The sequence below is a fragment of the Actinoplanes sp. NPDC051513 genome, assembly GCF_044454685.1.
GTDB lineage: Bacteria > Actinomycetota > Actinomycetes > Mycobacteriales > Micromonosporaceae > Actinoplanes.
Genome location: NZ_JBITDW010000025.1, coordinates 1 through 55,465 on the forward strand (window position 1 = coordinate 1; position 55,465 = coordinate 55,465).

49 protein-coding genes are annotated in these 55,465 nt (G+C 70.7%); 40 read left to right on the plus strand and 9 right to left on the minus strand.

Translation table 11 applies throughout. The features are described 5' to 3' along the window. The first annotated feature begins 163 nt into the window (after positions 1-163). The 6 genes from ACIA5D_RS42180 (at position 164) to ACIA5D_RS42205 (ending at position 4,384) form a co-directional block, all read left to right on the plus strand. The gene (locus ACIA5D_RS42180; protein ID WP_396036378.1) at positions 164-439 is read left to right on the plus strand and encodes a winged helix-turn-helix domain-containing protein; all 276 of its coding nucleotides are present in this window, start codon (positions 164-166) and stop codon (positions 437-439) included. 171 nt (positions 440-610) lie between these two features. Then, positions 611-901, plus strand: a complete 291-nt coding sequence (locus ACIA5D_RS42185) for a restriction endonuclease (protein ID WP_396036236.1) — start codon at positions 611-613, stop codon at positions 899-901. 273 nt (positions 902-1,174) lie between these two features. Beyond that, positions 1,175-1,432, plus strand: a complete 258-nt coding sequence (locus tag ACIA5D_RS42190) for a type II toxin-antitoxin system Phd/YefM family antitoxin (protein ID WP_396036238.1) — start codon at positions 1,175-1,177, stop codon at positions 1,430-1,432. Continuing rightward, a complete protein-coding gene (locus ACIA5D_RS42195) occupies positions 1,417-1,818 on the plus strand; it encodes a type II toxin-antitoxin system VapC family toxin (RefSeq protein WP_396036240.1) in 402 nt (133 codons plus the stop codon). Before ACIA5D_RS42190 ends, ACIA5D_RS42195 begins: the two co-directional genes overlap by 16 nt. A gap of 413 nt (positions 1,819-2,231) precedes the next feature. Beyond that, positions 2,232-3,737, plus strand: a complete 1,506-nt coding sequence (locus tag ACIA5D_RS42200; RefSeq protein ID WP_396036241.1) for a PIN-like domain-containing protein — start codon at positions 2,232-2,234, stop codon at positions 3,735-3,737. Between the two features lie 164 nt (positions 3,738-3,901). Then, the gene (locus ACIA5D_RS42205; protein ID WP_396036242.1) at positions 3,902-4,384 is read left to right on the plus strand and encodes a DUF4145 domain-containing protein; all 483 of its coding nucleotides are present in this window, start codon (positions 3,902-3,904) and stop codon (positions 4,382-4,384) included. A 351-nt stretch (positions 4,385-4,735) separates the two neighbouring features. Here ACIA5D_RS42205 and ACIA5D_RS42210 read toward each other — a convergent pair whose 3' ends face one another. Further along, positions 4,736-5,308 (minus strand): hypothetical protein, encoded by a 573-nt coding sequence (locus ACIA5D_RS42210; protein ID WP_396036244.1) that lies wholly within the window; start codon positions 5,306-5,308, stop codon positions 4,736-4,738. 189 nt (positions 5,309-5,497) lie between these two features. Between ACIA5D_RS42210 and ACIA5D_RS42215 the strand changes: the two genes are divergently transcribed. The 12 genes from ACIA5D_RS42215 to ACIA5D_RS42270 all read left to right on the plus strand — a co-directional run bounded on the left by ACIA5D_RS42215 (position 5,498) and on the right by ACIA5D_RS42270 (position 21,009). Continuing rightward, a complete protein-coding gene (locus tag ACIA5D_RS42215) occupies positions 5,498-6,757 on the plus strand; it encodes an efflux RND transporter periplasmic adaptor subunit (RefSeq protein WP_396036246.1) in 1,260 nt (419 codons plus the stop codon). A 69-nt stretch (positions 6,758-6,826) separates the two neighbouring features. Further along, a complete protein-coding gene (locus ACIA5D_RS42220; RefSeq protein WP_396036247.1) occupies positions 6,827-7,582 on the plus strand; it encodes a response regulator transcription factor in 756 nt (251 codons plus the stop codon). Next, on the plus strand, positions 7,579-9,099 hold the full coding sequence (locus ACIA5D_RS42225) for an ATP-binding protein (RefSeq protein WP_396036249.1): 1,521 nt from the start codon (positions 7,579-7,581) through the stop codon (positions 9,097-9,099). The genes ACIA5D_RS42220 and ACIA5D_RS42225 overlap by 4 nt, the downstream gene beginning before the upstream one ends. A 64-nt stretch (positions 9,100-9,163) precedes the next feature. Then, positions 9,164-10,414, plus strand: coding sequence for an efflux RND transporter periplasmic adaptor subunit (locus tag ACIA5D_RS42230; RefSeq protein WP_396036251.1), 1,251 nt, complete (start codon positions 9,164-9,166; stop codon positions 10,412-10,414). Next, entirely contained in the window at positions 10,411-11,148 is a 738-nt protein-coding gene (locus tag ACIA5D_RS42235) for an ABC transporter ATP-binding protein (protein ID WP_396036253.1), read from the plus strand. Before ACIA5D_RS42230 ends, ACIA5D_RS42235 begins: the two co-directional genes overlap by 4 nt. After that, positions 11,145-12,356, plus strand: a complete 1,212-nt coding sequence (locus ACIA5D_RS42240; RefSeq protein WP_396036255.1) for an ABC transporter permease — start codon at positions 11,145-11,147, stop codon at positions 12,354-12,356. Before ACIA5D_RS42235 ends, ACIA5D_RS42240 begins: the two co-directional genes overlap by 4 nt. 18 nt (positions 12,357-12,374) lie before the next feature. Further along, entirely contained in the window at positions 12,375-12,968 is a 594-nt protein-coding gene (locus ACIA5D_RS42245; protein ID WP_396036257.1) for a hypothetical protein, read from the plus strand. Between the two features lie 55 nt (positions 12,969-13,023). Further along, positions 13,024-14,055: a LacI family DNA-binding transcriptional regulator gene (locus ACIA5D_RS42250; protein ID WP_396036259.1), complete on the plus strand. Its 1,032-nt coding sequence runs from the start codon at positions 13,024-13,026 to the stop codon at positions 14,053-14,055. Positions 14,056-14,119: 64 nt separating this feature from the next. Beyond that, positions 14,120-16,084 carry a right-handed parallel beta-helix repeat-containing protein gene (locus ACIA5D_RS42255; protein ID WP_396036261.1) on the plus strand — a complete coding sequence of 655 codons (1,965 nt, stop codon included), beginning with the start codon at positions 14,120-14,122 and terminating at the stop codon, positions 16,082-16,084. 43 nt (positions 16,085-16,127) lie between these two features. Continuing rightward, entirely contained in the window at positions 16,128-17,594 is a 1,467-nt protein-coding gene (locus tag ACIA5D_RS42260) for an alkaline phosphatase D family protein (protein ID WP_396036262.1), read from the plus strand. 250 nt (positions 17,595-17,844) lie between these two features. Beyond that, positions 17,845-20,610 carry an AAA family ATPase gene (locus ACIA5D_RS42265; protein ID WP_396036264.1) on the plus strand — a complete coding sequence of 922 codons (2,766 nt, stop codon included), beginning with the start codon at positions 17,845-17,847 and terminating at the stop codon, positions 20,608-20,610. A gap of 141 nt (positions 20,611-20,751) precedes the next feature. Then, complete coding sequence (locus ACIA5D_RS42270; RefSeq protein WP_396036265.1) at positions 20,752-21,009, plus strand: hypothetical protein; 258 nt, start codon at positions 20,752-20,754, stop codon at positions 21,007-21,009. Here the strand turns inward: ACIA5D_RS42270 and ACIA5D_RS42275 are convergent. Together ACIA5D_RS42275 and ACIA5D_RS42280 are read right to left on the minus strand one after the other, a co-directional pair. After that, the gene (locus ACIA5D_RS42275; RefSeq protein ID WP_396036267.1) at positions 20,997-22,022 is read right to left on the minus strand and encodes a TerC/Alx family metal homeostasis membrane protein; all 1,026 of its coding nucleotides are present in this window, start codon (positions 22,020-22,022) and stop codon (positions 20,997-20,999) included. The two genes, ACIA5D_RS42270 and ACIA5D_RS42275, sit on opposite strands and share 13 nt — an antisense overlap. Before the next feature lie 103 nt (positions 22,023-22,125). Continuing rightward, entirely contained in the window at positions 22,126-22,887 is a 762-nt protein-coding gene (locus tag ACIA5D_RS42280) for a dioxygenase (protein WP_396036379.1), read from the minus strand. Between the two features lie 447 nt (positions 22,888-23,334). Here ACIA5D_RS42280 and ACIA5D_RS42285 point away from each other — a divergent pair, with 447 nt between their 5' ends. The 3 genes from ACIA5D_RS42285 to ACIA5D_RS42295 are packed head-to-tail and all read left to right on the plus strand — an operon-like array spanning position 23,335 to position 26,144. After that, positions 23,335-23,985, plus strand: coding sequence for a GPP34 family phosphoprotein (locus ACIA5D_RS42285; RefSeq protein ID WP_396036269.1), 651 nt, complete (start codon positions 23,335-23,337; stop codon positions 23,983-23,985). 45 nt (positions 23,986-24,030) lie between these two features. Further along, complete coding sequence (locus tag ACIA5D_RS42290) at positions 24,031-25,545, plus strand: APC family permease (protein ID WP_396036270.1); 1,515 nt, start codon at positions 24,031-24,033, stop codon at positions 25,543-25,545. Next, positions 25,542-26,144 (plus strand): GNAT family N-acetyltransferase, encoded by a 603-nt coding sequence (locus tag ACIA5D_RS42295; RefSeq protein WP_396036272.1) that lies wholly within the window; start codon positions 25,542-25,544, stop codon positions 26,142-26,144. The genes ACIA5D_RS42290 and ACIA5D_RS42295 overlap by 4 nt, the downstream gene beginning before the upstream one ends. 51 nt (positions 26,145-26,195) lie before the next feature. Here ACIA5D_RS42295 and ACIA5D_RS42300 read toward each other — a convergent pair whose 3' ends face one another. Both ACIA5D_RS42300 and ACIA5D_RS42305 read right to left on the minus strand, forming a co-directional pair. Next, positions 26,196-27,950, minus strand: a complete 1,755-nt coding sequence (locus tag ACIA5D_RS42300) for a serine/threonine-protein kinase (RefSeq protein WP_396036275.1) — start codon at positions 27,948-27,950, stop codon at positions 26,196-26,198. 209 nt (positions 27,951-28,159) lie between these two features. Further along, positions 28,160-29,419: an alpha/beta fold hydrolase gene (locus tag ACIA5D_RS42305; RefSeq protein ID WP_396036276.1), complete on the minus strand. Its 1,260-nt coding sequence runs from the start codon at positions 29,417-29,419 to the stop codon at positions 28,160-28,162. A 127-nt stretch (positions 29,420-29,546) separates the two neighbouring features. Between ACIA5D_RS42305 and ACIA5D_RS42310 the strand changes: the two genes are divergently transcribed. The 3 genes from ACIA5D_RS42310 (at position 29,547) to ACIA5D_RS42320 (ending at position 31,738) form a co-directional block, all read left to right on the plus strand. Then, complete coding sequence (locus tag ACIA5D_RS42310; protein WP_396036278.1) at positions 29,547-29,966, plus strand: YciI family protein; 420 nt, start codon at positions 29,547-29,549, stop codon at positions 29,964-29,966. Beyond that, positions 29,966-31,231, plus strand: coding sequence for an RNA polymerase sigma factor (locus ACIA5D_RS42315; RefSeq protein ID WP_396036280.1), 1,266 nt, complete (start codon positions 29,966-29,968; stop codon positions 31,229-31,231). Before ACIA5D_RS42310 ends, ACIA5D_RS42315 begins: the two co-directional genes overlap by 1 nt. Before the next feature lie 150 nt (positions 31,232-31,381). Continuing rightward, the gene (locus ACIA5D_RS42320; protein ID WP_396036282.1) at positions 31,382-31,738 is read left to right on the plus strand and encodes a hypothetical protein; all 357 of its coding nucleotides are present in this window, start codon (positions 31,382-31,384) and stop codon (positions 31,736-31,738) included. Positions 31,739-32,007: 269 nt separating this feature from the next. Here ACIA5D_RS42320 and ACIA5D_RS42325 read toward each other — a convergent pair whose 3' ends face one another. Further along, positions 32,008-33,159, minus strand: a complete 1,152-nt coding sequence (locus ACIA5D_RS42325) for an MFS transporter (protein WP_396036284.1) — start codon at positions 33,157-33,159, stop codon at positions 32,008-32,010. A 53-nt stretch (positions 33,160-33,212) separates the two neighbouring features. On the opposite strand from ACIA5D_RS42325, the gene ACIA5D_RS42330 reads away from it, so the two are divergent. After that, complete coding sequence (locus ACIA5D_RS42330) at positions 33,213-33,680, plus strand: VOC family protein (RefSeq protein ID WP_396036286.1); 468 nt, start codon at positions 33,213-33,215, stop codon at positions 33,678-33,680. Here ACIA5D_RS42330 and ACIA5D_RS42335 read toward each other — a convergent pair. Together ACIA5D_RS42335 and ligA are read right to left on the minus strand one after the other, a co-directional pair. Beyond that, entirely contained in the window at positions 33,677-35,368 is a 1,692-nt protein-coding gene (locus ACIA5D_RS42335) for a DEAD/DEAH box helicase (protein WP_396036287.1), read from the minus strand. The two genes, ACIA5D_RS42330 and ACIA5D_RS42335, sit on opposite strands and share 4 nt — an antisense overlap. 104 nt (positions 35,369-35,472) lie before the next feature. After that, entirely contained in the window at positions 35,473-37,452 is a 1,980-nt protein-coding gene (gene ligA, locus ACIA5D_RS42340; protein ID WP_396036288.1) for an NAD-dependent DNA ligase LigA, read from the minus strand. Positions 37,453-37,505: 53 nt separating this feature from the next. Between ligA and ACIA5D_RS42345 the strand changes: the two genes are divergently transcribed. After that, complete coding sequence (locus ACIA5D_RS42345; RefSeq protein ID WP_396036289.1) at positions 37,506-37,832, plus strand: TraR/DksA family transcriptional regulator; 327 nt, start codon at positions 37,506-37,508, stop codon at positions 37,830-37,832. Positions 37,833-37,850: 18 nt separating this feature from the next. On the opposite strand, the gene ACIA5D_RS42350 is transcribed toward ACIA5D_RS42345, so the two are convergent. Then, positions 37,851-38,603: a GntR family transcriptional regulator gene (locus tag ACIA5D_RS42350; protein ID WP_396036290.1), complete on the minus strand. Its 753-nt coding sequence runs from the start codon at positions 38,601-38,603 to the stop codon at positions 37,851-37,853. Positions 38,604-38,797: 194 nt separating this feature from the next. On the opposite strand from ACIA5D_RS42350, the gene iolC reads away from it, so the two are divergent. The 14 genes from iolC to ftsH all read left to right on the plus strand — a co-directional run bounded on the left by iolC (position 38,798) and on the right by ftsH (position 55,318). After that, positions 38,798-39,748 carry a 5-dehydro-2-deoxygluconokinase gene (iolC, locus tag ACIA5D_RS42355; RefSeq protein ID WP_396036291.1) on the plus strand — a complete coding sequence of 317 codons (951 nt, stop codon included), beginning with the start codon at positions 38,798-38,800 and terminating at the stop codon, positions 39,746-39,748. Then, positions 39,741-40,610, plus strand: a complete 870-nt coding sequence (locus tag ACIA5D_RS42360; RefSeq protein ID WP_396036292.1) for an aldolase — start codon at positions 39,741-39,743, stop codon at positions 40,608-40,610. Before iolC ends, ACIA5D_RS42360 begins: the two co-directional genes overlap by 8 nt. Beyond that, positions 40,610-41,497, plus strand: coding sequence for a 5-deoxy-glucuronate isomerase (gene iolB / locus ACIA5D_RS42365; RefSeq protein ID WP_396036293.1), 888 nt, complete (start codon positions 40,610-40,612; stop codon positions 41,495-41,497). The genes ACIA5D_RS42360 and iolB overlap by 1 nt, the downstream gene beginning before the upstream one ends. After that, on the plus strand, positions 41,494-43,386 hold the full coding sequence (gene iolD / locus ACIA5D_RS42370) for a 3D-(3,5/4)-trihydroxycyclohexane-1,2-dione acylhydrolase (decyclizing) (protein WP_396036294.1): 1,893 nt from the start codon (positions 41,494-41,496) through the stop codon (positions 43,384-43,386). The genes iolB and iolD overlap by 4 nt, the downstream gene beginning before the upstream one ends. A gap of 12 nt (positions 43,387-43,398) precedes the next feature. Further along, complete coding sequence (locus ACIA5D_RS42375; protein WP_396036295.1) at positions 43,399-44,895, plus strand: CoA-acylating methylmalonate-semialdehyde dehydrogenase; 1,497 nt, start codon at positions 43,399-43,401, stop codon at positions 44,893-44,895. Positions 44,896-44,904: 9 nt separating this feature from the next. Then, positions 44,905-45,852, plus strand: coding sequence for a TIM barrel protein (locus ACIA5D_RS42380; protein WP_396036296.1), 948 nt, complete (start codon positions 44,905-44,907; stop codon positions 45,850-45,852). After that, positions 45,839-46,831 (plus strand): sugar ABC transporter substrate-binding protein, encoded by a 993-nt coding sequence (locus tag ACIA5D_RS42385; protein ID WP_396036297.1) that lies wholly within the window; start codon positions 45,839-45,841, stop codon positions 46,829-46,831. Before ACIA5D_RS42380 ends, ACIA5D_RS42385 begins: the two co-directional genes overlap by 14 nt. 13 nt (positions 46,832-46,844) lie before the next feature. Then, a complete protein-coding gene (locus tag ACIA5D_RS42390) occupies positions 46,845-47,909 on the plus strand; it encodes an ABC transporter permease (protein WP_396036298.1) in 1,065 nt (354 codons plus the stop codon). 2 nt (positions 47,910-47,911) lie between these two features. Then, on the plus strand, positions 47,912-48,730 hold the full coding sequence (locus ACIA5D_RS42395; protein WP_396036299.1) for an ATP-binding cassette domain-containing protein: 819 nt from the start codon (positions 47,912-47,914) through the stop codon (positions 48,728-48,730). Further along, the gene (locus ACIA5D_RS42400; protein ID WP_396036300.1) at positions 48,730-49,743 is read left to right on the plus strand and encodes a Gfo/Idh/MocA family oxidoreductase; all 1,014 of its coding nucleotides are present in this window, start codon (positions 48,730-48,732) and stop codon (positions 49,741-49,743) included. The genes ACIA5D_RS42395 and ACIA5D_RS42400 overlap by 1 nt, the downstream gene beginning before the upstream one ends. Beyond that, on the plus strand, positions 49,740-50,600 hold the full coding sequence (locus tag ACIA5D_RS42405) for a sugar phosphate isomerase/epimerase family protein (RefSeq protein WP_396036301.1): 861 nt from the start codon (positions 49,740-49,742) through the stop codon (positions 50,598-50,600). The genes ACIA5D_RS42400 and ACIA5D_RS42405 overlap by 4 nt, the downstream gene beginning before the upstream one ends. A 19-nt stretch (positions 50,601-50,619) precedes the next feature. Next, positions 50,620-51,858 (plus strand): FAD-binding protein, encoded by a 1,239-nt coding sequence (locus ACIA5D_RS42410; protein WP_396036302.1) that lies wholly within the window; start codon positions 50,620-50,622, stop codon positions 51,856-51,858. A gap of 105 nt (positions 51,859-51,963) precedes the next feature. Then, the gene (locus tag ACIA5D_RS42415; protein WP_396036303.1) at positions 51,964-53,133 is read left to right on the plus strand and encodes a hypothetical protein; all 1,170 of its coding nucleotides are present in this window, start codon (positions 51,964-51,966) and stop codon (positions 53,131-53,133) included. A gap of 124 nt (positions 53,134-53,257) precedes the next feature. Beyond that, positions 53,258-55,318 (plus strand): ATP-dependent zinc metalloprotease FtsH, encoded by a 2,061-nt coding sequence (gene ftsH / locus ACIA5D_RS42420; protein WP_396036304.1) that lies wholly within the window; start codon positions 53,258-53,260, stop codon positions 55,316-55,318. Positions 55,319-55,465: the final 147 nt, after the last annotated feature.

Genomic DNA, 55,465 nt, shown 5'->3' on the forward strand with positions numbered 1-55,465 from the left:
TCCCCGAACGCCTACGAGAACAGCATCCGAACGGCACCAGCTACGCTGGCCCAAGCCGCATAAACCCCGTGTCCAAGATCCGGGGGTAAGCCCCGTTGCCCGGCGGTCAGCCGTCGGGGGCCAAGAGTGAGCGTCCGTGACAGTTCCTGACTATCAAGGTCTGATGCTGCCTGTCCTCCGATCGGTTGCCGATGGCAACGAGCATCGCATTGCCGACCTGCGTACAGTGGTCGCCGGACAGCTGGGGCTGACCGAAGAAGATTTGGCTCTGAAGATTCGAAGCGGCGCCCCGGTCTTCAATAACCGAGTCCATTGGGCAGTTACGTACCTGGCTCAAACGGGCGTACTGCGGCGGCCGCGGCGCGGCATGGTTGAGCTGACAAGGGAACGCCTAAGGAGCAGTTGGGCAACGCCGTTGAGGAGGCTCATGCGGCGGTAGCTGCTGAGCTACTGAACCGTATTCGAGATCGGGAGCCTGCTTTTCTGGAGCATCTGGTGCTCAAGCTGCTGACTGCGATGGGCTACGGGGGCAGGGCGGGCGCGGCTGAACACCTCGGGCAATCTGGCGACCAGGGACTGGATGGTGTCATCCGGCCAGGACGCTCTAGGCTTGGAACGCGTCTACGTCCAGGCCAAACGGTATGGGAGCGAGCACTCCGTCGATCGGCCAGATATTCAAGCATTTGTCGGAGCATTGCACGGGGCGCAGGCGGACCGCGGCGTCTTCATCACGACGAGCCGCTTCACGGCCGAGGCCAGGGAATACGTCGACCGGGTGCCGGCTCGAATAGTGCTTATCGACGGCGCCCGCCTCACCGAGCTGATGGTCCTTCACAATGTCGGAGTGCAGGAGGAACAGGCCTTCATCCTCAAACGAGTAGACGAAGACTTCTTCGAGTAGTCCGACAAGCCGGGACGCCGGTGACGGCCCGCCCAGCGCACCCACCGTAACGTGGGGTCCAGGGGTCGCCCTCAGGTAAGTGGAGTGGACCGAACGTTGCACCATGCGAACCGGTATGCCACAGCGATCGGCGATCCATTGCCGGGACGTCTGACCAGCTCACGGCCTTGAAGCGGTTGACGTAGCGGCACGTCCGAGCCCGTCAGCCGGCCGATGAGATTCGCCGCTAGGCAGCTCATGGCACCGAATCTGATTATCAGATACGCTGTCGGTATGCGGACGATGACCGCCACCGAGGCGTCCCGGAACTTCTCCGACCTGCTCGACGCTATCGAGCGCGGCGAGACAGTCACCATCACTCGCGGCAACCACCCAGTGGCCGAGATCGGACCGGCTCGCCGGCGAGCCGGCTCGGACCTTCGTGCGGCCCTCGCGGGCATCCCGGCACCCGACGACCGATTCGCCGAAGACATCGCCGCAGCGGTAGCCCTGCTGGAATCCGAGCGTGGTGACCCGTGGGCCGACGCCTGATCCTCGACACCAACGTCCTGATCGCCTATGAGCGCGGCACGATTGACCAGTCAGCCCTCGACCACGACGAACTCGCCGTCGCTGCAATCACCATCGCCGAGTACCGCGTCGGGATCGAACTGGCCGACACTGCCGAGCGCGCCGCCGCCCGAGCCCGCGCCCTGGCTGCGATCGAGAGCGTGGTCGATGTCCTCGCCTACACCGACACGACGGCGGTCCAGCACGCCCGCCTGATCGCTCACGTGCGCAGAACCGGCACCCCACGCGGCGCCCGCGATCTCATCATCGCGGCCCACGCCGCCGAGACCGGACGAACCGTCCTCACTCGCGACCTCAAAGCCGGCTTCGCCGGACTTCCCGGGGTACTCGCCATCGACACCCCGTAAATAAACGGCCCTGACTTCCGCTGCAAGAACGACCGTGGTTCGCGCAATGCCCCACTCGCTGTTCATGCTCACGCAGGTCAACGGACTGGTGGGCCGAACGTTGCGCAATGCGAACCACCCGACCATCATCACCGGCGACCCACTGCCGCGACGTTTGACCAGCTCACGGGAAACTAAAGTGCGGCGTGAGCGCTGCCACGTCCGCTGATCGCGGCCGAGATTCGCGAAACGAGAGCCGTACAGAGCTCTCGGCAATCCACGAGGTCACTGTCGTAGGAGAGATCATCCGCAGCCATAAAACTAGCACCACGCCTTAATAGACCCTCCGAGTTTTCTGTGGGCGCATGTACGCACGGCCGATGGGCCGGGAACGTCCGCGGCACCACAATGGAGCGTCGGCAGAGGAGGCGCCAGTGGCTGGGTTGTTCGACGGCTTCGAGGGCTACCGCGTGGTCGGTGAGGCCGAGTCGCGTGAGGCGTTGACGAGTGCGCTCGTTGCGGTCGACGCGAATGTGCTGCTCAACCTCTATCGCTATAACGCCCGGACGACGACCGATCTGTTTGCGATCTTCGAGAAGCTGGGCGATCGCCTAGTGGTGCCCTACCAGGCCATGCGAGAGTTCCACCGCAATCGACTCAAGGCTATCGGCAACCCTGAACAGGCAACCAGCGAGGCGCGCGGTGTACTTGAGAAGAATCGCGCCGGCACAGTACGAGCTCTCGACGCATGGTCCAAGCAGCTGGCGATCGATGACGGCGAGCTTCAGCGGTTGCATGACGACGTCGACGCGGTGTTCCGGCGCCTACAGGAAGCGATCGACCAGGCGACGCCCGATCGCGTGCATCCGTCGACGTCGGCGGATGAGGACCCGGTGCTGAGCAGGCTCGCTGAGCTACTGGCTGACAAGGTTTTGCATCGCCCTGCCGAAAACACATGGAATGCGTTGATCGTCGAGGGTAACCAGCGCGTCGACAACCTGATCCCTCCCGGCTACCTCGACGCCGACAAGGGCGATCAGCATGCCGAGGGCGCCTCCGGCGACTTTCTCGTCTACACCCAGGCATGCCACGAGGCGAAGTCACGTCAGATGGACCTCATCATCGTCACGAACGACGAAAAGGAGGATTGGTGGTGGCGTCGCGGGCCGGACATGATCGGCCCGCGGCAGGAGATGACGAAGGAGTTCTTCGACAGCACGGGTCGGCGCCTGTTCCTGATGCGCGCCAGCGACTTGCTCAACCGGTCGCAGGTTCTCGACGTCGAGGTGAATCCGCTGTCCGCCAGAGACGCGGACGTCAACCGCTCGGACATCGCCGAACCCGGAAAGTGGACGGCCGAGGCCGTCGAGATGCTGCTCCAACGGTTGCGAGGCGAAGGACGACGGGACCTCGCCGATATCATCAACGCTGCGGCTGCCGCGGGTGGTTCCATCAGCCGCGAGGAGATCTACGTCCTGTGCGACTACCGTGACGATCGAAAGCTCCGAGGCATCACCAGGCCCGCAGCCCGCATCACAGCTGACCTTCAGTCTGAAGGATACCTCCCGCCTTCGGTCGCGCCGATGATGAAGTCGGTGTACGTAGACGCTGGTCAGCTGACGGCGATTCGAATTCCGGCCGAGGTCGTGGACGTTCTGACTCCGGAGACGCGGCCGTCTGGGACGGTGGGGGAGGCCGAGCCGGCCAGCAAGTACCAGCCGCTCACCGAATACCTCATGGCGTTGGACGCCGACTCTGTCTCCATGAGGTTCAGCGAGATCGAGGACATCCTCGGTGAGCCGCTCGCGCCGTCGGCTCGAAAGCACCTCCCGTACTGGTACTCCTCGCAGAACTCGCTCGGCAAAGCCATCACGACCGCGGGCTTCAAGGCAAGGGGCGTGCGGCCGGAGACCGAGGCCGTCGAATTTGTCCGTCGATAGCTGTGATTCAAGGGATGCCTGTGAGTGACCCCCGGACGCCGGTCGGCGTAGTCTGCACACTCTGCCGCAATGCAACATCATCAATTCCTGCGGGTTGGATCGGTGAGGATGACGACCCGACAGTCGGGTATGCGCTCATTGAATGCTCACACTGTCGCCGGCTGATGGTCATCCGGGAAGACAGCGTATGGAACGGTCAGGAGTTGGTCTCCAGCGGCGCTCCAGTCGTGCTTTGGCCAGTTCGGGACGCGCCGCTCAGCGCCGAGGTTCCCGAAGCTGCGCGCAAGTCGTTCGAGGAGGCTCGCGCGTGCCATCATGCTGGGCAGTTCACAGCCGCAGCGCTCATGGTTCGAAGGACGCTCGAAGCGGTATGTGCCGACAAAGGCGCGACGGGCGGCAGCCTCCATGCAAAGCTGAACGAACTCAAAGAAATGAAGACAATCGAAGGGAAACTTACTGACTGGTCCCATGGGCTGCGCGCGCTGGGAAACGACGCAGCCCATGACACAACCGTTTTCGTCAGTGCAACCGACGCGCAGGATGCCCTCGATCTGGCCGAAGCGTTACTGAGCTATGTTTACGTTCTCGACACCAAATACAACGCGTTCAAGGCTCGTCGCACACCGGTGGCGGCACCGCAAGGATAGCGCCGCGAGGAGCACCCGCTGCGTCCAGACCTAGGCACGCGGCAGTCGCCTTTCCAGCAACAGGGCGCAGCGACTACCAGCCGGCGAACGTGCGGTTGGCAATCATCCGGCTGAGGCCGGGCCGCCGAGAGCGCCCACTGCACCGTGGGGTCTGGGGGTCACCCCAGGTAAGCGGAGTGGGGCGGACGGGACTCGAACCGCTGACCGTTGCAGGGTGGGGCGGTTGCGGCGGAGACGGACGAGCCGGGCCGCTCGCGACGCGCCGGGGGGAGGTCCACGTCGCGAGCGGCCCGGAGTAGGGGCCGCGCCGCCGCTGCTGCTACGGGGGATGCGGTAGCGACGGCACGGAGCTCAGGCGGTCGGGGTCGCGCTCGCCTGGGGCTGCTGGAGGACGCGGCAGGTCTCGAGGGCCTTCTTCACCGTGGCGTCGTTGGTGTCGAGGTTGCCGCCGGTGGCGGTGACGCCGTGGTCCTTGAGGCAGTTCTGGAACGCGGCGTCCTGGCCGTTGCCGCTGCGGTTGCCGCCGCCGAACGACGGGCGGACCGACGCGCAGGCCTCCTGGGCCTTCTGCCAGGTGGCGTCGTCGACGCCCTCGGGCTTCTGGAAGCCGCCGCCCGGGAAGCCGCCGCCGGTTCCGCGGCTGCCGCTGGGCCGGGGCATGCCGGACGGCCGCTCGCCCTGGGGGAAGCCCTCGCCGGGGGCGCCGGAGGCGCCGTTACGCGCGCCGCGCGACGGCATCGTGATGGTCACGCCGTTCTTGGAGAGGCATTCCGTGTACGCGGCGAACGCGTTGTTGCCGCCGTTGCCGCCGCCGTTCTGGCCGCCGTCCGACGAGTCGGAGCTGTTGCCGCCGCACGCCGCGACCAACAGCACTGCTGCCGACGCGACGAACAACGCTGCCGTGCGGGACCTGGCTGTGCGCACGATGCCTTCTTTCCTCAAGGGCTCGGTCGTCGACCCACCCAAGCCGGGCAATCTGCGGAGAACGTGGGGGGATCCTCAGAGTTCGCTCGGAGCCGCTGTGTACCGGCTGTGCGCGATGATCTTCGCTCCGAGGGAACTCCGAGGTGGGACCGAGGCGGCGGCGAGATCGGTTCGGAACACTTCCCTGTCATGGGTGAAGCTCTGGCCGGTCGACGGCGCTGGATCTGGGTCGCCGCGGCTGTCGTCGTGCTCGCGCTGATCGCGTACGGGGTGGTGCATGCGCTGAGCGCGGACGCCACCGAGAAACCGAAGGCGGTCGCCACCGTGGCGGCCGACCGCGGGGCGGTGACCACCGAGGTGGCGACCGCGGGCACGGTGCAGCCGGCACAGACGCGCAGTCTGTCGTTCGCCGTGAAGGGCACGGTGGAGAGCGTGTCGGTCCGGGCCGGGAGCACGGTCAGCGCCGGGCAGGCGCTCGCCAAGGTCGATGACACGGACGCCGCCGAAGCGGTCTCGGACGCGCAGGACTCGCTGGACGACGCGGAGGACGCGCTGACCGAGGCGCGGGACAACGCCGCCAAGGCGTCTTCGACGACCAGCGCTTGCGGCACGAACGTCGCGGCGGCGTACACGTCGGCCTCGCCCACCGCGTCGCCGTCGCCCAGCGTGACGTCGTCGCCCACCGCGACCCCCACCACCACGAAGACGGCGTCGCCGACGGCGACCGCCACGAAGACAGCGACGGCCGCACCCACAAGGACCGGGTCGAGCCGCGGCGGCACGACGGGCTCGTGCGCATCTTCCGGAAGCTCCGGGCAGCAGGGCGGACAAGGCCAGAGCGGCGGCTCCGACGCCATCCTCAGCGCGCAGCAGCGGGTCACTCAGGCGAACACCACCCTGGCCGAGGCCGAGGAGGCTCTCGAGGGCGCGACGATCACGGCGCCGATCGCCGGGCGGATCATCAGCGTCAGCGGCAAGGTGGGCAGCCAGGTCAGCGCCGGCTCGGCGTTCATCACCCTCGCCGACGTGTACGACATGCAGATCAGCGCCGACTTCCCCGAGGCGGACGCCGACCGCCTCGCGGTCAAGCAGGCCGGGGTGGTCACCCTCGCCGACCGCCCCGGCACCGAGTTCAAGGCGACCGTCGTGCAGGTCGACCCGACCGGCACCAGCGACGGCACGATGGTCCGTTACGGGGTGCTGCTGTCGTTCGTCGACGCCCCGGAGGACCTGCTCGTCGGGCAGAGCGCCAACGTGAAGGTGACGACCGGCTCGAAGTCGGGCGTGCTGCGGGTGCCGAGCACGGCGGTGCACGACGTGCACGGCGACACCGCCACGGTGCTCAAGGACGGCGCCCAGGCGAAGGTGGGGGTCGGCCTGCGCGGCGACCAGTACACCGAAATCACGTCCGGCCTCGCGGAAGGTGATCAGGTGGCGCGATCCTGGTGACGCCGGCGATACAGCGGGCTCTCTCGGAATTCATAGGGAATTCCTAGGTAGCGTTGATATTCCTTTCGAGTGCTATCTGATTCCCGTTCCTCCGTAGCGCTCGGCGAGCCGCCGGCGCGTGCCGCCCGGGTCCTGGTCGTCGACGACGAGCCGAACATCTCCGCCCTGCTCAGCGCCACGCTCCGGTTGGTCGAGTTCGAGGTGCGGGTGGTCGACTCGGGCCACCGGGCCCTGGTCGCGGTCGAGGAGTTCGAGCCCGACCTGGTCGTGCTCGACGTGATGCTTCCCGACCTGGACGGCTTCGACGTCGCCAAACGGCTGCGCGCCACCGGCAGCCGGGTGCCGGTGCTGTTCCTGACCGCCCGCGACGCCCTGGAAGATCGGATCTCGGGCCTGTCGGCCGGCGCCGACGACTACGTCACCAAGCCGTTCAGCCTCGAGGAGGTCGTGCTGCGGATCCGGGCGATCCTGCGCCGCAGCCAGCCCGAGCTCGATGCGGCGCCCGCCGACACGGGCGTGCTGCGCTACGCCGACCTCGAGCTCGACGAGGACGCGCACGAGGTGCGCCGGGCCGGCCGGCTGATCGACCTGTCGCCGACCGAGTTCAACCTGCTGCGCTACCTGCTGATCAACGCGGGCCGGGTGGTGAGCAAGGCGCAGATCCTCGACCGGGTCTGGAAGTACGACTTCGGCGGGGACGGGCGCATCGTCGAGTCGTACGTCTACTACCTGCGCCGCAAGATCGACAAGACCGACCCGCCGCTGATCCACACCGTCCGCGGCGTCGGCTACGCGATGCGGCTGCCCCGCGGCGGCGACGAGTGAAATCCCGGCTCCGCTGGCGACCGCGGCGGTGGGGCCACTGGACACTGCGCGCCCGGCTCGTGCTCGTCGTCGGCGCGCTCTCCGCGGTCGCCCTGATCGTCGCCAACATCGCCGGCCTCGTGCTGATCCGGGGCTACCTGCTCGGCCGCATCGACGACCAGCTGCGCGGGATGAGCCGCCCGTTCGCCGACGACCGGCCCGCCGGGGTCACCTACATCCCGCGCGGCCGATTCGGGCACCTCGGCCCCGAGCAGGTCATGTACGTCTACGACGCCACCGGCACGCTCGACCCCAGCCGCAGCTCGCCGACCGACGCGACACGGCCGCCCGCCGAGAAGTTCGCCGAGGTCGAGGCGCGCGTCGCGGCCGGTCAGCCGTACACGATCGCCGCGGCCGACGGCAGCACCGACTGGCGCGTGATCGCCGTGCCCGTCTCGGTCGGCGGCGGCGCCGCCGTCATCGGCGTCTCGCTGTCCGAGGTGCAGCAGACCACCGACCAGCTCCTGCTGATCGACGCCGGCGTCTCGGTGCTGGTCCTGGCGCTGCTGATCGGGGGCGCCTGGTTCGTGGTGCGGCTCGGGCTGCGCCCGCTCACCGGCATGGAGCGACTGGCCACCGACATCTCGGCCGGCAACCTGTCCGGCCGGGTGCCGGACACCGACCCGCACACCGAGCCGGGCAAGCTCGGACTCGCGCTCAACTCGATGCTCACCCGCATCGAGACCGAGGTCGACGCCCGTACGGCCAGCGAGCGCCGGCTGCGGCAGTTCGTCGCCGACGCCTCGCACGAGCTGCGCACCCCGCTCACCTCGATTCGCGGCTTCGCCGAGCTGTACCGCCGCGGCGGCGCCCGGCCCGGCCCCGAGCTCGACGAGACGATGAGCCGCATCGAGGGCGAGGCCGGCCGGATGGGCGTCCTCGTCGAGGAGCTGCTCATGCTGGCCCGCCTCGACCAGCAGCGGCCGCCCGCGCTGCGCCCGGTCGACCTGCTCGAGATCGCCGCCGACACCATCCGCGACGCGCACGCCCGCGTGCCCGGACGGCCGGTGAAGCTGGCCGGGCTCGAGGACGACGACGACACGTTCGAGCCGGCCACCGTGCTCGGCGACGAGCACGGCCTGCGCCAGGTCGCGACCAACCTGGTCTCCAACGCGCTGCAGCACACACCCGGCCGGGCCCAGGTCACGGTCCGGGTCGGGCGGCTGCCGGCCCGCCCGCCGGGGGCGACCACCGTGCTGTCCGGGCCGGCCACGGTCCGCCCCGGCCTGCCCCTGGCGGTCTTCGAGGTCACCGACGACGGGCCCGGCGTGCCGCCCGCGCACGCGCAGCGGGTCTTCGAGCGGCTCTACCGGGCCGACTCCAGCCGTACGCGCGGCAACGGCGGCGGGTCGGGGCTCGGGCTGTCCATCGTCGCCGCCATCGTTCATGGTCACGGAGGGTGGGTCGAGCTGGACGCGCCACGCGGCGGAGGCGCGACTTTCCGGGTGCTGCTGCCCACCTCCGGTGACGCCCCGTGAGATTCCGAGCTGGCTCCGAGGTTCCGACGAAGATCCTCCCAGGCCGTGCCACCACAGTGTCGGCATGCCAGCGCGCCTTAACCTGCGACGTCCTGCGGTGGCGGTCAACGCCGCCCTCGCCGTCGCCCTCGCCGCCGGGGGTTTCTGGGCCTACCAGACCCTGTCAGGATCGGACACCCCCACGGCCGCGAACGCCTCGGTCCGCTCGGTCGCGGTCCAGCAGGGCACGGTCACCAAGACCGTGACCGCGGACGGGACCGTCGAGAGCGCCAGCACGGCGAGCGCGAGCTTCGTGACCGGCGGGACGGTGACCGCGATCAACGTGAAGGTCGGCTCGGTGGTGAAGAAGGGCCAGGTGCTCGCGAAGGTCGATCCGGCCGACGCGCAGCGCAGCCTCGACGCCGCCGAGGCCGACCTGGACGCCGCGAACGACTCCGTCGGCCGGGCCGAGGACGCCGGCTCCGACACGACCAGCGCCGAGAACGAGGTCGTGCAGGCCAAGCTCGCGGTCGAGGAGGCCGAGGCCGCTGTCGACGGCACCGTGCTCACCGCCCCGATGGCCGGCACGGTGACCGCGGTCAACGGCACGCTCGGCAGCTCGTCGTCCGGCACCGGAAGCTCCTCGTCCTCCGCCAGCAGCAGCGGCGGCAGCCAGGGCGGGGCCAGCCAGGGCGGGGCCAGCCAGGGCGGCGGCTCGACGTCGTCCTCGTCGTCGTCGAGCTCGTCGTCCTCCGGCTTCGTCGAGATCGAGGATCTGACCAAGCTCCAGGTCAGCGCCGCGTTCGCCGAGGCCGACGCGACCAAGCTCAAGGAGAAGCAGGCCGGCGAGGTCACCTGGAACGCGCTGTCCGGCACCACGGCCACGGCCAAGGTCACCGCGATCGACCCGTCGGCGACCACGACCAACAGCGTCGTCACGTACGGCGTGACGCTCAGCATCGACAAGGTGCCCACCGGCGCCAAGGTCGGCCAGACCGTCTCGGTCTCGGTCACCACCGGCAGCGTCGAGAACGCCACCTTCGTCAACTCCGCGGCGATCACCACGGTCGGCAACCGGCACTCGGTCACCGTCGTCAGCAACGGCCAGACCGAGGTCCGGCAGGTCGAGATCGGCCTCGCGGGCGACGAGGCCACCCAGATCACCTCGGGCGTCGAGGTCGGCGAGCAGGTCCAGCTCAAGACCACCACGGCCACCACCGGCGGCACGAACGGCTTCCCGGGCGGCGGCGCCGGCTTCCCCGCCGGGGGCGGCAACCTCGGCGGCGGCGGGAACTTCGGCGGCGGTACCCGCGGCGGCGGGACCGGGACCCGATGAGCCGGCCGGTCCTCGAGGTCCGCGACCTCAAGAAGATCTACGGCGACGGTGAGGCGATCGTGCGCGCGCTGGACGGGGTGTCGCTCACCGTCCACCGCGGCGACTACGTGGCCATCATGGGCTCGTCCGGCTCCGGCAAGTCGACGCTGATGAACATCCTCGGCGCGCTCGACATCCCCACCCACGGGACGTACCACCTGGACGGTGTGGACGTGAGCAAGCTGGCCGACCGGCAGCTGGCGCTGGCCCGCAACCGGCTCATCGGCTTCATCTTCCAGGCGTTCAACCTCATCCCGCGTACGTCGGCGGTGGCCAACGTGGAGCTTCCCCTCGCGTACGCCGGGGTGAAGCCCAAGGAGCGACGGCGGCGCGCCCTCGCGGCGCTGGACACCGTCGGGCTCGCGGACCGGGCCCGGCACGAGCCCAACCAGCTCTCCGGCGGCCAGCAGCAGCGCGTGGCGGTGGCCCGCGCGCTGGTCACCGAGCCGGCATTGCTGCTCGCCGACGAGCCCACCGGAAACCTGGACAGCCGCTCCACCGAGGACGTGCTCGAGGTCTTCGACCAGCTCAGCACCGCCGGTCGCACCATCGTGATCATCACGCACGAGCCCGAGGTCGGCGCCCGGGCCAAGCGGCTGATCCGGCTGGTCGACGGCCGGGTCGTCGAGGACAACCGGCAGTCGCCGATCCACCTGCCGCCCGTGGGCGCCTTAGCAGGACGGCACGCGATATGAGTTTCAAAGAGGTTCTGAGGTTCGCGCTGCGCGGCCTCTCCGCCAACAAGCTGCGGTCGTCGCTGACCATGCTCGGCATCCTGATCGGCGTGGCCGCGGTGATCCTGCTGGTCGCGGTCGGCAATGGCTCGGCCAAGGCGATCAGCGACCAGATCGAGGCGCTGGGCACCAACACCATCACGGTGATGAGCACCAGCCGCGGCGGCTCCACCAACACGGCGCTGACCACCGAGATGGCCGACGCGCTCACCGACCCGGCCATGGCCCCCGACGTGCAGTCGGTGTCGCCGGTGGTCAGCTCGTCCGCGACGATCACGTACGAGGGCACCGACCACGAGGTCAGCTCGTTCGTCGGCACCACCCCCGGCTGGTTCACCGCCTCCAACACGCCGATCGGCACCGGCAGCGGCTTCACCGCCGACGACGAGTCGCAGGGCCGGCGGGTCGTGGTGCTCGGCCGGACCGTCGTCGACGAGCTCTTCCCGGGCGTCGACCCGATCGACAAGCAGGTCACCGTCGGCGGCGCGCTGTTCACCGTGGTCGGCGTGCTCAAGGAGAAGAGCTCCACCGGCTTCCAGGACGCCAACGACACCGCGGTGGCTCCGCTGAGCGCGGTGCGTCAGGTCCTCACCGGGTACGGCGCGCTGAATTCGATCCTGGTCGAGGCCAAGGACCCGGGCAAGGTCGACGCCGTGCAGTCCGAGGTGTCGACGATCCTCGACCAGCGGATGAGTGTGTCGGCGTCGACGTCGGCGAACTCGTCGACCACGCCGTACCGGATCCAGAACGCGTCCCAGCTGCTGGAGACGCAGACCGAGACGGCCGACACGTTCACCACGCTGCTGGGCGCGGTCGCCGCGATCAGCCTGCTGGTCGGCGGCATCGGCATCACCAACATCATGCTGGTGACGGTGACCGAGCGGACCCGCGAGATCGGCATCCGCAAGGCCCTGGGGGCGCCGAGACGGGTGATCATGACCCAGTTCCTCATCGAGGCCACGCTGTTGAGCGTGATCGGCGGCGCGCTGGGCGTCGCGGCCGCGCTGATCGGCAGCAGCTTCGAGATCGTCGGGGTCAAGCCGGTGATCGTGCCCAGCTCGATCGGGCTCGCCCTGGGCGTGTCCATCGCCATCGGACTGTTCTTCGGCGGCCTGCCCGCCGGCCGCGCCGCCCGGCTGCGTCCCATCGACGCGCTGCGCTACGAGTGAGGACCCGTTGTGACTCCCATGAATGACGACACCGCCGTGATCAACGCTGTCCCCGATGCCGGCGCCGGCGCCGGCGCCGACTTCCGGGACGACGGGCTGGCGCAGGAGCTCGCCAAGGCCGCGCCCAAGAAGTGGTGGAACAAGGCGACCATCGTGCTCGGCGCGGTGGTGCTGCTGGTCGGCGGGTTCGTCGGCGGCCTGCAGGCGCAGAAGCAGTGGGGCACCGCCTCGTCCGGGAGCGGGAACCGGGCCGCCTCCGGGTTCCCGGGCGCCGGTGCCGGACGGTACGGCTCGGGCGCCGGCGCCTACGGCTTCCCCGGGGGCGGCAACCTCCCCGGCGGCGGCACTGGTCAGGGGACCGGCAGCGGGCAGGCCACCGCCGCCGCGGCCGGCACCACCGGCACGGTCAAGCTCGTCGACGGCACCACGATCTATGTCCAGACGCCCGACGGGAACGTGGTGACGGTCAAGACCGACGGCAAGACCACGGTCTCGACCGCGAAGAAGGGCAAGGTCGCCGACGTGAAGGCCGGCCAGTCCATCACGGTCCAGGGCGCCACCGGCTCGGACGGCACGGTCACGGCGACCTCGGTGACCGCCCAGCCCAAGTAGGGGACTCTCGCCCTCCCCGTGGGCGTACGGGGAGGGCGAGACCATACTGATGTCCGTGGCTCGTGACCCGTCGGCGCAGCGCGCGACGCTTTCCGCGGTCGCGCGGGAGGCGGGCGTGTCGGTCCCGACCGTCTCCAAGGTCGTCAACGGGCGTACGGACGTGGCCCCCGAGACCCGGGCGCGCATCGAGACGCTGCTCGTCCGGCACGGGTACGTGGCCCGCGGCGCCGGGGGCGCCCAGCCCGCGGCCCGCACCGTCGACCTTGTCTTCGACGCCATGCACACGCCCAACAACGTCGAAATGCTACGCGGCGCCCTCGAGGCCGCCGCGTCGGAGGACGTCGACGTGGTGGTCGGCATCGTGCCCGACGACCCGCTGGGCGCCTCATGGGCTCGGCGCATGGCGGCCGCCCACCGCGAGGGCATGATCCTGGTGACCTCGAGCATCAACTCCCAGCAGTGGCGGCACTTCGCCGAGCAGCACATCCCGATCGTGACGATCGACCCGGTCAACCTGCCCGGCCCCGACGTGCCGAGCGTCGGCGCGACCAACTTCAACGGCGGCATGGCGGCCACCGGGCACCTGCTCGAGCTCGGCCACCGCCGGATCGGCTTCGTCGAAGGGCCGCCCGGGGCGATGATGAGCCTCGCCCGACTGCACGGCCACCACGCGGCGCTGTCGCGGGCGGGACTGGCGAGCGACCCCGGGCTGATCGCCCCCGGCGGGTTCAGCTTCGACGGCGGCTTCGCGGCGGCGACCCGGCTGCTGGAATCGCCCGGCCGGCCGACCGCGCTGTTCGCGTCGAACGACTCCCAGGCGTTCGGCGCGCTCGAGGCGGCCCGCACGCTGGGACTGCGGGTTCCGCAGGACGTCAGCGTCATCGGGTTCGACGACACGCCGGCGGCGCGGTGGTCGGCGCCGCCGCTGACGACCGTGCGGCAGCCCTTCGCCGAGATGGGGCGGGTGGCGATGCGGCGGCTGCTGCGGCTGGTCGCGGGGGAGGAGCTGACCTCGCCCCGGGTCGAGCTGGCGACCGACCTCGTCGTGCGGAAGTCGACCGCGGCACCGAAAACTTTCGAAGCTTGACGCGGAAGTTTTCGCAACATTACGTTGACGATATCGCGGCATCCTCAGGAAGGCTCGAAATACCATGACCTCCGTGTTTCACGTGGCCACGACCGGTTCCGACACCGCCGACGGCGCCGCCGAGCGGCCGTTGCGCACGATCAACCGGGCCGCAACTCTCGCCCAGCCGGGCGACACCGTCGTCGTGCACGCCGGCGAGTACCGGGAATGGGTCAAGCCGCGGCGCGGCGGCCTCAGCGACAACCGCCGTATCACGTACGAGGCCGCGCCCGGCGAGCATGTGGTGATCAAGGGCTCGGAGCCGCTGACCGGCTGGGTGGTGGAAGACGGAGGCGTGTGGCGCGCGGACGTGCCGAACGCGCTGTTCGACGACTTCAACCCGTTCGCCGAGGAGATCGCCGGGGACTGGATCGTCTACCGGGACGGCGCCGCCCGCAAGCACCTCGGCGACGTCTACCTCAACGGGCTGAGCTTCTACGAGGTCGGCTCGCGCGACGAGGTCTTCTCGGTTCAGGAGAGGGCCCAGGTCGTCGACGACTGGACCGCCGTCACGGTGCCGGTCGCCAACCCCGTGCAAACCCGGCATGTCTGGTACGCGGAGGTCGGCGACCACGAGACGACGATCTGGGCGAACTTCCAGGACGCCGACCCGAACGCCGAACTGGTCGAGATCAACGTGCGCCGGTCGGTCTTCTTCCCCGAGGAGCACCACCTCGACTGGATCACCGTGCGCGGCTTCGAGCTGTGCCAGGCCGCGTCGCCGTGGACCCCGCCGACCGCCGACCAGCCCGGCCTGATCGGCCCCAACTGGGCCAAGGGCTGGATCATCGAGGACAACCACATCCACGACGCGAAGTGCTCGGCGATCTCCATCGGCAAGGAGGTCTCGACCGGGCACAACTTCGCATCCGTACGCGGTGACAAGCCCGGCTACCAGTACCAGCTGGAGTCCGTCTTCGCGGCGCGCCAGATCGGCTGGGACAAGGAGCACATCGGCTCGCACGTCATCCGCCGCAACACCATCCACGACTGCGGCCAGAACGGCATCGTCGGCCACCTGGGCTGCGTGTTCTCGACCATCGAGGACAACCACATCTACAACATCGCGACCAAGCGCGAGTACTACGGGTACGAGATCGGCGGCATCAAGCTGCACGCCGCGATCGACGTGGTGATCCGCCACAACAACATCCACGACTGCACGCTCGGCACCTGGCTGGACTGGCAGACGCAGGGCACCCGCATCTCGCGCAACGTGTACTACAACAACAGCCGCGACCTGTTCGTCGAGGTCAGCCACGGCCCCTACCTGGTCGACCACAACGTGCTCGGCTCCCGGGCGTCGTTCGAGTCGTTCAGCCAGGGCGGCGCGTTCGTGAACAACCTGTTCGCCGGCACGATCCGGCTCGAGGCGGTGCCCGACCGCGCGACGCCGTACCACCGGCCGCACAGCACGCAGGTCGCGGGCTACGCGGTGATCTGGGGCGGCGACGACCGCTGGATCGGCAACGTCTTCCTGGGCGGCGACGTCGCACAGGCGTACGGCCAGGGCGGCGACGGCAAGGCGACGCCGCACCACGGGCTGGCCGGCTACGACGGCTTCCCGGCGTCGTTCGAGGAGTACCTGGAGAGGATCGAGGCCAAGGGCCCGGGCGACCACCAGAAGTTCCTCGACGTCCAGCAGCCGGTCTACGCCCGCGCCAACGTCTTCGCGGCCGGCGCCCGTCCGTTCGCCGGCGAGCGGAACCCGGCCGTCCTGGACGGCGGCCGCGTCGCGGTGGTCGAGCAGAACGGAGAGGTCTACCTGGAGACCGACCTGCCGCCCGGCTTCGCCGAGGCCCGCGTCGGCGTCGTCTCCGGTCGCGACCTCCCGCGGGTCCGCTTCGCCGACGCCGACTTCGAGGAGCCGGACGGCACCCCGGCCGTCATCGACGTCGACCTGACCGGCGCGGCCAGGCCGGCCGAGCCGTCGGCGGCCGGGCCGCTCGCCGGCCTCACCCCGGGAAAGACTCGCAGCCGCATCTGGTGACGCGCGGCCGGATTCCGGACATAAGACCTATATCCTGTAATCCATGGACAGGCGGACCTTCGTTCTCGGCGGGCTCGGCGCGGTGGTCATGCCGCGCCGAGCTGCCGCGTACCCGTTCTCGCTCGGCGTCGCGTCGGGCGAGCCGGCGCCCGACAACGTGGTCCTCTGGACACGGCTCGCGCCCTCACCGCTCGACGCCGACGGGCACGGCGGGATGCCCTCCGGCGACGTTCCCGTCCAGTGGGAGGTGTCGGAGAACGAGAGCTTCGGCACGACGGTCTCCGCCGGGACGGTGACCGCGCGATACGCCGACGCGCACGCGGTTCACGCCGTGGCCGGTGGGCTCAGGGCCGACGCCGAGTACCACTACCGGTTCCGGGCGCAGGGGCACATCTCGCCGGTCGGGCGTACCCGGACGGCGCCCGCGGCCGGGGACGCCGGGCGGGAGCTCACTTTTCTCTTCGCCTCGTGCGCGAACTTCGAGGCGGGGTACTTCACGGCCTATCGGCGGATGGCCGAGGAGCGCGCCGATCTGGTTCTGCACCTCGGGGACTACATCTACGAGGGCGGGCCCAAGCCCGGGCACGTGCGACAGCACCTCGGGCCGGAGATCCTCACGCTCGCCGACTACCGGCGGCGGTACGGGCAGTACAAGACGGATCCGGATCTGCAGGCCGCGCACGCGGCCGCGCCGTGGCTGGTGGTGCCGGACGACCACGATGTCGAGGACGACTTCGCGGGGACCGAGCGGCTCGACAACATCCCGGCGCTGAGCGCGTCGCAATGGGCGGCGCGCCGGTCGGCGGCCTATCAGGCCTACCGTGAGCACCTGCCACTGCGGCCCGGTTCGCGGCTGTATCGCCGGATCCGGTGGGGCCGGCTGGCGACCTTTCACATGCTCGACACCCGGCAGTTCCGCGACCGGCAGGCCTGCGGCGGCCTGTGGAAGGCCTGCGCGGACGCGAACCGGCCGGGCCGCAGCATCACCGGCTCGGCGCAGGAGGCCTGGCTGCTCGACGGGCTCGCCCAGAAGCAGGGCGCCTGGGACTTCCTCGCGCAGCAGGTGTTCTTCGCGAGGCAGGTCACCGCGCGCGGGATGGCCAACATGGACGCCTGGGACGGCTATCGCGCGTCGCGGGACCGGATCCAGCGGGGGTGGGTGGAGCGCGGCGTGCGCAACCCGGTGGTGCTGACCGGCGACATCCACACCGCCTGGGCCAACAACCTCAAGGCCGACTACGCCGACCCCGGCTCGGCCACCGTCGGCACCGAACTGGTGTGCACGTCGATCACGTCACGCGGGGACGGGGCGGCGAGCACCACCGTCCCCAACGCGGCGAGCAACCCGCACCTGAGGTTCTACTCGGACCGGCGCGGCTACACGCGGGCGACCGTCGGCGCCGCGAGGGTCCGGGTCGACTTCCGCGGCGTCGACGCGGTCAGCCGGCGGGGCGCGGCGGTCCGGACGATCAGGAGTTTCACCCTCAGGGACGGCCGGCCCGGAATCTAGATACCGTTCGGGGTCGAGGTCGCGGTCGTCGCCCGCCGCCTGTGGACGGCGTTGGGTGCCGCCCGTCGCGCTGAGCCCTCGTCGGCCCGGCCGGGTTGACCGATGCTTTCGCCCGCCTCGGCCACCGTTTCCTGAAGGCCGCGGCGGCCCGATCGTGATCTTTGTCAATGCGTTGTCATATGTGAACCCATTGATGGCCGACGCCCGTGTTCCTAGGCTGAATCCAGCTCGGGCCTAGGAGGTGACTCGCGTGCAGTCCGACGCGACCCTCCTTCGTGGCCGCGGCGCCCTCCTCGCCGCGATCGACGCGCGGCTGAGCGCGGGCGGCGGCGTGGCCCTGCACGGGCCCGCGGGCATCGGCAAGACGGCGATCCTCGATGCCGTTGCGGCCTCGGCGGCCGCGCGCAACGAACTGGTGCTCCGGTTACGGCCGGTGCGGACCGAGCGCTCTCTCCCGTACGCCGGTGTCGCCGACCTGGTGTCGCAGCTCCCGGACGACGCCGCCCAGGCCCTGCCACCCGCCCAGCGGGCCGCTCTCGCCGCGTTGCGGCAGGGTCTCCCGCCGCGCGGCGGCAACCCGGCCCTCGCCCGCCGCCTCGTGCTGCCGCTGCTGCTGGCCCACTGCGCCCGCCGCCGCACCGTGCTGCTGGTGCTCGACGACGCGCAATGGCTGGACGCCGAGTCGGCCGAGCTGATCGGGTTCGCCATGCGGCGGCGGCCGGGGCAGCGGGTGCGGGTGCTCGCCGCTCAGCGCCGCCCCGACCCGGCGGGCAAGCGCCGCGCCGCCCGGCTGTGCCCGGCCCCGGTGCTCGAGCTGGCGGTGCCGCCGCTGGACGCCGACGAGCTGACCGCGCTGCTCGAGGCGCGTGGCCTGCCCTGCCGCACGGCCAGCCGGATGCACGAAGCGAGCGCCGGCAACCCGTTCCTCGCGCTCACCCTCGGCGGCGCGGTCGCCCCGGGACCGGCCTGGCGGCCCGCCCCGATCCCGGAGGCGGCGCGCGAGCTGATGCGCGACCGGCTGCGCGCGCTGCCGGCCGGCGTCGCCGCCACCCTGCTGGTCGCCTCGCTCGCCACCGATCCCACGACGACCGTGCTGCTGCGCGCCGGCCGCGACGACGCGGTGCGCGACCTGCGGCTGGCCGAGGCCGAGGGCGTTGTCGAGCTGGACGGCGAGGCGATCCGGTTCACCCCGCCGCTGCTCGCGCAGGTCCTCGCCGAGGAGGTCACCGCCGCCGAGCGGCATGCGGCGCACGCGGCCCTCGCGGCCGGCGCGGTCGACCCGACCGAGGCGCTGCGGCACCGGGCGCTGCGCACCGGGCGGCCCGACGCCGCGGTCGCGCGGTCGCTCGCGGCCGCGGCCGACCGGCGGGCCGAGCGCGGCGCGGGACGCGACGCGGCCGAGCTGTACCTGCTCGCCGCCGACCGCTGCCCGCACGGCCTGGCCGCGCAGCGGCTCGACTGGCTGGTCGCGGCCGCCCGGGCCGCGACCACCGGCGGAGCGCCGGCCCTTGCGGGACGGGCCGCCGAGGCGGTGATCGCGGCGGACGCGCCGGCCGGACACCGGGTGCGGGCCCGGCTGGTGCTGCTCGACCTGGCCGGTCAGGGGCTCGCCGAGATGGGGGAGACGTTCGCGGCGGCGCTCGCCGAGGCCGGCGACGACCCGGCCCTGCTCGCCCCGGTGCGGCTGCGACTGACCTGGGCCGCGTTCCTCACCGGCGACCCGGACCGGGCCGCCGCCGAGGCGGGCCGCACGGTCGAGGCCGCCCGCCGGGCCGGCGATCCGACCACCGAGGCGATGGGGCTGAGCCTGATCGCCCAGGTGCAGCGGCTGCGCGGCGAGGCACGCTGGACCGAGACCCTCGGGCAGGCGCTCGAGCTGCCGGCCACCCCGGCGCCGGACTGGCTGCACTACGGGCCGCGCTACATGGCGGCCCGCTTCGCGATGATGGACGACCGGCTCGACGAGGCCCGCGAGGAGCTGCTCACGCTGCTGGTGGTGGCCGAGCACGACCGGATCGGCGAGGCCCGGGTCGAGGTGCTGCGCAGCCTCTCCGAGGTGGCCACCCGGGCCGGCCGCTGCCGGGAGGCCCTCCAGTACGCGCACCGGGCTGTCGACGCCGCCCAGCACGCCGGCCTGAGCCCCGGCCCGACCTGGTACACGGCCGCGGTCGCCGAGCTGGCCGGTGGCAGCCTGCCCGCGGCCGCCGGGTTCGCCCGCCGCGGGGTGCGCGCCAGCGAGCAGGAGGGCGACAGCCTCTACCTGCGGCGCAACCTGCACGCGCTGGGCCAGGCCGAGCTGCGGCTGGGGGAGACCCGGTCCGGCGTGGCGGCGCTGCGCCGGCTGCGCGACCTCGAGGCCGAGTCCGGCGGGGCCGACCCGATGATCGTGCGCTGGCACGGCGACCTGGCCGGCGGCCTGGCCTCGCTGGGCGAGCACATCGCGGCGGCGGCCACCCTTGCCGAGGCCCGGGCGGCCGCGCACCGGCTGGGCAACAGCCCGGGCACGGTCGGCTACCTCGACCGGGCCACCGCCGTGGTGCTGTCGGAGAGCGGGCAGGCCGATTCGGCGGTGGTGCTCTCGGCCGCGGCCGCGCAGCATTTCGAGCAGCTGCACCAGCCGATCGAGCAGGCGCACGCGCTGCTCGTGCAGGGCGGTGCCGAGCGGCGGCGCCGCCGGTACGCGGCGGCCCGGGTCGCGATCGGCGCGGCTCTCGCGATCTTCCTGGCCGCCGACGCGAAGCCGTGGGCCGAGCAGACCGAGCGGGCCCTGGCCCGTACCGAAGGGAACTCGGCGCCCGGCGTCCCGCCCGCCGACCTGGGGCTGACCAACACCGAGCTGCGGATCGCCGGGCTGGTGCGCGACGGCGCCAGCAACCGAGAGATCGCCACCCAGCTCTACCTCAGCGTCAAGACCGTCGAGGCGACCCTCACCCGGGTGTACCGCAAGCTCGGCGTGCGCTCGCGGACGCAGCTCTCGTCGCGCCTGCAGGTGTCCGAACTCACCTCGCCCGCCTGACCAGCAAAATGTCGACGGAGAGTGACTTCTACTACAACGTTCTAGTCGAGTTTTACCTGCTTGATTTGGGGATGAAACCCGGGACGTGGAGTGTTGAAGCAGAGGCAGAAACACTACGATCCGTTGAGGAGAACCACGGCCATGCAGCTTTCGTCCACGCTTCGCGACGCCCGTACGGCTCTGGCGAACCGCAGGACCCTGCGCATCGCCCAGCGCCGGCTCGCCGACGAGCTGGCTTCCTTCCGCACCACGGCCGAGCGGGCGGAGCTCGACGAGCTCCTCAGCCGCCACACGGCAGAGGAGACCCAGGAGATCCGGGCCATCCTCTACCGTCAGGACGTCGAGCGTCAGCAGTCCACCCGGCGGCAGACCGCCGGGCTGGGGGGCTACCTCGGCTGACCAGGATCGGCCGGCGACCTGTCGGCCGATGACGATCTGGCCCGGACACTGCCCGCGTGGGCTTTGGTGTCCGGGTCTTTCCGTACCTTGACCAGGCTCGCCACGGTCGTGACCGCGAGGACGACCAGGATCACCACGAGGGAGACCGCGGTGCTGACCTCGGGCACCGAGTCGCTGACGGCCTTGTGCGCCCAGTGCAGCACCAGCTTGACGCCGATGAACGCCAGGATGATCGACAGACCGGTGGACAGGTAGACCAGGCGGTCGAGCAGGCCCTTCACCAGGAAGAACAGCGCCCGCAGGCCGAGCAGCGCGAACGCGTTGGCGATGAAGACGATGTACGCCTCGTCGGTCACCCCGAACACCGCGGGGATCGAGTCGAGCGCGAACAGGATGTCGGAGCTGCCGATCGCGATCAGCACCAGGAACAGCGGGGTGAACATGCGCCGGCCGTCGACGCGGGTGAGCATCTTGCCGTCAACGTAGTCGTCGGTCAGCGGCAGGAACCGCCGGCCGGCCTTGACCAGCGCGTTGTCCTCGATGTCCGGGTCTTCGTCGCGGTGCCGGAACAGCTGGATCGCCGTCCAGATCAACAGCAGGCCGAACAGCAGGAACATGAACGAGAACAGGCTGAGCAGCGTCGCGCCGAGCGCGATGAAGACCACCCGCAGTCCCAGCGCGATGATGATGCCGAAGGTCAGCACCTCCTGCTGGTACTTCTCCGGCACCGCGAACGTGGTCATGATGATCACGAAGACGAACAGGTTGTCGACCGAGAGGCTCTTCTCGACGATGTAGCCGGCGAAGTACTGGGCGCCGAAGTCCCAGCCGGCGATGGAGCCGAAGACGACGCCGAAGGCGACCGCCACCGCGATGTAGAAGGCGGACCACAGGGCCGCCTCACGGAACCCGACGGCGTGCGGGCGCAGCGCACCGAGGGTCAGATCGAGGGCGAGCAGGGCGACGACGACACCGATGGTCAGCGTCCAGCCGAGCGCGGTGACCTCAAGCAACAGGGAACCTCCGAGCCGTAGTAAGCGGGGCGATTCCTTTGAATTGTCCCCGCTTACCCTGGGAAGTCCCTGGTAACGGAACGAGCCCCGGCGCCGGGTGCCGCTAGGCGACCTGGAAGGACCTCTTCGCCAGGCCCATCCAGAAGCCGTCGATCGGCTGGTCCGGGGCGCGCTCGGGGTCGCCGGAAGCGCCCAAGGTCAGGAACATCGGGGCGAAGTGCTCGATCGTGGGGTGCGCCCAGGGCATGCCGGGTGCGCGGTCGCGGAAGTCGGCCAGCTCGTCGACCGCGCCGCGGGCCAAGGTCTCGGCGGCCCACGCGTCGAACTCCACCGACCAGCCGGGCGCGGCCGCGTCGGGCCGCCAGTCGCGCAGGAACGGCAGGCCGTGGGTGGTGAAGCCGGAGCCGACGATCAGCACGCCCTCGTCGCGCAGCGGGGCGAGCCGGCGGCCCAGCTCGAGCAGGCGGTCGGGCTCGAGGGTGGGCAGCGACATCTGCAGCACCGGGATGTCGGCGCCGGGGTACATGACGGTCAGCGGCACGTACGCGCCGTGGTCGAGCCCCCGGTCGGTGCGCGCGACGTGCTCGCTGTCGGGCATCAGCTTCTCGATCCGCGCGGCCAGCCCGGGCGCGCCCGGCGCCGGGTACTTCACCTCGTAGTAGCGGCGCTCGAAGCCGCCGAAGTCGTAGACGAGGGGCACGGTCTCGGTGGCGCCGAGCATCAGCGGCGCCGACTCCCAGTGCGCGGAGGCCATCAGGATCGCCTTCGGCCGGGGCAGGCCGGACGCGAGATCCTTCAGCTGGGCGACCCAGCGCTCGTCGTCGACCAGCGGCGGGGCGCCGTGGCTCAGGAACAGGGCGGGCATGCGGCTCACGGGATCCTCCGTTGAAGCTTCAAGCAACTACGGCAAGCGTACGCCCGATTTAGTTGTTCCGTCAAGTAACTACTCTACGTAACCGTCGATCATGGTCAATACTGTCCGTTATTGGTTGATTGCACCGATACTTAGGCATCGGCGTCTATCGACATGATCGGTGGCGATCCCCCGGACGTGGGTTAAATCCGTTTTACATCGAACGAGTGACATCTATAAAGGTCCAGGTCAGAAGCCTTTGGCAGAATGCATTCCAGACGCGGCCACGGCGGACGGAAACTCGCTCCGCAAAGGACATTGCGCCTGGCCTGGGACGCTGGCATGCTACGCGATGTTGCGCAGGGGGGCGCTCACCGTAACGAATGGCGAAGACTCACCCGCATCACGGTTAGTAATCGCCACGGGAAGTTATCGCACCACGTATAAGGAGGGCCCGCAGTGGCGTCGTCGCCGCAGCTACCCCTCGCCGATGATCTGTTCTTGACCGCGCACGACACGGTCAAGGGCAAGTCGCTGCTGACGCCGGCCACTCTCGGCCTCGGGCTCGCGGCGGCGCTGATCGGCGAGCTTGTCTTCTGGCGGCGGCTGGACGTGATCGACGGCAAGCTGGCCTTGATCGACGATCGCCCCACCGGTGATCCGGCCACCACCGCCGTCCTCGACCAGCTGCTCCGCGAGGGCCACCACCGGGCGGTCCGCGACTGGATCTCGTTCCTCGCCACCGGCATCGCCACCGACCTGGTGGAGCGCCGCCTGTCCCGGGCCGGCCTGCTGCACCGGCAGGAGAAGCGCGGCCTGCTGGGCACCAAGGTGGCGTTCGTCCCCGCCGACTCCATGGTCGCCGGCTGGCCCGCCACCCGGATCCGCACCTTCATCGGACGCGGCGAGCTGCTCGACGTCTCCGACCTGGTCCTCGCCGGCCTCATCCTCGCCACCGGCCTCGACCAGCACGTCTTCCTAACCCTCGACGCCCGCGGCCGGGAGGCGTTGTTCGACCAGTTCCGGCGCCGCCTCCCGGCCATGCTGCAGGAGCTCGTCGCGCACGCCGAGGCCTCGGTCGGCGACGCCGTCATGGCCCGCCGCGCCTGACCAGCTCCAACCCCTCAACCCCTCAACCCCCACCCGGAGACCCACGTGTCCAGCACAACAACCCCACCGCAAAGCCAGCTGTCGACAGCCCTGGCCCGCGACCGCCTCGGCGTCGCCGCGGTGGTCTTCTTCGTGATGTCCGCCGCCGCGCCCCTGACCGTGGTGGCCGGCGTCGTGCCGACCGGTCTCGCCGTCACCGGCCTGACCGGCATCTCGATCGCCTTCCTTGCCATGGCCGTGGTCCTGGCGATCTTCGCGGTCGGTTACGTCGCCATGTCGCGGCACATCGACAACGCCGGCGCGTTCTACGCATACATCTCGCAGGGCATCGGCCGGCCGTTCGGCGTCGGCGCCTCCTGGCTCGCGCTGCTCGCCTACAACTGCTTCCAGATCGCCGCGTACGGCGGTTTCGGCGCGATCGCGCAGCCGCTGTTCAAGGACTGGTTCGGGCTCGACATCCAGTGGTGGGTGCTGGCGCTGATCTGCTGGGCGATCACCGCCGTCCTCGGCGTGCGCGACGTCGCGGTCAACGGCAAGGTCCTCGCGACCCTGCTGGTCGCCGAGATCATCCTGGTCGTGGTGTTCAGCTTCGCCGACATCTTCTCGCCGAACTTCCACCCGTCGTCGGCCCCGCTCGACCCGGGCAGCCTCGTCGGCACCGGCTCCGGCGCGCTGCTGGCCATGGCGATCACCGGCTTCGTCGGCTTCGAGCAGTCCGTGGTCTTCTCCGAGGAGTCCCGCGACCCGCGGCGCACCGTCGCCCGGGCCACCTACATCGCCATCGCGCTGATCGCCGTCCTGTACGGCTTCGCCTCCTGGACGATGATCTCGGCGGCCGGCGACGACGTGGTCGGCCGGGCCGTCAACGAGGGCCCCGACCTGTTCTTCAACGTCGCCTCCGACCAGCTCGGCAGCGCGGCCATCCACCTCGGCCACGCGCTGTTCCTGACCTCGCTGATCGCCGCGATGATCTCGTTCCACAACATCATCTCGCGGTACACGTTCTCCCTGGGCCGCGAGGGTGTGCTGCCGCGCCTGTTCGGCCGCACCGTGCCCGGCACCGGCGCGCCCAAGAACGGCTCGCTCGCCCAGTCGGCGCTCGGCCTGATCGTCATCGTGGTCTACGCGGTGATGGGCTGGGACCCGCTGGTGCAGATGTTCTTCTGGGGCGGCTCGGCCGGTGGCATCGGCGTCCTGCTGCTGATCACGGTCACCTCGGTCGCCGTCATCGGCTACTTCGCCCGCCGCCCCGCCGGCGAGGACTTCTGGCACCGCGTCGGCGCCCCGGTCCTCGGCACCATCCTGCTGCTGGTCATGAGCTACCTGGCGCTGACCAACATCGCCACCCTGTTCGGCGTCGAGCCGGGCAGCGGTCCGACCTGGGTCGTGCCGACGGCGTTCGGCGTGGTCGCGCTGGCCGGCATCCTGTGGGCGCTGGTGCTGCGCAGCAGCCGGCCCGACGTCTACCAGGGCATCGGCCTCGGCGCCCGCAGCTCGACCGCGGGCAGCGGCGGTGGCGGTTTCGCGGCGGCCCTCGCCGGTGACCAGGGGGCCAAGTGACGTATCCCGAGATCCGCCCGGCCCGCGAGGACGAGATCCCCGCGGTCGGGCACCTGGTCGGCCTGTCCTTCCTCGACCTGCCCCAATGCGCTTACCTGGTGCCGCCGCTGGAGGACCGGCTGTCCGTGACGGCCGACTACTTCACGATGCTCACCGAGCACGCGTACCGGTACGGCCTGGTCGACGTGATCGACAACCCGGCGGGTGGTGGGCTCGCCGCCACGGCGGTGTGGTTCGACTACACACGCGAGGCGCCCGATCCGGAGAACTATGAGGAGAACCTGCGGTCGATGGCCGGGGAGTACCTCGACCGGTTCCAGGCGCTCGACGTGATCTTCGAGAAGCACCACCCGCACGACGAGCACTGGCACCTCGCGTTCCTGGCGGTCCACCCCGACCACCAGGAGCACGGGCTGGGCAGCAAGCTCATGGAGCGCAAGCACGCCGAGCTGGGCGTGGCCGGTGTCCCGGCGTACCTCGAGGCCACGAACGAGAACAACGTGCGCCTCTACCGCCGGCACGGCTACGCCGACATGGATCCCTTCGAGATGCTGCTGCCCGACGGCACGCCCTTCTTCCGGATGTGGCGCGCGGTCTGAGGCTTGCAAGCGAAAGGGCGTGACCACCGTCCGGTCACGCCCTTTCGCCTGTCACCAGTCGAACTCGGGGCCCTGCGCGCTGCCCGCGGGCAGCAGCGGCCGCTGGGTGTACTGCCAGGTCTCCACCACGATGTAGCGATGCCCGCGCGGCGGGTTGAACTCCGCCGGCCCGCAGTCGTGCTTGAAGGCGAAGTCCGTGAACATCAAACCCTTGCATTCGTACGGCCCGGCGGCCAACTCATCGGTCTTCGCGTCGCGCAGGGTCAGCGAGAGGTCGATCTGCACTCCGGGCGCCGCCTCCATCTGACCCATCACGCGGACCGACGGGCCGACCGCGTGGCAGGGCCGGGCCAGCACCGGATGACCGAGATCCCAGCTGTACGCGTCGCCGCAGCGCCACGGTCCGAACCGGGCCTTCGCCCCGGCCTTGGCCGGACCCACGGTGGCGGCCGCCTCGGCCTGGGCGCCGCCGGTGATCGCCCGGCGCCGCGCCTCCTGCTGGGCGCCGGGGCCGCCGCTCAGGAGCCCGCCCGGGACCTCCTGCGCCACCGTCGAGGGAACCGGCTGGGCCGCGGCCGACGGGCCCGCGCTCGCGCCCGGGCCGGCCGGACCGGTACCGCCGCCGGCTCCTGGCAGGCCCAGCCCCGCCGCGTTGCCGCCGGCCGACGAGGCCGGCGGCTCGCCGGCGCCGATCAGCTGCCAGGCGTTGAAGCCGCCCAGCCCCGACACCACCACCGCGGCGGCGACCAGCGCGATCATCATGCCCGGGCGGCGCCACATCCAGGAGCGGGGGCCGTTGCGCGGCCGCTTGCGGACCGGCGGGCGCCGCGAGGACGGATGTGGCTGACCGAGTTGCGCTGTCATCCCGTACGCGAGCTCGGGGTTGTGGGTCGTCGAAGTCAGCGCCGGGACGCCGGTCATCTGCCGGGCCAGGTCTCGCAGCGCACCGCCCAGCTCACCGGCCGAGGGGCGGCGCGCCGGATCCTTGTCGAGACACCATTCGATCAGCGACCACACCGGATGCGGCATGCCCGGCGGACGCTCCGGCGACTCCTCGACGTGCCGGCGCAGCACCGCCAGGGGCTCGCCGGAGTACGGGGGAGCGCCGGTGACCAGCTCGTAGAGGACGATGCCGGCCGAGTAGACGTCGGAGGCCGGCTCGGCGTCGCCCTGGATCGCCTCGGGCGCCATGTAGTGCGGGGTGCCGACGATCGCCTGCGGCGTGGTCAATCCGGCCGCGTCGAGGACCCGGGCGATGCCGAAGTCGGTGAGGCGCACCTCGTGCCGCCCGTCGGCCTCCTGCAGCAGGATGTTGTCGGGCTTGACGTCGCGGTGCACCACGCCGAGCTCGTGCGCCTGGGTGAGCGCCGCCGCGACCTGGGCGAGCAGGGTGGCGGCCTCGGACGGCGGCAGCGTGCCCGCCGAGATCAGCCGGTTGCGCAGCGAGCCGCCGCTGACGTAGTCCATCACCAGGGCCAGGGACCCGCCGACGCTGAACAGGTCGTGAACGCCGACGATGTTCTCGTGGCGCATCATCATCAGGATCGTGCGCTCCTGCACGAACCGGATGACCAGCTTGGGCTGGCGCAGCAGGCCTTCGTGCAGCAGCTTGACGGCGACGTATTCGCCGGTGGACCGGTCGATCCCGCGCCAGACGGTGCCGGTGGCGCCGTGCCCGACCGGGCAGACCAGGACGTAGGAGTTGCCCACACAGCGACCGCTGAGATCGGCGGTGGCGGCTTCGCCCGGGCTGGAGCCGCTCATCTCGCTGGGGCCGGGGCCGCTCATGGAGAGGGATGACTGCACCCCGACGATGGTGCGCAGCGCGCCGGTGGCGGGCAACTCGCAGCGCCCGTTCTGTCATGGACGGCGGATCACGAGAATGCAGCGTTACCGCTCACGTTCTGGCTCGTTCGTCCGTTTTCGGTTACAAATTTTCGCAGCCGTGCACGGCGAGGGTGCCGAGAACACGGCGGCTCATGCGCCTCCGACTCCCGGCGGGGTGATGCGGTTCCTCAGCGCAGGCCGGATGCCATGTCCATCAGGTGGCCGAGGACGGCTTCGCCCGAGGTGCGCAGGCCGTCGTGCTCGTGCTCGTTGGTGACCCAGGCACGCACGTTGCCCACGGCCGCCGCCGTCTCCAGCGAGAGGCCCGCGTCGACGTACATGTCGTCGGCGTAGACCGCCGCGAGGACCGGGACCTCGTTCGCGGCCAGCCGCTCCCGGTCGTAGAGCAGCGGCCAGTCCTCGGCCTCGGCGAGCAGGTTCGCGGCGCCCGCGAACGGGCGCAGCGCGGCGATCTGCTCGAACATCCAGGGGTACATCATCTCGCCGGTGAACAGCAGCGGGTCGGCGTCGGCGGCGAAGTCCGGGTGCTGCCCGAGGGCCTGATCGGCGGCCCAGCCGGTCGGGCCGTTCGCCTGGCCGTAGCAGTACTCCTGCAGCGCGAACAGCGGCTGGTCGATGAATCCGGTATGCGTCATGACCTGGTAGAGGAAGGTGTCCGAGAGGCGGTCGCCGTGCCACGCTTCGTCGAGGATCCAGTGCACCTGGGCGTACCCGTAGCTCATGCCGAACGCGGTGCCGAGCGTGCGGAACCGCTCGGCGGTGAGCCGGTCGCCGTCGGGCAGCCGCACGTCGTCCGCGGCCAGGTGGTCGGCGATCCGGCGCACGGCGGCCGCGTCGCCGGGGAACGCGCGGTAGAACTCGGCGTTCTTCCGGGCGACCCGCGGATAGGTGCGGGCGTAGATGTCGCGGGCGGTCGCGGTCAGGCCCGGCAGGCCGCCGGTGACGAAGCAGTTGCGCAGGCCGCACGGGGCCTTCGACAGGTACGCCATCGTGATGAAGCCGCCGTAGCTCTGCCCGAGCGAGTCCCATTTCGTGCCGCCGGTGACCCGTTCCCGCAGGATCTCGGCGTCGGCCACGATGCTGTCGGCGCGGAACAGCTTGAGATGGTCGGCCAGCTCCCGGTCGGTGCGCCCGCCGACGGTGCGCGCGGTGATCGGCGTGCTGCGGCCGGTGCCGCGCTGGTCGAGCAGCAGCACCCGGTGGGTCTTGACGGCGTGCCCGATCCAGCTCTCGGCCCGCTCCGGCCGCGGCGACTTGCCGCCCGGCCCACCCTGGAAGAAGACCAGCCAGGGCAGGTCGTCGCCGGCCCGGCCGGCCGCCACCACCTCCCGCGCGAAGACCTCGATGGTCCCACCGCCGGGCTTGTCGTGGTCGAGCGGCACGGTGACGGTGTGGTCGGTGAAGCGGAGCCCGGGGTGCGCGATCATGCATTTCACATTAGGGCTTCCCGGGACGCCAAAACTTTTTTGGGCGCCGCGTCGATCCGGGGCGGAGCCGTTCGACCTTGAGGTGAGAAGGTCGGAAGGCGACCGCAGCGAACAGGGAGATTTCACGATGGCGAAGTACATGCTCATCATGCGCGGCACGGACGAGACGAACGCCAAGATGATGGAGACGTCGTTCGACGAGATGCTCACCACCATGGGCCGTTTCAACGAGGAGCTGATCCGGGCCGGCGTGCTGGTCGCGGCCGAGGGCCTCGACGACGCGGCGCAGGGCGTGGTGGTCGACCACTCGGGCGAGACGCCGGTGGTCACCGACGGGCCGTACGGGGAGACCAAGGAGCTGTTCGGCGGCTTCTACATCCTCGATGTCGCCACCAAGGAGGAGGCGGTCGAGTGGGCCAAGCGGATGCCGGCCTTCCCGGGCGCCAAGACCGAGATCCGCCGGGTGCCGAGCATCGAGGAGTTCCCGCAGGACAACGAGTGGATCATCAAGGAGAAGGCCTGGCGCGAGCGTACGGGCCAGATCTGATGCCGCAGGCTGCCGACGGCCCGCGCGCCGCCGACGCGGCGCGCCGGGCCGTCGAGGCCGTCTGGCGGATGGAGTCCGCCCGCATCGTCGGCGCCCTCGCGCGCTACACGAAGGACTTCGCGCTGGCCGAGGACGTGGCGCAGGAGGCCATGGCCGAGGCCCTGATCGCCTGGGAACGCGACGGCGAGCCGGCGAACCCGGCGGGCTGGCTTTTGTCGACCGCCCGGCGGCGAGCCATCGACGCGTACCGCCGCGGCTCGGCCCTCGACGAGCGGTACGCCACGCTGGCCCGGCAGCTGCCGGCCGGGGAGGAGCTGGACTGGGACCCGGACCGGATCGACGACGACGTCCTCGCGCTGATGTTCGTGTCCTGCCATCCCGTGCTCTCGGCCGAGGCACGGGTCGCCCTGACGCTGCGCGCGGTCGGCGGCCTGACCAGCGAGGAGATCGCCCGCGCGTTCCTGGTGCCGGTGCCGACGGTGCAGGCGCGGATCACCCGCGCGAAGAAGACGATCGCGGCGGCCGGCGTGCCGTTCGAGCTGCCGCCGGCCGAGGAACGCGGTCAGCGGCTGGGCGGGGTGCTCAGCGTCCTCTACGTGATCTTCACTGAGGGCTCCACCGCGACCGCGGGCGACCAGCTGGTGCGCGCCGACCTCGCCTACGAGGCGATCCGCCTGGCCCGCATGCTCACCGCCGTGCTGCCCGCCGAGCCGGAGGCGCACGGGCTGCTCGCGCTCTTCGAGCTGACCGCGGCCCGCTTCCCGGCCCGCACCGGCCCCGACGGCGAGCCGATCCTGCTCGAGGACCAGAACCGCCGGCTCTGGGACCGGTCGGCGATCCGGCGCGGCCTGGCCGCCCTCGCCCAGGCCGCGTCCGCCGGTCGCGGCCTCGGCCCGTACGGCCTGCAGGCGGCGATCGCCTCCTGCCACGCGTCGGCCGCGTCGGTGGGGGAGACCGACTGGGAGCGGGTGGTGCTGCTCTACGAGGCGCTCGGCCGGGTGGCGCCGTCCCCGGTGGTCGAGCTGAACCGGGCGGTGGCGGTCGCGATGGCGACCGGACCGCAGTCGGCCCTGAACATCGTGGACGACCTCGTCGCCACCGACCGCCTGGCCGGCTCGCATCTGCTGCCGACGGTGCGCGGTGAGCTGCTGACCCGCCTCGGCCGCATCGCCGAGGCGCGCGCCGAGCTCGAGCTGGCCGCCCGCCTGTGCGGCAACGCGCGCGAGCGCTCGGTGCTGCTCCGCAAAGCGGCGGCCCTGGGCTGAGCCTCCCGGATGTGTCGTCATCACGACTATCCAGGGTGGCGGCGAGTGCCTACTGTGGAGGCCTCATTCCGCTTGGACCGGAGGCGTCGGATGTCCGCGTCGGCTAAGAAACTCATAGGTGTTCTCGGTGCGCTCCTGGTGACCGCGGGTGTGGTGGCGACCATCGTGGGGATGTTCATGAACAAGGACATCAACTCGGTGGGGCTGGCAGCGATCTTCGTCGCCGGTATCGGGCTGGTGTACGCGGGCATATTCGGCCTGCTGCCCGAAGAGATCGGGTTCGGCGACAAGGGAAAGATCAAACTGCAGGCGGCAGCCGACGCGGTGAAGACGGTCAAGGAGTCCACCAGTTCCGAGGCGGAGGCGATCGCGAAGTCGCCGGCCCTGCTGAAGACCGTCATCGCGGCCAGGGACGAAGCCGAAGCCTCGGCCGTGGTCGAGGGCGCCTTGCGGGAACTGGTGAGCAGGATGCCCGCGACCGCCGACGTGCTCAAGACCGTCAGCTGACCGACCAGCTGGTGCACGGCACCGTGAGCGCTGTCTGCTGCCGCGGTTGCGGGTCGCGCTGGACCGCACCGCCACCGGGCCGCCGCGTTCCGGGCCCGGCGGACATTGGTATTCCTGGCGGGTTTCGCAGCGCCGAAATATCGCTCGGAGCTTTGCGTTGCCCCCGGGCGCATGACATGAGGCAAGGGTCGTCCGTGACGTCATTGTCAGGCCGTTCGAACCGCAAGATCTTCAGGTGACATGCGGCAGCCGATTGCGAAACGGCCCGCTCAAACGCTGCCGAACTCCTTCTCCGAGTGCCGGCTGTCGGCCTGGCGGCGGGAACCGAGGGTGAAGGCGACCCCGCCCAGCGCCGCCACCACCCCGCACAACAGCAGCGTCGTCCGATAGCCGAAGTGCTCGACCGCCACGCCGGACAGGATGCCGGAGACCAGCAGGCCGGCCGTGGTCGCGTTGGCGAACAGCGTCGTGGCGCGGCCGGTTGCCGGGGCGAGGAGGTCCTGGAAGTAGCGGATGCCGGCCGCCCCGACGATCGCGATCCCCACGCCGCGGAAAACCTGGGCGATCACGAGCATCGGCATGCCCGCGGACACGACCGTCAGGGCGTAGTAGCCGACGAAGGCGCCGAAGCCGCCGAGGATCAGGGCCCGCTGACTGACCCGGGCGGGCACGACGGCCAACCCCAGCGTGGCCACCACCTCGACCGCGGCGCAGACGCTGAAGAGCACGCCGACCGACGCGGGGTGCTGATGCAGGGAGCGCGTGACGAACAACGGCACGGCCAGACCGCCCGCGAACATCGCGGTGAAGAACAGGGTGACGCTCACGGTGAGCAGGACGGGGGTGCCGCCGGGCGACGAGTTGGCCACCGCGACGGAACCGGGCCGCGGCACGGCGAGAACGGTCAGCGCGGAAGCGAGAAACACCCCGGCGGCCGTCCACATCAGCCATGAATAGCCGCCCTTGGACAGGACGAGAGCGCCCAGCAACGGCCCGGCGGCCCACGCCAGGGACCAGGCCGAGCGCAGCAGCGGCGCGGAACGCTGCCCGGCGGCGCCCTCGCCGAGAACGGAGCGGGCCAGGGAGAACAACTGCGGGAAGGCCGCACCCATCGCCCCGAGCGCCGTCGCCGCCATCAGGAGCAGAACCAGGAAGCTCGCAACCCGCGGCAGCAGCGCGTAACCCGCCGAGCCCAGAAGGATCACGACGATCGCGTACGTCCGGGCGGGCCGGCGGTCGAACAACCGTCCCAGCCACCAGCTGATGGTGATCCCGCCGATGGCGAACACCGAGGCCCACACGCCGATCTGCAGCGGCGTCAGCCCGGCCACATCGGCGCCGAACAGCACGATGTACGAATTGACCATCGAGTCCGCGATGCCGAGCAGGAGGACGGCGGCGAAGAGCGCGAGAAAGGGCACGTGATCTTCGTACCGGCTCGATCTCGCCGGCGACACCGAATTAGGGTCGTTGCGTGACCGACAGGATGGGACCGGCGAAGCGGGTCCGGCAGCTCAGGCTCGTGGTCGAGGCGGAGGACTTCGCCGAGGCGGTGGCGTTCTACCGGGATGTGCTGGGTCTCCCCGAAGAGGCCGCGTTCGCGGGGGACGGCGACGCGCGGGTCGTGATCCTCGACGCCGGCCGGGCGACGCTGGAGATCGCCAATCCGGCGCAGAAGCGGATGATCGACGAGGTGGAAGTCGGTCGCCAGGTGGCGCCGCGGATCCGCGTGGCGTTCGAAGTCGATGACGCGGTCGCGCGCACCGCGGAGGCGACCGCGGCCGGCGCCGCCGAGGTGGCGCCGCCGACCCGTACGCCGTGGCGCTCGCTCAACGCCCGGCTGGAGGCGCCGGCCGGGCTGCACATCACCCTGTTCCAGGAGCTGGGGCCGGCGGCCGATCGAGAGACCGAGCCCGGCGCTGAGACCGGGCAACCGCTCTAACGGACGAAGCGTTCCCGGCGCACCGACGGCCTGCGGCCTCGGATGGTGCTGCGCTGCATGGCCGCGATGACCATGTCGGCGGCTTGTTCGGGGACCTCGACCAGCGAGAAGCGGTCGGTGATCTGGATGGCGCCGATCTCGCGTGCGCTGAGGCCGGACTCGCCGGCGATCGCACCCACCAGGTCCTGTGGGCGTAGGCCGGCCCGTCGGCCGATGCCGAAGAACAACCGGGTCACGCCCGAATCCGACGCGCGGGGATACCCGGGCCGGTCGCGTCCGCCGGTGCCCGGCCGGGCGTCCCGGCTGCGCGGGGCGCGGCTCGGGGCCGGTGGCGCCGGCGAGGGGATCTCCTCTTCCTCGACGTCGCCACCGGCCGCCTCGTGCAACAGCTTCACGGCGGCGAGCGCGACGTTTTCGACGTCGAACTCGTCGGTGAGGGAGTCGAGGACGACCCTGAACCGTTCGAGGTCGTCGGTTTCCAGGCTGGCTTGCAACGCCGTACGGGTCAGCTCCAGCCGCCGGGCTCGCAGGTCCGTCACGGTCGGCAGCTTCTCCAGCGTGATGCGCTGCCCGGTGAGCCGCTCGATGGCCTTGAGCATCCGCTGTTCCCGCGGCTCCGCGAGAGTGATCGCGCAGCCTTCCCGCCCGGCACGGCCCACCCGGCCGATGCGGTGCACGTACGCCTCCGGCGCCGCGGGCACGTTGAAGTTGATGACGTGGGTCAACTGCTCGACGTCGAGGCCGCGGGCTGCCACGTCGGTCGCGACCAGCAGTTCGGTGCTGCCGCCGCGCAGGCGGCCCATGACCCGGTCGCGCTGATCCTGGCTCATGCCGCCGTGCAGCGCCTCCGCACGGTACCCGCGCCCGTTCAGGGTCTCGGTGACCTGGTCGACCTCTTCCCGGGTGCGGCAGAAGACGATCGCCGCCGACGGCGCTTCCACGTCGAGGATCCGGCCGAGAGCGGCCGTCCGGTGCGCCCGGGTGACCATGTAGGCGCTCTGCCGCACCAGCGGAAGCTCGCCCGCCGCGACGGCCTCGCGGCCCATCGTGATCCGCACCGGGTCACGCAGGTGCCGGCGGGCGATGCTGTCGATGCGGGGTGGCATCGTCGCCGAGAAGAGCACCGTCTGCCGATCGGCGGGAGTCTCGGCGAGGATCGCCTCGATGTCTTCGGCGAACCCCATGTCGAGCATCTCGTCGGCCTCGTCGAGCACGACGGTGCGCACGTCACCGAGTTGCAGCGTCGTCCGCTCGATGTGGTCGAGCACCCGTCCCGGCGTCCCGACGACGACGTCCACGCCGCGCTGCAACGCCTGCAACTGCCGCCCGATCGGCTGCCCGCCGTACACGGGCAGCACACGTACGCCCAGGTCGCGGCCGTACCGGTGGACTGCTTGCGACACCTGCTCGGCCAGCTCGCGGGTCGGCACGAGAACGAGTGCTGCCGGCCCCGCATCGCGCCGGCCGACGGTCAGCGCCTGCAGCACGGGCAGCGCGAACGCGGCCGTCTTACCGGTGCCGGTCGCTGCCTGTCCCACCAGGTCGTTGCCCGCGACCAGCGGCGGAATCGCCTCCCGCTGGATCGGGGTCGGTTCTTCATAGCCGAGGGTGGTCAGTGCACGGAGCAGTTCCGCCCGCAACCCCAGTCCGGCGAAACCCGCCTCGGACTCCAACGGATCATGTTCCATGACGACAACAATAGGAGAACCCCGACCGGGCGCGCGCACGGCGCTCACCGCCCGTGTACATGCCGTCTCAGCCGGCGCAACTGACGATCGAAGACCTTGTCTGGTCAGTCGGCGAGCATGTCGGCGAACTCGGCCGGGTCGATGATGGGGATGCCGAGCTTGGCGGCCTTCGTCGCCTTCGCCGTGGTCGTCTCGGACGTGACGAGGGCCGTCGTGGTCGCCGAGACGCTGCCGGTGGCGCGGCCGCCCAGTTGCTCGATGCGTTCGCTCACGGTGGTGCGCGTGTAGCCGGGGACGCTGCCGCTGACCACGTAGGTCTTGCCCTCGAGGGGCTTGTCGCCGTTGGTCTCGGGGACGCTCATGGTGACGCCGGCGGCGGCGAGGCGGTCGATGACGCCGGACATGGTGGCGAGGCCGTCGACGACGTGCTGTGCCTTGATCAGGCCCATCTTGTCGATCTCGGCGATCTCCTCGACGGTGGCGGCGCGCAGCGCCTGCATGGTCTTGAAGCGGGCGGCGAGCCAGCGGCCGACGCTGCGGCCGGTCATGCGGATGCCCAGGCCGGTGATGACGCGGTTGAACGGCTGGGTCTTGCTGCGTTCGAGCGACGCGATGACCTTGGCGGCGTTGAGCTTGCCGAGCAGGACGACGCCGCCGGCCTTGGTGTTGCCGACGGGCAGCTCGGCGAGCTGATCTTCGGTGAGCTTGTACAGGTCGGCCACGTCGTTCGCGAGGCCCGCGTTGACCAGGGCCACACACAGCGCCTCGCCCGCGCCTTCGACGTCCAGGGCCTCGCGGCTGCACCAGTACTCGAGCGCGTTGGTGACGCTGCACGAGGCGGTGTGGCAACGCCACAGCAGGCTGGATTTGTCCCACGGCTCGCCACACTGCGGGCAGGTCTCGGGCGGCGCCCACGGGGTGAGGCCGTGCGGCTGCTCGCCGATGGGAGCGGTGACGCGCGGGATGACGTCGCCGGCCCGCCACACGGCAACGGTCTGGCCGATGGCGAGGCCCTGTTCCTCGACGAACTTGGGGTTGTGCAGCGTCGCGTACGTGATGGTGGTGCCGTCGACGAACACCGGGTCGAGCACGGCGCGCAGCGAGATACGCCCGGTGCGCCCGACCCGCACCTCGATGTCGCGCAGCACCGTGGAGCCCGTGTCGGCCGGGTATTTGAACGCGGCCGCCCAGTACGGCGTGCGGCTGGCGGAGCCGAGCCGCCGGCGCGTCGACTCGAGGTCGGCGGTGAGCACGGCGCCGTCGATCGGGAACTCGAGGCCGCGGCGCAGCTCGCCGATGCGCGCGATGGCGGCGAGCGCGGCCTCGGGGTCGGTGGCGACCTCGATCTCGCCGGTGGCGAGCCGCCCGGCCGCGGGGAAGCCGAGCTCGACCGCGCGGGCCATGCGCTCGCGGTGGGAGCCGAAGTCGCCGGAGATGTCGTACGCCGCGAAGGTCATCGGCGTGTCGTAGGCGCGGTCGGCGCTGCGGATCGACCCGGCGACCGCGCCGCGCGAGTTGATGAACGCCTTGCCGCCGGCGGCGACCCGGTTGGCGCCGGCGGCCTCGAAGTCGGCGACGGTCATGTAGACCTCGCCGCGGACCTCGCCCGTCCACGGGGTGCCCAGCCGGGCGGGCAGGCCGGTGACGCCCCGCAGCACCTGGGTGGTGACGTTCTCGCCGGTGCTGCCGTCGCCGCGCAGCGCGGCCAGGGCGAGCCGGCCCGACTCGTACGCCACCCGGATCGCGAGCCCGTCGAGCTTGACCTCGACGAGGCAGGGGTCGCCGGCGAGGCTCGCGACGAACGTGCGCACGCCCTCTTCGCCGGTGACCTTGTCGAGCGACATCATCGGCGTCGGGTGCCGCACGTCGCCGCCGCCGGACATGCCCGCCGCGACCCGGCTGATCAGGCCGCGGTCGTCCCACTCGGGGTGGGCCGTCTTCGCCGCGGTGATGCGGTCGAGCAGCACGTCGTAGTCGGCGTCGGTCATCAGCACCTCGCCGGTGTCGTAGTACGACTTGGCGGCGGCCTGCGCCCGGTCGACTGCGGCGGCGAAGGCGGCTTCGGTGAGGGCAGCGTCCGTCATGCCGACAACTTACGTCCCCGGTGCGACAAGATGGAGGTCGTTAAGCTGGGGCGATGGTCCGGGATGAGCTGATGCGGCTGCGAGCGGGCGCCGAAGCCGAGGCGGCGACGCTGGCCCGAGACCTGCAGGCGCTGTTCGCGGCGTCGCGCGATTCGAATGCCGACGACGAGCACGACCCGGAAGGCGCCACGATCGGCTTCGAACGCGCCCAGCTGAGCGCGCTGCTGGCGGCCGCGCGGGAGCGGATCGCCGAGGTCGACTACGCGCTGCGCCGGGTGGACGCGGCGACCTACGGCATCTGCGAACGATGCGGGCAGCCGATCGCCGGGGAGCGGCTGGCGGTACGTCCGTTCGCCCGCTGCTGCATGGCGTGCGCGTAGGCGACGCCCGCGGGCCGGTCAGCCCGCCGAGAGGTTGAGCTCGAAGCTGTAGCGGCTCGCCCGGTAGAGGTGGCTGCCGTACTCGAGGGCGCGGCCCGACGTGTCCCAGGCCGTGCGGACCATCGTGAGCAGGGAGGCGCCACGCTTCTCGTCGAGGGTGCGGGCCTCGGCGGCCGTGGCGGAGCGGGCGCCGATCACCTGGGTGGCGATGCGGGGGACATGGCCCGCCATGCGCAGCAGCTCGTAGAGGCCGTGCGACGCCAGGTCGGCCTCGGTGACCGAGAGGATGTCCAGCGGGATCGCGTTGTGCATCAGGGCCAGGGGCTCGCCGCCGGCGAAGCGGAGCCGTTCTATCCAGGTCACCGACGTGCCGGGCTCGATCGAGAGGGCCGCGGCCGTCGCGTCGGAGGCGGGGATCGCCCGCAGGTCGAGCACGTCGGTGCGCGGCTCGCGGTCGCCGGCGACCAGGTCGTCGTAGAGGCTGGACAGCTCGACCGGGCGGCGGACCTTGGGGTGCACCACCTGCGTGCCGACGCCGCGCTTGCGGACCAGCATGCCGCGCTCGACCAGATATTGGATCGCGCGGCGGGTGGTGGGGCGGGAGACGCCGAGCCGTTCGGCGAGGTCGACCTCGTTCTCGATGCGGGCGCCCACGCCGATCTCGCCCTTCTCGATCAGCTCCTGTAAACGGGTCGCGACCTGGTAATACAGCGGCACCGGGCTGGACCGGTCCAGGTGGACCGGGCGCACCGGGGTCAGGTCGGATGTCACGACGTCCCCCTGTTGTCTCAGATGGCGCAAGTCAGTTTGTCAGGACAAAGTATTGACGTAAGAGCCCTCACGTTATTACATCGAGGGCAACAAACATAGCGTCGTGGACCAACTACCAGCGGCGATCAACTTTTCTTCATCGCGCCGTAACGAGCACGGCATCCGGCACTCAAGATCTCTCGAGGGAGAACCGCATGCCTGTGGACGACGTCCTGACGATGGGACGCATCGGCGTCGACCTGTACCCACAGCAGATCGGTGTGTCGCTGCGCGAGGTGCGCACGTTCGAGAAGTTCCTCGGCGGCAGCGCGTCCAACGTGGCCGTCGCCGCCGCCCGCTACCGGCGCCGGGCCGCGGTCATCACGCGCACCGGCAACGACCCGTTCGGTGAGTTCCTGCACGACGCGCTGCGCGGCTTCGGGGTGGACGATCGCTTCGTCACCCCCGTCGCCGGCCTGCCGACGCCGGTGACGTTCTGCGAGATCTTCCCGCCCGACGACTTCCCGCTCTACTTCTACCGCTTCCCCAAGGCTCCCGACCTCGAGATCCGCGCGTCCGAACTCGACCTGGAGGCGATCCGCGCGGCCCGCATCTTCTGGATCACCGGCACGGGTCTTTCGCAAGAGCCTTCGCGTACGGCGACGCTCGAGGCGCTCCGGGCCCGGGGCAGGAGCGGCATCACCGTCTTCGACCTCGACTACCGCCCGATGTTCTGGGAATCCCGCGAACAGGCGCGCCGCTGGTACGCCGAGGCGCTGCCGTTCGCCACGGTCGCGGTCGGCAACCTCGACGAGGTGGACACGGCGGTCGGCGTACGCGATCCCAAGATTGCCGCCGCCGCCCTGCACGACGCCGGCATCGAGCTCGCGGTGATCAAGCAGGGCCCGGCCGGTGTGCGGGCCTCCCGGAAATCAGGTGAGCAGGTCGAGGTCCCGCCCGTCCCGGTCGAGGTGGTCAACGGCCTCGGCGCCGGCGACGCGTTCGGTGGCGCGCTCTGCCACGGCCTGCTCGCGGGGTGGGATCTCGAGGCGACGATGCGCTTCGCCAACGCCGCCGGAGCCATCGTCGCCTCGCGTCTGGCCTGTTCGGACGCGATGCCGACCGAAGATGAGGTGCGCGAGCGACTGGGGGTGTCCCGTGCCTGACCTCTCCGACCTGCTCGAGGCGCGGACGAGGCGTCCCGATGCGATCGCGGCGGCGGCCGCGGCCCGCAAACGGCCGGGAAGCCTGTTCGGCCCGCACGGCAAGCTGATGATCATCGCGGCCGACCACCCGGCCCGGGGCGCGCTGCGCGCCGGCGCCGACCCGCTCGCCATGGCGAACCGGGTCGAGCTGCTCGATCGCATCCGCACCGCGCTGGCCCGCCCCGGCGTGAACGGTGTGCTCGGCACCCCCGACATCCTCGAAGACCTGCTGCTGCTCGGCGGGCTCGACGACAAGGTCGTGATCGGCTCGATGAACCGCGGCGGCCTGGCCGGCACCAGCTTCGAGATGGACGACCGGTTCACCGCCTACGACGCCGGCAGCATCGCCGCGGCCGGCTACGAGGGCGGCAAGATGCTGCTGCGCATCGACCCCGACGACCCCGGCACGGTCGCCACCCTGCAGGCCTGCGGCACCGCGGTCGCCGAGCTGGCCGGCCGGCGGCGGATGGCGATGGTCGAGCCGTTCATCTCGCACCGCGTCGACGGCCGGGTCCGCAACGACCTCACCGCCGAGGCGATGATCCGCGCGATGACCGTGGCGGCCGGCCTCGGCACGACCTCCGCGTACACCTGGCTCAAGGTGCCGGTCGTCGACGACATGGACCGCGTCATGGCCGCCACCACGCTGCCCGCGCTGATCCTCGGCGGCGAGGTCGCCCACGACGCCGAGGCCGCGTACGCCAACTGGGGCAAGGCGCTGCGGCTGCCCACCGTGCAGGGCCTGGTCATCGGACGGTCGCTGCTCTACCCGGCGAGCGGCACGGTCGCCGACGCCGTCGACCGCGCCGTGGGATTGCTGTGATGGCCCGGGTCAACCCCCTGATGCGGCGGGGGAGCACGGCCGACAGGCCGTTCGACACGGTGGTCTCGCCCGAGAACGCGGGCTGGCGCTACAGCGGGCTGCGCGTGCTCGAATTGCCGATCGGTGCGAGGGCACGGTTTTTCACCGGCGACGATGAGATGCTGGTCCTGCCGCTCTCCGGCGGCTGCGACGTGACCTGCGACGACGAGCGGGTCACCCTGACGGGCCGGCGCTCGGTCTTCTCGCGGGTCACCGATTTCGCGTACGTGCCGCGGGAGTCCGCCGTGACCGTGCGGGCGCCCAATGGCGGGCGGTTCGCCCTCCCCGCGGCCCGGGCCGAGCGCAGGCTGCCGTTCCGCTACGGCCCGGCCGAGGACGTCCCGGTCGAGCTGCGCGGCGCCGGGCAGGCCAGCCGCCAGGTCAACAACTTCTGCACGCCGCAGAGCTTCGACGCCGACCGGCTCATCGCCTGCGAGGTGCTCACCCCGGGCGGCAACTGGTCGTCCTACCCGCCGCACAAGCACGACGAGCACGCCGACGGCGAGTCCAGCCTCGAGGAGATCTACTACTTCGAGGTCGCGCCCTCGCCCGCCGGCGGCGCCGGCTGCGGCTACCAGCGCGTGTACGGGCACCCCGACCGCCCCATCGACGTCTGCGCCGAGGTCCGCACCGGCGACATCGTGCTGATCCCGTACGGCTGGCACGGCCCGTCGATGGCCGCGCCCGGATACGACCTCTACTACCTCAACGTCATGGCCGGGCCGGGCGCGCGCGAATGGCTCGTGCGCGACGACCCGGCGCACGGCTGGGTGCGCGCCTCCTGGACGGCGATGGACGTCGACCCGCGCCTGCCCATCTCCACCTGCAAGGAAAGGACACGTTCGTGAGACTCACCGTCGGCCAGGCCGTCGTGCGGTTCCTGGCCAGCCAGTGGACCGAGCGCGACGGTGTGGAGCAGCGCGCGGTCACCGGCTGCTTCGGCATCTTCGGGCACGGCAACGTGGCGGGTCTGGGGCAGGCCTTGTTGCAGGCGCAGCGCACGGGAGAGGCCGACCTGCCCTATCACCTGGCGCGCAACGAGCAGGCGATGGTCCATGCCGCCGCCGGTTACGCCCGCATGAAGAACCGGCTGTCCACAATGGCCTGCACCGCGTCGATCGGGCCGGGCTCGACCAACATGCTCACCGGCGCCGCCCTCGCGACCGTCAACCGGCTCCCGGTGCTGCTGTTCCCGTCCGACATCTTCGCCACCCGGGTCGCCGCGCCGGTCCTTCAAGAGCTGGAAGACCCTTCCTCGTACGACGTGAGCGTCAACGACGCGTTCCGGCCGCTCTCCCGCTTCTTCGACCGCGTGTGGCGGCCCGAGCAGCTGCCGGCCGCCCTGCTCGGCGCGATGCGGGTGCTGACCGACCCGGCCGACACCGGCGCGGTGACCATCTGCCTGCCGCAGGACGTGCAGGCCGAGGCGCACGACTTCCCCGAGGAGCTGTTCGCGAAGCGGGTCTGGCACGTGCGCCGCCCGCTGGCCGAGCCGTCCTTCGTGGAGCGTGCCGCCGAGGTCGTCCGCAACGCCTCCCAGCCGCTGCTGATCGCGGGCGGTGGCGTCATCTACGGCGAGGCCTGCGACGAGCTCGACCGGTTCGCCCGCGAGACCGGCATCCCGGTCGCCGACACCCAGGCCGGCAAGGGCGCGCTGGCCTGGGACCACCCCAACTCGGTCGGGGGAGTGGGCTCGACCGGCACCCCGGTCGCCAACCGGCTCGCCCGCGACGCCGACGTGGTGATCGGCGTCGGCACCCGGTACAGCGACTTCACCACGGCGTCACGCACCGCGTTCGCCAACCCGGACGTGAAGTTCGTGAACATCAACGTGGCCGGCTTCGACGCGGCGAAACAGGCCGCGTACCCGGTCGTCGCGGACGCCCGCTCCGGGCTCTCCGCGCTGCTGGCGGCGCTGGCCGGCAAGCGGTTCCCGACCGACTACCGGGCCGACGTCACCGCCTGGCAGGCGACCGTCGATGAGGCGTACGGCGGCCACGCCTCTAGTCCGGTCAAGGGTGGCGGTGGGGTGGTTGGAGGGAGCCCTCTGCCCGCCCAGAGCGAGGTGATCGGGGCGGTGAACGAGGCGTGCGGAGCGCGCGACGTCGTGGTGCAGGCGGCCGGCAGCATGCCCGGCGACCTCCAGCTGCTGTGGCGGGCCCGCGACCCGAAGCAGTACCACGTGGAGTACGGCTACTCCTGCATGGGCTTCGAGATCGCCGGCGCGCTCGGCATCAAGATGGCCGACCCGTCCCGTGAGGTGTACGCGCTGGTCGGCGACGGCTCCTACCTGATGATGTCGCAGGAGATCGTGACCGCGGTGTCCGAGGGCATCAAGCTCGTCGTGGTGCTGGTGCAGAACCACGGGTTCGCCTCGATCGGCGCGTTGTCGGAATCCCTGGGCTCGCAGCGGTTCGGCACCAGCTACCGGTTCCGCGGCCCGGGCAACGACTACGATGGCAGCTACCTGCCGGTCGATCTCGCGGCCAACGCCGAGAGCCTCGGCGCCTCGGTGATCCGCTGCCGCACCATCGCCGACCTGCGCGACGGCCTCAAACGCGCGCGGGAGGCCGACCGGCTCACCGTCGTGCACATCGAGACCGACCCGCTTTCCCCGGTGCCGTCCTCCGAGTCGTGGTGGGACGTGCCCGTACCCGAGATCTCCGCATTGTCATCCACGCGCGCCGCCCGCGAACGCTACGCGGAGGCCAAGCGCGACCAGCGGCTCTACCTCTGAGGACAGGAAGTCATGGCAACCATCGAACACTGGATAGGCGGGGAGTTCACCTCCGGCGTCTCCACCCGGCGAGGAGCGGTCTTCAACCCCGCCACCGGCGAGCAGCAGCACGAGGTGGTGCTCGGCGCGGCCGCCGACGTCGACGCCGCGGTGCGCGTGGCGACGGCGGCCTTCGACCAGTGGAGCCAGGCGTCGCTGAGCAAGCGCACGAAGGTCCTGTTCGGCTTCCGCGAGCTGGTCAACGCCCGCGTCAGCGAGCTCGCCGAGCTCATCTCGGACGAGCACGGCAAGGTGCTCTCCGACGCGGCCGGCGAGGTGCAGCGCGGCCTCGAGGTCATCGAGTTCGCCTGCGGCATCCCGCAGTTGCTCAAGGGTGACTACTCCGACCAGGCCTCGACCGGCGTGGACGTGTTCAGCTTCCGCGAGCCGCTCGGGGTCTGTGCGGGCATCACGCCGTTCAACTTCCCGGCCATGGTGCCGATGTGGATGCATCCGGTCGCCATCGCCTGCGGCAACACGTTCCTGCTCAAGCCGAGCGAGCGCGACCCCAGCGCGTCCAACTACGTGGCCGGGCTGTGGCGCGAGGCCGGGCTGCCCGACGGCGTCTTCAACGTGGTGCACGGCGACAAGGAGGTCGTCGACGCGATCCTGCACCACCCCCGCGTCGCGGCCGTCTCGTTCGTCGGGTCCACGCCGATCGCCCGCTACATCCACGAGCAGGCCAGCGCGACCGGCAAGCGGGTGCAGGCGCTCGGCGGGGCCAAGAACCACGCGATCGTGCTGCCCGACGCCGACCTCGACTTCGCCGCCCAGCACCTGACCGCCGCGGCGTTCGGGTCGGCGGGGGAGCGGTGCATGGCGATCTCGGCGGCCGTCGCGGTCGGCAGCGCCGGCGACGCGCTGATGGACCTGGTGTCCCGCAAGGCCGCCGAGGTGGTGGTCGGGCCCGGCCGCGATCCGCGCAGCGACATGGGGCCGGTGGTCACGGCCGCCGCGAAGGAGCGGATCGAGTCGCTGATCGGCACTGGCGAACAGCAGGGCGCCAAGCTGCTGGTCGACGGCCGCGGGCTGCGGGTGGCCGGGCACGAGAACGGCTTCTTCGTCGGACCGACCGTCATCGACCAGGTGCAGCCCACCATGGACGTCTACACCGAGGAGATCTTCGGGCCGGTGCTCTCGACGATTCGCGCCGACGACGTCGACGCCGCCATCGACCTGATCAACAGCAATCCGTACGGGAACGGCACGGCCATCTTCACCTCCAGCGGCGAGGCCGCGCGCCGGTTCCAGCGGGGCGTGCGGGTCGGGATGATCGGCATCAACGTGCCGATCCCGGTGCCGATGGCCTACTACTCCTTCGGCGGCTGGAAGGACTCCCTGTTCGGGGACAAGCACATCCACGGGCCCGAGGGGGTCTCGTTCTACACCCGCGGCAAGGTCGTGACCTCGCGGTGGCCGCACATGTCGCACGCCTCCGGCGCCTCTCTGCATTTCCCCACGGCGAGCTAAGGAACATCGATGGAGATCCGTCACCTGCAACTCGGCAGCTGCCCCGATTCCTGGGGCGTGTGGTTCGCCGACGACCCCAAGCAGACACCTTGGAACAGGTTCCTCGACGAGATGGCCGAGTCCGGCTACCGGTGGCTCGAGCTCGGCCCGTACGGATATCTGCCGACCGACCCGTCGCAATTGCGCGACGAGGTCGCCAAGCGGGGTCTCTCGGTCGCCGGCGGGACCGTGGCCGGCGTGGGCGGGCCGCACAAGGACTTCGACGCCGTGGTGGCGGAGAGCCGGAAGGTCGCTTCCCTCACGGCGGCCCTGGGCGCGAAGAACGTCGTGTTCGTCCCGGTGCCCGGCTATCGCGACGACGCCACCGGCGCCTACCGCGAGGCCGCGAACCTCGACGACGAGGCCTGGGGCGCGCTGATCCGCAACTCCAACACCCTCGGGAAGATCCTGCTCGAGGAGTACGGGGTCCACATGCGCTTCCACCCGCACGCGGACTACCAGGTCGAGACGCAGGAGCAGGTCGAGCGCTTCCTCGCCGAGACCGACCCCGACTTCGTCTCGCTGTGCCTGGACACCGGGCACCTCGCGTATCGTCGCGCGGATGTCCCCGGACTGATCCGGAAATATCCGTCGCGCGTCGGATACGTCCATATCAAGCAGATGGATCCCGTCATCGCCCAGCGCGCCGCCGACGAGGACCTCGCCTTCGGGCAGGCCGTCGCCATGGGCGCCTCCATCGAGCCCCCGGCCGGCGAGCCCAAGATCCCGTCGGTCATGGAGGCGCTGAGCGAGCTGGACGCCGACATCTTCGTCGTGGTCGAGCAGGACATGTACCCGGTCGACTTCGACCTGCCCCTGCCGATCGCGACGCGCACCCGCACCTACCTCAACTCGGTCGGCCTGCACTCCCGGCCTGCCGCCGTCCCCTCCGAGGAGATATCCGATGAACGCTCGTAGTCGCACCTTCAGAGTCGCCGCCGTCCTCGCAGTGATCGCCCTGGCCGCCGCCGGTTGCAGCGGCGGCGGCCGGGAGAAGACCACCGATGACACCGGCGGCGGTGGCAACGCCGCCGGCAGCTCCGGATACACGGTCGCCTTCATCACCCACGAGACGCCCGGCGACACGTTCTGGGACAAGGTGAAGAACGGCGCCCAGCAGGCCGCCAAGGACACCGGCGTCACGCTGAAGTACTCCAACGACCCCGAGGCGCCCAAGCAGGCGGTGCTGATCCAGAACGCGGTCGACTCCAAGGTGAACGGCATCGCCACCACGCTGGTCACCCCGGACGCCCTGGCCGGCTCGGTCAAGGCGGCCACCGACGCGGGGATCCCGGTCGTCGGCTTCAACTCCGGCATCGACCAGTACCAGAAGCTCGGCGCGCTGATGTACTTCGGCTCGGACGAGACCCTGGCCGGGACCACGGCCGGCAAACGGCTCGCCGAGCAGGGCGCCAAGCACCCGCTGTGCGTGATCCAGCAGACCGGCTCGGTCGCCCTCGAGGCCCGCTGCGCCGGCGTGAAGAGCTCGGTGCCCGGCACCGAGAACATCCAGGTCAACGGCGCGGACGACGCGGCCGTCACCACGACGTTGCAGGCGAAGCTGTCGCAGGACAAGTCGATCGACGCCATCGTCACGCTCGGCGCGCCGCAGGCGCTCGACGCGATCAAGGCGAAGGATCAGTCGGGCAGCACCGCCAAGCTGGTGACCTTCGACCTCAACCAGGAGGCCGCCCAGGACATCAAGGACGGCAAGATCCTGTTCTCCATCGACCAGCAGCCCTACGTGCAGGGCTACATGGCGGTCACCTCGCTCTACCTGAACCTCAAGAACGGCAACGACATCGGTGGCGGCAAGCCGGTGCTGACCGGGCCGTCGTTCGTGGACAGCACGAACATCGACCGCATCCTCCCGTTCACCAAGAACAACACGCGGTAGGCGAGGTGCTCCCATGAGTCAGACTGTCGAGGCCGCGCCCCGGCCCACACCGTCCGAGCCGACCAAACGGGTCCGGGCCGGGCTCTCCAGCCGGCTGCTCGCGCGACCCGAGATCGGCGCGCTGGTGGCGGCGATCATCATCTTCATCTTCTTCCTCGCCCTGGCGCCGGCGTTCCGCTCGGCCGAATCCTTCTTCACCGTGCTGTACCAGTCCTCGGTCATCGGCATCGTCGCCGTCGGCGTCGGCCTGCTGATGATCGGCGGCGAGTTCGACCTGTCGTCCGGCGTCATCGTCTACACCGCCGGCCTCGTCTGCTCGATGTTCTGCTGGTACTTCGGGATCAACCTGTGGATCGGCGCGCTGCTGTCGATGGCCTTCTGCCTGCTGATCGGCTTCCTCAACGGATACCTGGTGATGCGCACCGGCATCCCCAGCTTCCTGATCACCCTGGGCACGTTCTTCGTCCTGCAGGGCGCCAATCTGGGTGTCACCAAGCTGGTCACCGGCGCCGTGTCCAGCCCGGACATCAGCCAGATCGCCGGATTCGACTCGCTCGCCAAGATCTTCTCGTCCAGCTTCAAGATCGGATCGGTGACGGTCTGGACGTCGGTGCTCTGGTGGTTCCTCTTCGTCGGCCTGGCCGCCTGGACCCTGCAGCGGACCAAGATCGGCAACTGGATCTTCGCGGTCGGCGGCAACCCGGACAGCGCCCGCGCGGTCGGCGTCCCCGTCGTCCGCGCGAAGATCGGCCTGTTCATGACCGTGTCGTTCCTCGGCTGGTTCGTCGGCATGCACCAGCTGTTCCGGTTCAACACGCTGCAGGCCGGCGGCGGCGTCGGCAACGAGTTCCTCTACATCATCGCCGCGGTCGTCGGCGGCACCCTGCTCACCGGCGGCTACGGCAACGCGATCGGCGTCGCCATCGGCGCCTTCATCTTCGGCATGACCAGCCTCGGCATCATCTACGCCGGCTGGGACCCGAACTGGTTCAAGGCCTTCCTCGGCGTGATGCTGCTGCTCGCCGTGCTGGTCAACCTGTACGTGAAGCGGATGTCGACCATGCGGAAAGTGGGCTGATCATGACCGACACACTGGCGGAGCACGCCGACAGCCACCTGCATCGAGGCGAGCCGCTCATCGAGATGCACGAGGTCGGCAAGTCGTACGGCGCCATCCGCGCCCTGCGCGGCATCAACCTGCGGGTCAACGCCGGCGAGGTGACCTGCGTGCTCGGCGACAACGGCGCCGGCAAGTCCACCCTGATCAAAATCATGTCCGGCCTGCACCCGCACAACGAGGGCGAGCTGCGGGTCGACGGCAAGGAGGTCGCGTTCTCCTCCCCGCGGGAGGCGCTGGGGCACGGCATCGCCACCGTCTACCAGGACCTGGCCGTGGTTGGCCTGATGGAGGTGTGGCGCAACTTCTTCCTCGGCTCCGAGGTGACCGCGGGCCGATACCCGCTGGCCGGGCTACGGATCCGCCAGATGCGCGAGATCGCCGACACCGAGCTGCGCAAGATGGGCATCGCCGTCAAGGACATCAACCAGCCGATCGGCACGCTCTCCGGCGGCCAGCGGCAATGCGTGGCGATCGCCCGGGCGGTCTACTTCGGCGCCCGGGTGCTGATCCTCGACGAGCCGACCGCCGCGCTCGGCGTCAAGCAGTCCGGCGTGGTCCTCAAGTACGTCGCGGCCGCCCGCGACGCCGGGCTCGGCGTGGTGTTCATCACCCACAACCCGCACCACGCGTACCTGGTCGGCGACCATTTCGTGATCCTGAAGCTCGGCAAGACCGCGCTCGACAAGACTCGCAAGGAGGTCGGCCTCGACGAGCTGACCACCCAGATGGCCGGCGGCGACGAGCTCACCGAGCTCTCGCACGAGCTGGGGCGCAAGTGATGCTGAAGGTCGGGGTCATCGGCACCGGCATGATCGGGCAGGACCACATCCGGCGGCTGACCACGGTGCTCAACGGGGTGACGGTCACGGCCGTCGCCGACGTCGACGCCGCGGTCGCCGCCGAGGTGGGCGGACGGATCGGCGCCGCTGTGCACGCCACCGGCGAGGAAGTGATCGCCGACCCGAACGTGGAGGCGGCGCTGGTCTGCTCGTGGGGGCCGACCCACGAGCAGTACGTGCTGGCGGCGATCGCCGCCCGCAAGCCGGTCTTCTGCGAGAAGCCCCTGGCCGCCACGCAGGGCGCGTGCCTGCGCATCGTCGAGGCCGAGGTCGCGTACGGCAGCCGGCTCGTCCAGGTCGGCTACATGCGGCGGTTCGACTTCGCGTACCGGCAGCTCAAGCTCGCACTGGACGGTGGCGAGATCGGCACGCCGCTGATGATGCACTGCGCCCACCGCAACGCGAGCGTGCCGTCCTTCTACCAGAAGGAGATGGCGATCACCGACACCGCGGTGCACGAGATCGACATGGTTCGCTGGATGTTCGGCACCGAGATCGCCGCCGTGCGGGTGCTCGTTCCGCGGCGCAGCAGCCACGGCGGCGATCTGCAGGATCCGCTGTTCCTGATCTTCGAGATGGCCAGCGGGGTGCTCGTCGACGTCGAGACGTCGGTGAACATCCGCTATGGCTACGACATCCGCGGCGAGATCGTGGGGGAGAGCGGCACGGCGTCGCTCGGCTCGCTGTCGCCCGTCGCGGTGCGCCGGGACGGGCGGGTGGCGAATCCGGTTCCGGCCGACTGGCGGGAGCGCTTCCTGGCCGCGTACGACGTCGAGCTGCAGGAATGGGTGCTCGCGATCTCGCGCGGGGGGCAGCCTCTGGGGCCCAGTGCCTGGGACGGGTACGCCGCTGCCGTCGTGTCGGACGCGGGCGTATCTGCACTCCGTACGGGAGAAAGGGTTTTGGTCTCTCTTGTGGATCAACCCAAGCTCTATGCGGAGGGCGTGCAGTGAAGATCGCCCTTGACCCCTACATGCTGCGTCGCGTGCCGTTGCTGAAGCTGCCGCGGGTGGTGGCCGACCTCGGATACCAGTACATCGAGATGTCGCCGCGGGACGACTTCCTGCCGTTCTTCCTGCACCCGCGGATCGACACCGCCGGCGTGGCCGCCTTCAAGCGCGAGTTGGCGGCGGCTTCGGTCTCGGTCGCCTCGGTGCTTCCGCTCTATCGCTGGTCGGGGCCGGACGAGGACGCGCGGCAGGCGGCCGTGCGGTACTGGAAGCGGGCCATCGAGATCACCGTGGATCTCGGGGTGGACGTGATGAACTCCGAGTTCAACGGGCGGCCTTCGCAGCCGGACGAGAGCGAGGCGCAGTTCTGGCGCTCGCTCGAGGAGCTGCTGCCGATCTTCGAGCGGGAAGGGGTGCGGCTCGTGCTCGAACCGCACCCGGACGACTTCGTCGAGGACGGGATCGCCGGCGTCAACCTGGTCCGCGGCATCAACTCCTCGAACGTCTCGTTCCTGTACTGCGCGCCGCACACGTTCCACCAGGGCGGCGACCTCGCGGCGGTGATGAAGCACGCCGGGCCGCTGCTGACCCAGGTGCACATCGCCGACTCGTTCGACCATCGCGGCTCGTCGGGGCTGCGGTACATCGTCAACCCGCCCGGCTCGACCGTCCGGGTGCACCAGCACCTCGACATCGGGCAGGGCGAGGTCGACTGGGACCTGTTCTTCTCGACGCTCGCCGAGGTGGGCTTCGACGGGATCGCGACCGTGTGCGTCTTTGCCTGGGAAGAGCGGGCCGAGAACAGCGCCCGGTACAACCTTTCCCAGGTCAATCAGTACCTCAAGCGCTCGACCGGATGATCAACTGTAGGCTGGGGCGATGAGCGAGCGCGTCACGAACTGGGCCGGCAACGTCGTCTTCGGGGCGCTGCGGCTGCATCACCCCGCCTCGATCGACGAGGTGCGCGACATCGTGGCCGCCGGGGGGCCGCTGCGCGTGCTGGGCAGCGGCCACTCCTTCAACCGCATGGCCGACACGACCGGCGACCTGGTGTCCCTGGCCGGTCTTCCGCGCGTCGTCGAGGTCTCGGCCGACCGGAAGTCGGTGCGGATCGACGGGGGTATTCGCTACGGCGACCTCGCGGTGCGCCTGCAGGAGGAGGGCCTCGCGGTGCACAACATGGCGTCGCTCCCGCACATCTCGGTGGCCGGGGCCGTCGCTACCGCTACCCACGGCTCGGGCGTGCGCAACGCCAACCTCGCCACCGGCGTCTCGGGGCTCGAGCTCATCGACGGCGCCGGGAACCTGGTGGTTCTGGACCGGGACAACGCAGACTTGCCGGGCGCCGTGGTGGGTCTGGGCGCCCTGGGCGTGGTCACCGCGCTGACGCTCGACGTGGTGCCCTCGTTCGAGCTGCGGCAATACGTGTACGACGATGTGCCCCGCGCCTCGATCGAGTCGAGCTTGCCGGAGATGCTGGCCGATGGGTACAGCGTCAGCCTATTTACGGACTGGACCGGGCTGGACGCCAACATGGCGTGGCTGAAGCGCTCCTCGCCGATGTCCGGACCGTGGTTCGGGGCGCGGCCGGCCGACGGGCCACGGCACCCGGTGCCGGGCATGCCGGCGCAGAACAGCACCGACCAGTCGGGTTCGCTGGGCCCGTGGCACACGCGGCTGCCCCACTTCCGCATGGAGTTCACCCCGTCCGCCGGGGCCGAACTGCAGTCGGAGTACCACGTCGCGGCGACCGACGCGCTCGCCGCGATCGACGCGGTCGCCTCGATCCGTTCCGAGGTGGCGGCGGTGCTGCAGGTCTGTGAGATCCGCGCGATCGCGGCCGACTCGCTGTGGCTGAGCCCGAACTACGAGCGGGACAGCGTGGCGCTGCATTTCACCTGGATCGCCGACACCGAGGCGGTGCTGCCGGTGGTCTCGGAGGTGGAGCGGGTGCTCGCGCCGCTGAACCCGCGCCCGCACTGGGGCAAGGTCTTCACCACGGCGCCGCCGGACGTCCGGTCCGCGTTCCCGCGGTTCACCGACTTCGCCGAGCTGGTGCGCCGGTACGACCCCGCCGGCACGTTCCGGAACGAGTGGCTGTCGTCAATCCTGGGCTGACCAGCACCGATTAAGTCTTGCTTAAGTGTTGATCTGCCCGTGGGAGCGCTCCCGTAATCCCAGCCGAACGCGAATTTCGGCCCCTCTCGGGAAGCGCAGGTTCAAATGTACTCCAGGTCCCGGATCACAAAATCCCGCACGAACGTGCGCCGCTGGCAGATCGGTGCCGTCGCCGGGGTCGCGGTCGCCATCGTGGGCGTCGGTCTCGGTGTCGCCTCCGCCGACGAGGCCGTTCCCACGGTCAACTGTCCCACGGTCGCGATCGGCGTGGCCGTGCCGTCGCAGGCGCAGGCCGAGGTGCAGAGCAACCTCCAGCTGCTGAACACCCAGATCAGCGAGGCCAACAACCGGCTGCGGACCAGCGTCGGCCAGGGTGGCCCCAACTTCATCCAGAACGCGATCCTCGGCCCGCTCGCCGACAAGCGCTTCGCGACCATCAACCGCATGGAGACCGCGATCGGGCGCAACGCCGCGAAGCCTGACCTGAACGCCGAGGGCCTCAAGACCTGCACGCTCAACCAGGGCGGCGGCACGGCGACCGCCCAGCCGACGACGGTGCCCCCGGCCGCGAACAACGGCGGCGCCACCGGCGGCGGCAACGCGGCCGCCGGCGTGCCGACGGTCAACTGCCCGCAGGTGAGCGTCAACGTCGCGGTTCCCGCCGAGGCCCAGGCCGAGGTCGTGCGCAACCTGCAGCTGCTCAACACCCAGATCTCCGAGGCCAACACCCGGCTGGTCAACACGGTCGGCCAGGGCGGCGCCAACTTCATCCAGAACGCGATCCTCGGCCCGCTGGCCGACAAGCGCTTCGCGGCCATCAACCGGATCGAGACCGCGATCGGCCGCCGCGCGCCCAAGCCGGACCTGAACGCCGAGGGCCTGTCGAAGTGCTCGCTCAACGCGGACGGCGCGGCCTCCGCCCAGCAGGGCACCAGCGTCACCGTCCGCCAGGCCGGCCAGAACGCCGCCGGCACCGGCCCGGCCCCGACCGTCAGCTGCCCCGACGTGACCATCAACGTGGCGATCCCGGCCCAGGCCCAGGCCGAGGTGCAGCGCAACCTCGACCTCCTCGGCACCCAGATCGCCGAGGCCAACAAGCGGCTGGTCGGCACCGTCGGCCAGGGTGGACCCAACTTCATCCAGAACGCGATCCTCGGCCCGCTGGCCGACAAACGCTTCTCGACCATCAACCGCATCGAGACCGCGATCGGCCGCAACGCCGCCAAGCCCAACCTCAACGCGGAGGGCCTGAAGACCTGCTCGCTGAACGGGTAACAACCCCCGGACCGGACCTCGGGCGGCCCCTGGTGGTGGGGTCGCCCGAGGTTCGCGAGTTCAATTCCGTCATGCGCGTCACGACGGCGTTTTCTTGACCGACGAAGGCGGTACGTTAGCGCTCATGCCCGCCGATGCGCCAAAACCGCCAGCTCAACACCAACGCCCGCATCCCTGGCGGGTCGAGGGCGCCCCGCCCGGCCACGGGCAGGAACCGCAGCCGCCCAAGCAGCGCCCCGCCTGGTTCCGCTTCGGGTGGATGCTGCTCGTGCTGCTCGCGATCAACTGGATCATCTCCTCGGTCCTGCTGGCGCCGCCCGAGCGCACCTCGGTGTCGTACACGTTCTTCCTCACGCAGGTGCAGGCGGCCAACGTCGCCGAGATCACCTCGACCGCCGACACCATCGAGGGCCAGTTCACCAAGCAAGTGTCCTACACCCCCTCCGGCGAGACCAAGGCCGAAGAGGTCACCCGCTTCACCACCCAGCGGCCCTCCTTCGCCGACGACAACCTGTTCGCGCAGCTACAGACCAACAAGGTCCCGGTGAACGCGAACCCGCCGGACGCGCCCGCCCCGATCTGGCAGCAGGTGCTGGTCGGCTTCGGCCCGACGATCCTGCTGGTCGGCCTCTTCTGGTGGATCAGTCGGCGGGCGGCCGCCGGCCTCGGCGGCGCCGGCGGGGCGCTGGGCGGGTTCGGCCGCTCCCGCGCCAAGCTCTACCAGCCCGAGAGCGGGCCGCGCACGACGTTCGCCGACGTGGCCGGCATCGAGGAGGTCGAGCAGGAGGTCACCGAGATCGTCGACTTCCTCCGCGAGCCCGAGAAGTACCGCAAGCTCGGCGCGCAGATCCCGCACGGGGTCCTGCTGTCCGGCCCGCCCGGCACCGGCAAGACGCTGCTGGCCCGCGCCGTGGCCGGCGAGGCCCAGGTGCCGTTCTTCTCGATCTCGGCGTCCGAGTTCATCGAGGCGATCGTCGGCGTCGGCGCCTCACGCGTACGCGATCTGTTCGAGCAGGCCAAAAAGGTCGCCCCGTCGATCATCTTCATCGACGAGCTCGACGCGATCGGCCGGTCCCGCGGCGGCGGCCAGTCGTTCGGCGGCAACGACGAGCGCGACCAGACGCTCAACCAGATCCTCACCGAGATGGACGGCTTCACCGGCAGCGAGGGCGTGGTCGTGATCGCCGCGACCAACCGCGCCGAGATCCTCGACCAGGCGCTGCTGCGGCCCGGCCGCTTCGACCGCCGCGTCACGGTGAGCCCGCCCGACCAGAAGGGCCGCCGCGCGATCCTCGCCGTGCACACCCGCGGCGTGCCGGTCGCCCCCGGCGTCGACCTCGACGCGCTGGCCTCGACCACCCCCGGCATGGTCGGCGCCGACCTGAAGAACCTGGTGAACGAGGCGGCCCTGCTCGCCGCCCGGCGCGAGCACACCCAGGTGGAGATGGCCGACTTCACCGACTCCCTCGAGAAGATCACCCTCGGCACGGTCCGCGGCATCATGCTCACCCAGGACGAGCGCGAGCGCACCGCGTTCCACGAGTCCGGCCACGCGCTGCTCGGCATGCTCACCCCCGGCGCCGACCCGGTCCGCAAGATCTCGATCATCCCGCGCGGCCAGGCGCTGGGAGTCACCTTCCAGAGCCCGTCGTCCGACCGCTACGGCTACTCGGCGAAATACCTGCGCGGCCGCATCATCGGCGCGCTCGGCGGCCGGGCCGCCGAAGAGGTCGTGTACGGCGACATGACCACCGGCGCCGAGAGCGACCTCGACCAGGTCAGCAACATCGCCCGCCAGATGGTCGGCCGCTGGGGCATGTCCGACGCGATCGGCCCGGTCACCGTGCTGCCGCCGCCCGGCCAGGAATCGCCGCTCGGCCTGGACGGCGTGGCCCCGGCGACCAAGGAGCTCATCGACGCCGAGGTCCGCAAGATCGTCGAGGAGTGCTACGCCGAGGCCATCGAGCTGCTGCGCGGCCACCGTCCCCAGCTCAACTCCCTCGCCCACAAGCTGCTGCAGAGCGAGACCCTCGACGAGAACGACGCGTACGCCGCGGCCGGCGTCGACCGCGCCACCGCCCCCGGCGCGGTCGCCCGCGGCGAGGCCCCCGGCACCCATCCGGTGCCCGGCATCCCCGCGGTGCCGGCATTCCCCGACACCTCAACGCCGGCGCCCTCCGCCTGATCCGTTCGCCTGCCCGAGTGGGGGGGGGGGCCCCCGGGGGGGGGGGGGGGCCCCCCCCCCCCCCCCGGGGGGGGGGGGGGGCCCCCGTAATTTGGGGGGGGCCCCCCCGGCCGCGGGCCCGACCGCGGGCGGGGGGGAGGTGTAGAA

Bases quoted from the DNA above. Each gene is read 5' to 3' on its own strand.
- ACIA5D_RS42395 (WP_396036299.1), top strand. From the start codon at position 47,912: ATGACCGACACACTGGCGGAGCACGCCGACAGCCACCTGCATCGAGGC.
- ACIA5D_RS42260 (WP_396036262.1), top strand. From the start codon at position 16,128: ATGGACAGGCGGACCTTCGTTCTCGGCGGGCTCGGCGCGGTGGTCATG.
- ACIA5D_RS42255 (WP_396036261.1), top strand. From the start codon at position 14,120: ATGACCTCCGTGTTTCACGTGGCCACGACCGGTTCCGACACCGCCGAC.
- ACIA5D_RS42380 (WP_396036296.1), top strand. From the start codon at position 44,905: ATGGAGATCCGTCACCTGCAACTCGGCAGCTGCCCCGATTCCTGGGGC.
- ACIA5D_RS42280 (WP_396036379.1), bottom strand. From the start codon at position 22,887: ATGCCCGCCCTGTTCCTGAGCCACGGCGCCCCGCCGCTGGTCGACGAC.
- ACIA5D_RS42400 (WP_396036300.1), top strand. From the start codon at position 48,730: ATGCTGAAGGTCGGGGTCATCGGCACCGGCATGATCGGGCAGGACCAC.
- ACIA5D_RS42305 (WP_396036276.1), bottom strand. From the start codon at position 29,419: ATGATCGCGCACCCCGGGCTCCGCTTCACCGACCACACCGTCACCGTG.
- ACIA5D_RS42315 (WP_396036280.1), top strand. From the start codon at position 29,966: ATGCCGCAGGCTGCCGACGGCCCGCGCGCCGCCGACGCGGCGCGCCGG.
- iolB (WP_396036293.1), top strand. From the start codon at position 40,610: ATGGCCCGGGTCAACCCCCTGATGCGGCGGGGGAGCACGGCCGACAGG.
- ACIA5D_RS42345 (WP_396036289.1), top strand. From the start codon at position 37,506: ATGGTCCGGGATGAGCTGATGCGGCTGCGAGCGGGCGCCGAAGCCGAG.
- ACIA5D_RS42230 (WP_396036251.1), top strand. From the start codon at position 9,164: ATGCCAGCGCGCCTTAACCTGCGACGTCCTGCGGTGGCGGTCAACGCC.
- ACIA5D_RS42375 (WP_396036295.1), top strand. From the start codon at position 43,399: ATGGCAACCATCGAACACTGGATAGGCGGGGAGTTCACCTCCGGCGTC.
- ftsH (WP_396036304.1), top strand. From the start codon at position 53,258: ATGCCCGCCGATGCGCCAAAACCGCCAGCTCAACACCAACGCCCGCAT.
- ACIA5D_RS42205 (WP_396036242.1), top strand. From the start codon at position 3,902: ATGGTCATCCGGGAAGACAGCGTATGGAACGGTCAGGAGTTGGTCTCC.
- ACIA5D_RS42190 (WP_396036238.1), top strand. From the start codon at position 1,175: ATGCGGACGATGACCGCCACCGAGGCGTCCCGGAACTTCTCCGACCTG.
- ACIA5D_RS42215 (WP_396036246.1), top strand. From the start codon at position 5,498: ATGGGTGAAGCTCTGGCCGGTCGACGGCGCTGGATCTGGGTCGCCGCG.
- ACIA5D_RS42310 (WP_396036278.1), top strand. From the start codon at position 29,547: ATGGCGAAGTACATGCTCATCATGCGCGGCACGGACGAGACGAACGCC.
- ACIA5D_RS42390 (WP_396036298.1), top strand. From the start codon at position 46,845: ATGAGTCAGACTGTCGAGGCCGCGCCCCGGCCCACACCGTCCGAGCCG.
- ACIA5D_RS42270 (WP_396036265.1), top strand. From the start codon at position 20,752: ATGCAGCTTTCGTCCACGCTTCGCGACGCCCGTACGGCTCTGGCGAAC.
- iolC (WP_396036291.1), top strand. From the start codon at position 38,798: ATGCCTGTGGACGACGTCCTGACGATGGGACGCATCGGCGTCGACCTG.
- ACIA5D_RS42410 (WP_396036302.1), top strand. From the start codon at position 50,620: ATGAGCGAGCGCGTCACGAACTGGGCCGGCAACGTCGTCTTCGGGGCG.
- ACIA5D_RS42335 (WP_396036287.1), bottom strand. From the start codon at position 35,368: ATGGAACATGATCCGTTGGAGTCCGAGGCGGGTTTCGCCGGACTGGGG.
- ACIA5D_RS42245 (WP_396036257.1), top strand. From the start codon at position 12,375: ATGAATGACGACACCGCCGTGATCAACGCTGTCCCCGATGCCGGCGCC.
- ACIA5D_RS42235 (WP_396036253.1), top strand. From the start codon at position 10,411: ATGAGCCGGCCGGTCCTCGAGGTCCGCGACCTCAAGAAGATCTACGGC.
- ligA (WP_396036288.1), bottom strand. From the start codon at position 37,452: ATGACGGACGCTGCCCTCACCGAAGCCGCCTTCGCCGCCGCAGTCGAC.
- ACIA5D_RS42385 (WP_396036297.1), top strand. From the start codon at position 45,839: ATGAACGCTCGTAGTCGCACCTTCAGAGTCGCCGCCGTCCTCGCAGTG.
- ACIA5D_RS42180 (WP_396036378.1), top strand. From the start codon at position 164: ATGCTGCCTGTCCTCCGATCGGTTGCCGATGGCAACGAGCATCGCATT.
- ACIA5D_RS42240 (WP_396036255.1), top strand. From the start codon at position 11,145: ATGAGTTTCAAAGAGGTTCTGAGGTTCGCGCTGCGCGGCCTCTCCGCC.
- ACIA5D_RS42415 (WP_396036303.1), top strand. From the start codon at position 51,964: ATGTACTCCAGGTCCCGGATCACAAAATCCCGCACGAACGTGCGCCGC.